The organism is Streptomyces sp. NPDC022910, from assembly GCF_055561075.1.
Genome location: NZ_JBVHHL010000038.1, coordinates 1 through 55004 on the forward strand (window position 1 = coordinate 1; position 55004 = coordinate 55004).

The following is a 55004-nucleotide window of genomic DNA, read 5'->3' on the forward strand; positions in this document are numbered from 1 at the left end:
GGAGCAGAAGTTCATCGACGTGGAGAAGCTGGCGCTCAGCCGCATCTGACACGATGCGCTGGCGCCACCGGCGTACGCAGTCCCACCGGCCCTCAGGCCTCCCGGCAGCCTGCACGGGAATCTGCGATACAGCAGCGAAGTACAGCAACCCCAGCAATTGGCAGCGCCGGTCCCATCCGTGCCCGACTGCACGGGGAACCACGGGGAACTGCGGTGTCGAGCGGGCACGGCGCAACGCAACGGCCCCTGACTGATTCACCTGGTCAAGGGCCGTTCACCTGCACGATGGGTGTGGGATTTGAACCCACGGTGGCTCGCGCCACGACGGTTTTCAAGACTGCAGTTGGATCGCGAGTAGCAGTTCTTACCAGCACTGAAGTTCGATAAGATCCGCGGTCTTCGTACCGAGGAGGGATCATGGACAAGGGCCGCAGGACCAACAACAGCGCGGAAACCTCCGACGATGTCATGGACGAGCAGACCGTGGTCCAGCTGGTGTACCGGCCCCAGCCTGCCGACACACGGGTCGGTCTGCGGGTCCGCGACCGGATCAAGCGCACCAAACTAGTGCTGCGGGGCGTGCTCCTCGCGCTGTCGGTGGGGTTCTGGCTGATCACTATCGACGTGGTCTCGACCCTTCTGCTTTTGTTCGTTGTCCTGTGGATGTGGGGGTACCCACGGCTACACGTCGCCTACGTGCAGCGGATCATCGGATGGCAGGGCGAGTACCGCGCCACCGTGTCTGCGACCGGGATCACCTGCCGCAGCGACCACAGCACGTTGATCCAGAAGTGGTCCATCTACCAGGGCTACCGGGAGACGGCCGACCACTTCGTCCTGCTCAGCCGGGACCCCAACATCATGTGGCTCGAAGTCCTGCCCAAGCGGGGCGTGCATGAGGCCGGGGACCTCGACAGGCTTCGGGCCATCCTGGACCAGCACATCACTCGCGTGTAACAGACGTGAAAGGCGCCCCCCGCCGTCGGTCGACGGCCGGGGCCTGCCACTGGGATGTGGCGTACAGCAACCGCCGCGACCGCAGCCGACTAACTCCACCCGCCGGCGAACGTCTGATCAGCCGGGCAGACTTCAGCGACCGGGGTTCAGCTCAGCCGTGCGCCGGCGTATGCGGCCATTGCGTCACGCTGGTACTCGGCCAGGCCGACGGCGATCTTGTCGTAGGCCGACTTGAACTGCGGGTCGTCGACGTAGGTCTGGCCCAGACCCTTGTACGCGGGCGCGGTGGGCGTCCAGAACCGGCACACACCCTGGTAGTGGGCGTCGACCTCGGCCAGCACGGCCGGGTCGTCAGCCGGCGTTCCGGCAGCCATGAGCTCGGCCATCCGGATCATCTGCGCGGTGGTCTCCCGCTGCATCCGCTCGTGGTCCTGCGGGGTGAGGGTGTCCACGAACTGCCGGGACTGCTCCCACTGTGCCGGCCACCGCTCGCGGGCCTGCGCGTCGTGCTGCGAGGCGTCGAAGCCCTCGAACAGGTTCTCCGGCTTGTTGATCTTCGGCATGTTGTTGCTGTCCTTCCTTTCCTCCAGTTCAGCGATCGTGCGTTCGACGGTCCCTGCCAAGGTAGCGAGCCGATCCCGTTCCATCAGGAGCCGCTTGTGGTGCGCGCGAAGCGCCTCCACCTCGTCGACCTGATGGTCCAAGACCTCGGCGATCTCGGTCAGCCCAAGGCCCAGTTCCCGCAGCACAAGGATCTGCTGCAACCGCAGCAGATCGTTCTCCTCGTAGTGGCGGTAGCCGTTGCCGCCAATCCACGCCGGAGGCAACAACCCGATCTCGTCGTAGTGCCGCAGGGTCCGGGACGTCACCCCGGACATACGGGCCACGTCCGCGATCGACCACGCCATGACCGTCTCCCATCAGCTGGGCCGGTTTCTCCGGCCTCATCAACGACGGTAGAAGTTGACGCAAGGGAAAGGTCAAGCGCAGCCCGGACCACCGCGCCCCGCGCTGAAGGCCCACCCTCGGGCTCCGACACCGGTGCCCCGTCCTGCGTCAGTAGACAGGCCGTCAAGGTCGCTGGACCGAACTTACAAGGCGGATGTCGGCGGTTCGAAACCGTCCGCGCCCACCAGTTCCAGGACACATCAAAGGCCCAGGTCAGCGGGTGAGAACCCGGAGACCTGGGCCTTCGGCTTTCTTGATCTGGTCGTCGACGTGGTCGGCGATCAGGTCGTCACGGCCGTCGGGTCTCAGAGTCACGAGTGCCGGACGGAGACGGTTCGGCCCTCCAGATCGATGTCACGGCGCTCCAGGGTCGCGGGCTCACCGAAGCGGAGCGCGCTTCTCCCGGCAGGTCGGAGACATTTCGTGATCTGCTTGCCGAGCCTCGCGACTGAGCAACGCCTGGCGAGAACTGTGCGCGACCGTTCAGGTGGTCGGCAGCACCTGCTGGCACCAGATGGTCTTACCCGTGGTGTTGTGCCGGGTTCCCCACTTCTGGCTGAGCTGGGCGACCAGGAGGAGGCCCCGGCCGCCTTCGTCGTAGATGCGGGCGCGGCGCAGGTGGGGGACGGTGCTGCTGGCGTCGGAGACCTCGCAGATCAGCGAGTTGTCGCGGATCAGTCTCAGCTCGATCGGGGGTTCGCCGTAGCGGATGGCGTTGGTGACCAACTCGCTGACGAGCAGCTCGGTGATGTACGTCGCATCCCACAGTCCCCATGCGTCCAGCTGCTCGACGGCGAGCTGCCGTACGCGCGCGACCAGCGCCGGGACGGCGGGTATGTCCCAGCTGGCGACCCGGTCCGAGGTGAGCGCGCAGGTGCGCGCGAGCAACAGGGCCACGTCGTCGGTGGGACGATCGGTGACCAGCGAGTGGATGATGGTGTCGCAGGCGGCTTCCAGCGACACCGATGCCGATGGCGACGCCAGCGCGTGACGCAATGCGGTCACGCCTTCGTCGAGGTCGCGCTCACGGGTCTCGACCAGGCCGTCGGAGTAGAGGGCCAGCACGCTGCCCGCGGGCAGGTCCAGCTCAGTGCATTCGAAGGGCAGGCCGCCCAGACCGAGCGGCGGGCCCACGAAGCCGCAGACAAGATCCACAGCACCGTCGGGGGTGAGGAGGACGGGCAACGGGTGACCTGCCGAGGCCAGTGTGCAGCGCCGTGAGACCGGGTCGTAGACCGCGTACAGGCAGGTCGCTCCCACGTGGCCGCCCGCCGTCTCGTCTCCTTCGGCCACGCCGGACTGCTCGTCGTCGGTGAAGTGGAGGACAAGGTCGTCGAGGTGGGTGATGAGCTCGTCGGGTGGCAGGTCGATGTCGGCCAGGGTGCGCACGGCGGTGCGCAACCATCCCATGGTGGCCGACGCGTTGATGCCGTGGCCGACGACATCCCCGACGACGAGCGCGACCCGGCTGCCGGAGAGCGGGATCACGTCGAACCAGTCGCCGCCCACCCCGGCCTGCGCGCCCGCCGGCACATACCTGAAGGCCACATCCGCTGCCGTCTGCCCGGGGAGCTGATGCGGCAGCAGACTGCGTTGCAGAGCCAGCGCTGTAGCCCGTTCGCGGGTGTAACGACGCGCGTTGTCCACGGCTGCGGCAGCCTTGGCGGCCAGTTCCTCGGCGATGGACAGATCGCTGTCGTCGAAGGGCTGGGTTTCTTGCGTGCGCCAGAAGTTGGCCGTCCCCAGCAGCATGCCCCGTGCCTGCAGCGGCGCTGTGATCAGCGAGCCGAGGCCGAAGTCCAGCACGCTCTCGCCGTGATCCGGGACCAGAGACCGCCATGCGGCCGAGGCGTGCAGGTCGGGCTCCAACCGGGCAAGCCCGCTGCGGAGGCCGTAGGGCGCCGGAGCAAGGGGCTCGGGCAGCGCGCCCCTGGGGTGGAGCGGATGGTTCTCCCGGATGCCTGCCGCAGCCACCCGCCGCACTTCCCTGGAGCCGTCCTCCGGCTCCTCACCGAGCAGGACGGACGCCGCCAGGTCGACCGTGACGAAGTCGGCGAACCGGGGTACGGCCACCCGCACCAGCTCCTGTGCGGTCCGCTCCATATCGAGGGTGGTGCCGATGGTCGTGCTGGCATCGCACAGCAACCCGAGGTGTCCATGAGCCACCTGCGCCCGCTTGCGCTGGACACGGGTGCGAACAGCCAGCTCCGAGACCGCGACACCGATGACCAGCAGCAGGAGAACCGTCCAGGTGTCCTCGGCACTTCCCAGGGACCAGTTCTGCCATGGCGGGACGAGGAAGTAGTCGAACCAGACGGCGGCCGACACCGCCGCGACCATGCCGGCGAGGCGGTAGCCCTGAGCGGCCACGGCCACCACCACCGCCACCAGGACGAGAGCCGCATCGACGCTGGGGAACCTGGTCCGGATCGGCACCAGCGCGAGGCAGACAAGCAGCGGCCCCACCAGGGCGCACACCATGGCTAGGGCGCACACCATGGCTATCGAGCGACCCCTGAGAACCTGCACAAATTCACCATACCCACTCATAATCATCCCCTGAGTCGGGAGCTGTGGGTCTGGCTTTACGACCGCAACCAACCGGGGAGGGACGTCCCGGGTGCGGTGCGGCGGGTGATCTTGCCCGAGCCGTGCGGTCGGCCCGGTCTCGCTGTGCGGTCACCTACAGGGCATTTCCCTCGGTGTGATCCATGTGATCCATGTGATCCATGTGATCCTGCAGCACCTCACGTCCCGCCCTCCGTCGGCACGCGGAACACCGGGCCTCGGTTGCCCAGCAGGCCGGGAACGCCCTGCCACAGGGCCGCGCCGTTCGCCTGCTCCCAGTCCGCCGTCGCCCGGGACCGCGCCCACTGGGTCACGGCCACCGGGAGCAGCATGAGGGGTGGCATGACCTCGTGGAACGTCAGGCCGATGAGCAACATCCAGCAGGCCGACGCACCCACGAATCCGGCCGTGCGCCGTAGCGTCAGCCGTCGCGTCGCCTCCTGCCCCGGGTACGGTTCGGCGACGTCGCCGATCGCTGCGGCGTGCTCGTACTTGCGGCGGAGCCGGGCGGGGAGACGGAAACCCAGCGGGAGCAGCAAGAGCGACACGAGGGTGACCACGGTGGCTCCCACCGTCAACGTCTCCAGCCGGCGAGCGGTGCCGATCAGGACCAGCAGCACCGCCTCGGACAGCACCATGCCCGCACCCGTCATCAGCGCGCACATCCGCTCGAAGCGCACCACCCGTATCAGCCCGGATCTCGCGGCCTCGGCCATCGTCCCAGCTCGCTCTCTGCCCGGGGACACCCGTGCGGGCAGTGAAGATCCAACGTCGTGCGGAACGCGGGGTCAACAGCCGCGATGCCAGGAGTTCGCAAAGGCTGTTTCAGCCGAGGACCCCGGCCGCCACCGGCCGGGGTCCTCGGCGTTCGCTCCGTCATGCCTCCTGTGACGGCTCCTCGTGCGCGTGCTTCAGACGCATCCGCATGGTCACCGTGTCCTCGACCGCGACCTCCGCCCAGAAGCGGTGGCAGGAGACGAACACCGCCAGCTCCCGCTCGCGTTGGCGGAGCTTTTCCACCTCCGCCTGTTCGTCCTCGGTCCAGCCCGGGGAAGCGGGGCGTTCCACCTTGCGCCAGCCGGTGTCGTCGCTGAATCCGTCCAGCGGCTCCACCGACCAGGGAAGCCGCTTCAGCAGGGCCAGGAGCTCGGCCCGGACCTGATGCAGCTCCTCCTGACCGGCGAGGAGGTCACTCGGAAAGTCATAGGTCGCAGCCACGCCGCAATGCTACGCCTGTTCGATTTTGCGACGCGAGCTGCTTCAGTGACTTCACTCGAACGATTGTTCTCGAACGGTTGTCCCGTCTGACGGGATCCTTGCCTGCGGCCTCACGCTGACTCAGATCGCCGAAACGCCGTCTCGAACCCGGTCTCTCCCTCATCCCGGGTGACATGGCGCGCTACCGGGCCGTCGGCATCCGCCTCTCCGCTGCCGATCCTGTGGGGCGGCGTCCTCGCAACGCCCGCGCCTCCGCTACCACGAGAAGAACGGCTTCCGGCGGGTCGCCTCCCTCGCCGGCGCGGACGGTCTCGGGTCGCTCGACATGATCCTCGACGCCGGACGGATCCCACTGAGTGTTCCGTTCTATTCAGGTAAGGCTGCTCAGGTCTAGCTGGACAGCCTTACCTGAAGGAATTACCGTCACCACCATGGAGCAGAACCCCGAAGGCGTCTCCGAGTCCGCTGCGCGTGCGGCGCGTGACCTGCGGGTCGTGTTCAGCCGGCTGCGGCGTCGTATCAGGGAGGTCGCCGGGGACGAGGAGCTCACGCCCTCCCAGGTGTCGGCGCTCACTCTGGTGAGCAAGGGCGGCGCCGCGACCGCCAGCACCCTGGCGTCCGCCGAGGGCGTGCGCCCGCAGTCGATGGCCGCCACGCTCGCCGTCCTCGAACAGCACGGCCTGATCCGGCGCAGTCCCGACCCGGCCGACGGCCGCCGTCAGTTGGTGACCCTCACCGAGGCCGGGCGCGAGCGCGTCGAGGGCGACCAGCAGGCCCGCAAGGAGTGGCTGGCCCGCGCCCTGCAGGACCGTTACACGGAGGAGGAGCGCCAGAAGGTCCTGGCGGCGCTCACCCTGATGGAACGGCTCACCCGGCCGTGATACCGAAACTCGCCGGCACGGCCGCGGGGACCCGGCTGCCCGTGCCGGCCGACCGCTTCGACCCCCGACTGATCGCCCCGATGATCCTGGGTTCCGTACTGAGGTCGTGGCCTGTGAGGGGCTGCTCCTGCTGGACTCCGACAGCCCGGTGTGGCTGCTGATCGCCGTCGGCGTCGTCATGGGAGTCCCGCAGGCCCTGATCGGCCTCGCCACCCAGAACGCCCTCTACCGGCAGTCCGCCCCCGAACGCATCGCCTCCGCCGCCGGATTGCTGCGCACCTTCATGTACCTCGGTGCGCTGGGCGCCTCCGCAGCGAACGCGGCCTTCTTCGCCCACGGCGCCGACACGGCGGGACTGCACGAGCTGGCCCTGTTCATGGCGGCGGGATCCGCCCTGCTCGTGCTGGTCACCCTGCCCGACCGTTCCCTGTCCGCTCTCACCCCAGCCTCTCCCACTTCCACCCCCACCTCCGAAAAGGCCTGAGCCATGGCTCTCACCACACTCGACTCGCGCACCGCCCTCGTCGTGATCGACCTGCAGAACGGCATCGTCGGGATGCCCGTCCAGCCCCACAGCGGCCCCGAGGTGGTGGCCCGCTCCGCCGAACTCGCCGACGCCTTCCGGGCGCGGGACCTCCCGGTCGTCCTGGTCCGGGTCTCCTTCGCCGCCGACTGGGCCGACGCCGTACCCGGCCGCACCGAGCAGCAGCGCGGCGCCGGCGCCTACCCCGAGGGCTGGGACGTCATCGTCGACGAACTGTCCGGCCACCCGGGCGACCTCCACGTCACCAAGCACAACTGGGGCGCCTTCCACGGCACCGACCTGGACGTCCAGCTGCGCCGCCGCGGAGTCACCCAGATCGTGCTGACGGGCATCGCCACCAGCATCGGCGTCGAGTCCACCGCGCGGGCCGCGTACGAGCACGGCTACCACGTCACGCTCGCCACCGACGCCATGGCCGACGCCGACCCCGAGGCGCACCGGGGCAGCGTCGAGCGGATCTTCCCGCGCCTCGGGGAGACGGGTACGACGGCCGAGGTCCTGGAGCTGCTCGCCAAGACCCACGCGGTCTGACCCTCGGGTCTCCACCGCCCGTGGGCCGGCCCAGCCCGGCGGCTACCAGTCGGCCATGCGGTCGTGCCCGATCTGCCCGGCTGGCGCGCGCACAGCCGGCCCGGGCTGCGGTTCATCCGCGTGCCCGGGCCGGCGCCGCTCACCGTCGGCTGGGCGGTACGCCGCTGGGAGACCCTGTCCCCGTCGGCCCGCGCCTTCGCCGACACGGTCACCCGGCACAATTCCGGGTCCTGAACGCTCAGGAGTCCAGAAACGACCAGCCCAACTCCCTTACGAGCCTGGTCGCCACCGGCACCGCCACCCCGTGCAGCTCGGCCGCCCGCAGCAACGCCCCGCCGATCGCGTCCAGTTCGAGCGGCCGGCCCGCCTCAGCGTCGCGCTGCATCGACGACCTCATCTCCGCAGGGAACGCGTCGTACCGGGCCAGGGCCGCCGCCGCGTCCGTGGCGGCTCCGCTCGCCCTGCCGACCGCCGCCGTCTCCTCCACCAGGGACACCAGCTCCTCCCGGTACCGGGTGCGGATCTCGCCCAGCGGTACCCCGTACCGCGTCGTCAGCAGCGCGAACGGCGCGAGGAACGCCATCTTCGCCCACAGGGCCGCCGCCTCCCCTTCCAGCACGCGTACCCGCACCCCCGCCCACTCCAGGGCCCCGGCGAGCCGGTCGAGCCGGTCGCGCGCCACGGTCTCCCCGGTCAGATCGACCTCCACGAACGGACTGCCGTGCTCGATCACCCCGGGCGCGAGGCGGGTCGACTCGACGCGGATGACGGCGGGCGCCACCCGTGCGACGCCGTAGCGCCCGCGCAGTGCCGCCGGGTGTTCCACGCCGTTCAACAGCGGTACGACCAGCCCGTTGTCGTCGAGTGCCTTCGCCGGCACACGCTCCAGCGCGGCGTCGAGTGCGGTGTGCTTGACCGCGACGAGCACGACGTCGGCCGGCTCGCGCAGTTCCGTGTCCGCCTCGACCCGCGCGGTGAACTCGCCGTACCGGCCGCTGTGCACGCGGATGCCGTGCTCGCGCAGGGTCCGCGCGGTCTCGTCGCCCGCCAGACAGATCACCCGGTGACCGGCCCTTGCCAGCAGTGCGGCGAGCAGACCGCCGACACCGCCCGGGCCCAGGACCGCCACTGTGAGGTCGTCGTTTGCCATGTTCCGTCCCCGCATTCTCGTGCCGAGGGCCCCGGTGCGGGGCCTCGGCGAGGATCACAAGCCGCCGTGAGTGCAGTCAATCCTCGGGGATACTTGCCGATACCCAAGGAAATTCCGGGAGTCGGTCAGTCCCTCCGCAGCCGTACCGAGGACCCCGGTGTGGGCAGGTGCAGGCGGTCGGTCAGGCCCGCCTGCGCGAACGCCTTCGTGAGCGTGCCGCCGTCCTGGGTGAAGTGGGCCCAGTGCTCGAAGTGCAGCGGGACGACATGGCGGGCGCCGAGGATCCCGGTCGCCTCGGCGGCGGCCTCGCTGGTCAGCGTCAGCGTGGCGTCCGGGACGAGCGGGGTGCGGGCGGCTCCGGCGAACAGGACGGCCACGTCGAACGGACCGAGGCGGTCGGCGATCGCGCGCACCACATTCAGCGAGGCGTTGTCGCCGCTGACGTACACCGTGGGCAGGCCCTCGCCGGACAGGACGAAGCCGGTGACCTCGCCGACGATCGGTTCGCTGCCCTCGGGGCCGTGCAGCGCGGGGACGGCGGTCACGCGCAGCACCCCGCCGCCCGGACGCGGAAGTTCCACGTACTGCCAGGTCGGCAGGGCCCGCACGGGGGCGCCGATGCGGTCGTACGCCGACGCCGTGGACAGGGCCAGCGGGACCTCGGCGAGGTAGCGGCGGCCCGCGGCGTCGAGGTTGTCCGGATGCTGGTCGTGGGAGAGGAGGACGGCGTCGACCGGCGCGATCTCCGTCGCCGGGACGGCCGGACCCGCCGTCTTCACCAGGCTCCGTGAGCCGATGGGGTACTCGCCCGGGGCGTCGAAGGTGGGGTCGGTGATCAGACGTACGCCGTCCAGTTCGACGACGGCCGTGGGGCCGCCCACGTAGAGGATGTCGACAGTGGTCATGCCGTGCACAATCCGGAGGGGCAGTGGGGGTATTCCCACCGGTTCGCACGAGGTCGCATGTGCGCGGGCCGTAGGCGCGACACTGGACGCATGTGCCGCAGTATCAAGACGCTCAGGCCGCCCGCCATCCCCGAGGACGCCACGGAGGAGGAGATCCGCGGCGCGGCCCTCCAGTTCGTGCGCAAGGTCTCCGGCTTCCGCGCCCCGGCCGCCCACAACCGCGAGGTCTTCGAACACGCGGTGGACGCGATCGCCGCGGCCACCGCGGAACTGCTCGCCGGCCTCGAGGTACGGGGCCGGACCGGGGAAGCTACTCCCGTGGGGCGGGCACACGCATGAGATAGGCCGCACCCGCGCCCGCCGCGAACAGGGCCGCCGCCGAGACGCCCGTCGCCAGCCAGCTCGCGCCCAGCCACTGGCCGCCGAAGTAGCCGAGGGCCACGCTGTACGCGGCCCAGGCGATGCCCGCCAGCGCCGACCAGGGCAGGAAGTCCCGGGCGCGGCGGTGGGCGGCGCCCGCGCCGAGGGAGACGACGGAGCGGCCCGCGGGCGCGAACCGGGCGAGGATCACCAGAGCGCCGCCGCCGCGGGCGAGCGCCGCGCCGAGACGTTCCTGCGCGTTGGTCAACCGGCGCGAGCGGGCTATCGCGCGGTCCAGGCGGGCCCCGCCGTGCCAGGCCAGGCGGTAGGCGACCAGGTCACCCAGGACCGAGGCCGTCGCCGCGCACAGGACGAGTCCGAGGATGTCCGGCGCGTGCGCCACGGCCGATCCGGCCGCCGCGGCGGTCGCCGCCGTGATGACCAGGACGCCACTCGGCAACAGCGGCAGGAACACGTCCAGCAGGACCGACGCGGCCACCACGGAGTAGATCCAGGGGCTGCCGGCCAGCGACCCCATACTCTCGAACACCCGAACTCCCCGTCCGACTCCCCAGAGGCAACTGCGTGCCGCGATGTCGCGGGGGGAGCGGCAGGAGCGGCCTTCAACAGCCATACAGTGTACGCGGCGGCTGTGACGAGGGATGCGCCGGGGGTTGGTGAGGCGATTTCTGGGCGGTCTCCTCACGCTGGACGAGACGGGACTGGGCGGTCCCGGCGGGCGCCGGGGCAGGCCGCGACGGGCTCCGAGGCCCGCTACTTGTCGGCGGCCGAGCGGGAGGCGAAGAGACGGTCGGGGGCGAACGTGTCGCCCTTGGCGCCCGCCGTGCCACCTGGGACGCCGAAGGGTGAGGCGGCGCTGTGGCGAACCTGATCAATGCTTGCGAGCTCAACGTTTGGCCATGCGGCCGACGACGCTCGCGGTTCCGTTTCGGCCGCCGCCGCACGCAGGACCGCGCGCGCCACCGCGTCGGCGTCGGACAAGGTGACCGAATCCACCCCGGGCCTGGCACCCGCGGCGGTCACCCAGTGCACGCCCTCGGTGGGCACACCGAACGCGAATCGCCGTGGATGGGCGATGCCCTGTCGGTCGACCAGACGGTAGGGGCGCGGTGTCACGTCCACGCCTCCGGTTTCGTAACCGTCCACCGTGTGCGGACGGCATCCGCCCGCCCGGAACAGGCCGCCGAGGAGTTCGTCGGCGGTGCGTCGCAGATCCGGCTCCGGCAGCCGCGCCTCGACGAGTGTGCGGACACGTACGGTCGAGCGCGGGACGTCCGGGGAGTGCGCGACCCAGGCCCCGGCCTCGGCCCGCACCTCCAGACGCGGGCCCACCACCTCCAGTACGCCCGCCTCGATCAGCGCGGTCATCTCCTCGATGCGCCGCCTGGGCGGACCGATGGACAGGAAGGCGTTGAGCGGGGTGTACCAGCGGTCCAGATGGTCCCGGCGGGAGTCGCCGGACAGACCGCCGTGGTCGACGATCAGGCGCAGTTCGTTGCGAAGGTCGCGCAGCACGTCCAGCGCGGCCTTGAGCGGGCCCTCGACATTGCCGAGCGCGGCCTGCGCGGCGTCCTCGCGGAGGTGGTCGAGAAGCCAACTTCGCCATGCGGAGGGCGAGTCGAAGGTCCGTCCCGTGTACGGGCGGGAGACGCGGTCCCAGCGCCAGCGATCGGTACGGGATATGCCGAACTCGTCGAGGAGGGCGCTCTCCTCGGGGTCGCGGTGGTCGGTGGCCAGAAAGCGGTCCCGGAAACCGGACCGTTCGGCACCCCGGCGGGCCAGCAACGCCTCGTAGTAGACCGTTTCCACCTCCTTCGCCACCAACGGCCATATCTCGGCCCTGAAGTCCGGCGCCTCCCCGGAGTCCGCGCGCTTGCGGAACCGGGCGGTCACCTCGTCCGTCAGCAGCAGGGGCGCATGGCGGCCGAAGGGGCCCTTCGCGTTGTCGCCGCGCGCCTGGTGGGGCACACCGCGGCGGGAACCGGCGTACAGCCGCGGCTCCCGTCCCGAGGGCAGGTAGCGCAGTTCCGCGGCGGCGCGGACGAAGCGGCCGCCGCGGCCCGTCGTGAGAAGGGCCATGTGGTCGAAGAAGTTGAGGCCCAGGCCGCGCAGCAGGACCGGTTCGCCGGGTTCGAGCGGGGAGAGGTCGACATCCGCCGGATTGGCGGGAGGGATGTGGCGCAGTCCATGACGGGCCGCGTGCGCGGTGAGCCGACGCCGGTCGGGGTCCGCGACCGAGGGGAGATGGCCCTGCGCGAGGACCACGGCGGACAGTCCCGTCAGGGTGCGGCCGGTGGAGAGGGTGAGCGTCTGGCGGCCGTCGGGCGCGTCGTCCAGGCGTATCGCGCGGCCGGTGTGCACCTCGACCCGGAGCGCCTCTGGCGCGCCGTCCACCACGTGGGCGAACACCCACTCCAGGTAGCGTCCGTACTGGGCGCGGGTGGGGTAGTCGTCGGGTCCCAACGCGGCGTCCGCACGGCCGGTTTCGTCGCGGTCGGAGTCCAACCCCCCTGGGCCGGACGCACCGTTGTCGCGGGCCCACTCGTACAGGCTCGGCCCCGGCCGGATCGGCCCCGCGCACTCCACGCTCTCGTCGGTGAACAGTGTCACCTGGCAGGCCACCGTGTTCATCAGCAGCTCCGGGGACTGCGCGGTACGCCAGACGCGGCCCGGCCCCGGTGGAGCCGGGTCGACGACGTGCACGGTCAGCCCCGCGCCGGGCGGGAGGAGTTCGGGGGCGGAGGCGCAGAGGCGTTCCAGGACGCTCGTGCCGCGCGGTCCCGCACCCACGAGGGCGACGGAGGTGGCTACGGATTCCATGGTCGCGGCAGACAAGACGGGGGACTCCCGGGCGTGTGGGGGCGCAGGGTGACGGACGGGCCCGCTGGAAGCGGACGGTCCGCCTCATCATGCCCGCGTGGGCCACGGAAGCCAACGCGCGTCCCACACGCCCCGGATGTCCCTCATGCGGTGGTCAAGGGTGACTCCTCCACGGTCGTGAGCCGTGCCTTTCCGGTCCCGTCCGGGCGCGTCCGGTCGACCCGCAACGACGCCGAACGGCCGTGCAGCGTCAGCGTCATGAGCTGGTTGCCGAACCACGGGCCGCCCGCCCGGCGCCAGTCGAGTGGGGGGCGCGCACCCCGTCCGTGCCGGGCGAAACGGCGGCCCAGGGCGCGCCCGAGGCCGCTCCAGCCGAAGCGGAAGCCGAGTCTTATGGACAGGGGGACCGAGTTGTGGACGGGGGAGCAGGTCAGCTGGAGGACGCGGGCGTCGGGCCCGCGGCCCGGCCACTCGGGCTCGGCGACGTACCCGTGATGCACATCACCGGACAGCACGCACACGCTCGCCGGCGCACCCGGCCCCGTACCCGCCTCGGCGACGAGCCCGGACAGCGCCTCGAACGACGCGGGGAACGCGGCCCAGTGTTCCAAGTCGGCCAGTCGGCGCAGACGTTCGCCGAACCGGGCCCACCGGGCGCCGCGCTCGCCGCGGCACAGGGCGGCGCTCCACACCTCGGCGTCGTGCACGAGGTGGGGGAGCAGCCAGGGCAGGGAGGTGCCGATCAGCAGATGGTCGCAGGCGCCCCGAGCGCCGAGCACCCGCTCGCGCAGCCACTGCGCCTCGGCGGCGTCCAGCATCGCCCGGCCGCTCTCGTCGAGGACTCGCGCCGCCCGGGTGTCCACCATCACCACCCGTACCCGGCCGAGGTCCCGGTGGTAGCTCCAGCGGACGGTGGACGGGTGGGCGTCGGCCTGGGTGGCGTACGCGCGCAGGACGTCCGTTCCGTCCGGGGTCTCGCGCACGGCCGCGTAGAGCGGGTCCGCGGCCATCTCCGCCGGCGACAGATTGCCGAGGTGCTGGTGGACCCAGTACGCCATCAGGCCGCTGAGCAGCCGCTCGCGCCACCACGCGGTCGCGCGCATGTCGGCGACCCAGGAGGCGCTGGTGTTCCAGTCGTCGATGATGTCGTGGTCGTCGAAGATCATGCAGCTGGGCACGGTCGACAGCAGCCAGCGGATCTCCGGGTCCAGCCACGACTCGTGGTAGAGCCAGGTGTACTCCTCGTAGTCCGCCACCTGGCCGCCCGGCGGATCGGTGAGTCCGCGTCGGGCGGCGATCCGGTCGCGGATCGCCGAGGACGTCTCGTCGGCGTACACCTGGTCGCCCAACAGCAGCAGCACATCGGGGCGTTCGGCGTCCGGGGCGGCGGCGAGGCGGGCCGCCAGGGTGTCGAGTGCGTCGGGGCCCACACGGTCCCGCCCACCGACGGGAGGGGCGGCCCAGCGGCAGGAGCCGAAGGTGATCCGGACCGCCTCGGGGTCGGGCGTACGGATGACGGAGGGCGGGAAGGGCGACTCGGGCTGCGGCCACACGGGCGTGCCGTCCAGCAGCACCTCGTACGCCTCCGCCGTGCCCGGGACGAGCCCGGTCACCGGCACGACGGCGTAGTGGTGCCCGGCGATCTGGAAGGTGCGTGCCGTGCCGCGGGCGCCCGAGGGGCAGCGCACCTCGGCGGTGCACGGACGGCTCGCCTCGACCCAGACTGTCGCGGACGAGCCGTCCACGTATCTCAGCAGCGGTCCCAGGCACAGTCTTGTCATGGTGATCCCCTCCTCCGTCGCCCCGTACGGTACGGAACGACGGAGGTGAGCGGGGAGGGTCCGGGGATCAGCAGTTGGCGAGGTAGCTCTGGAGCGCACTCTTCTCGGCCGAGTCGACGGAGAGGTTGTAGTAGTACTTCACCTGTACCCAAGCGCGGACGTACGTGCAGCGGTACGCCGTCCGCGACGGCATCCAGGTGGCCGGGTCCTGGTCGCCCTTGGCCTGGTTGACGTTGTCGGTGACGGCGAGCAGCTGCGGACGGGTGATGTCGTTGGCGAAGCCCTGGCGCTGGGCCGTCGTCCACTTGCTCGCGCCGGAGTCCCAGGCCTCGGCGAGCGGGACCAGGTGGTCGATGTCGACGTCGGAGGCGGCGGTCCAGGTCGCGCCGTCGTACGGGGAGTACCAGCTGCCGCTGGTGGCGGCGCAGGAGGAGTCGGTGACGACGTTCGTGCCGTCGCGCTTGAGGATGTACTCGCGGGTGTTGCAGGTGCCGCTGATGGTGATCCAGGTCGGGAACAGGTCGCGGCTGTAGCCGGTGCGGTTCTCGGTCGCCACGCTGAGTGAGGCGAGGTAGCTGCGTGCGGTCGCGCCGCTGACCGGGGTGGGGAGTGCGGCGGAGGCGGTCGGACCGTTGAAGAGTCCGACAGAGGCTATCAGTCCGGTAAGAGCCGCGAGTATGCTGACGCGTCGACGCGCGTAGACCTTGGGCATGCGAACTCCCTTGTGGGGTGGGGGTGTTGAGGTGCGGGCGTGGAAATGCTCGCGGGGGTGTGTTGCCGCCAGGTGTGCGTACGGTAAGAAGCTAATGACGCGTTCATGACACAACAAGAGGTGTGACATGACTTACGGCCCCTGGGGGCCCGCCCGGTGGTCGCGTAGCATGGATGGCGCAGAAGGGGAGTAGCTCTTCGCCGGACCGTCGACATACTGCTCAGCTCGCCTGAGCCGGCGCCCGGAGGCGGATCCTTCCTGAGGATCGGCCAGCGAGACCTTCGGCATGCAGTGCACGCCCGTGTCCTACGGCACGGGTGAAGCGTGTGCTGCCGTGCCGAGGTGTCGCAGCAGTCACAGCACTCTCGGTGGGGCGGCCCCGACCGATTGAGGGATCTTGATCAGCATCACCGTCCTGGCGCTCGTGTTCGGCGTCGTCTTCCTGGCCGAACTGCCGGACAAGACGGCCCTCGCCGGGCTCGTCCTCGGCACCCGTTACCGCGCCTCGTACGTCTTCGCCGGCGTCGCCGCCGCCTTCCTGCTGCACGTCGTGCTCGCCGTCGCGGCGGGCAGCCTGCTGACTCTGTTGCCGCAGCAGATCGTGCACGGGATCACCGGTGTCCTCTTCCTCGCCGGCGCCGTCGTGCTGCTGCTGAAGAAGGACGACGACGAGGAGGAGATCCGCCGGCCCGAGAACCAGAGCTTCTGGAGGGTCTCGGCGGCGGGCTTCATGCTCATCCTGGTCGCCGAGTTCGGTGATCTCACGCAGATCATGACGGCGAACCTCGCGGCCCGCTACGACGACCCGCTCTCGGTGGGGCTCGGCGCGGTCCTCGCCCTGTGGGCGGTCGCGGGGCTCGGCATCGTGGGTGGGAAGGCGCTGATGAAGCGGGTGCCGCTGAAGTTGATCACGAAGGTCGCGGCGCTGTTGATGCTGGTGCTGGGGGTGTGGAGCCTCTATGAGGCCGTGGCGGCGTGATCTTCGCGGGGGTGGCCGGTCGGTGAACGGCTGATGGCGGAGTGCCGAAGGCTTCGCCCGTGCGCTGGCGGGATGCGGCCTTGTTTTGTACCGTAGAGGAACAAAGTGGCTCCCGCCCGCTTTCCCTGACCGGCGGGCGGGGCCGCCTTGTCCCCGGGGCCGCTCGCCAGCCCCTTCCTCGCGCACTGGAGCCACGCCGATGACGGCCACGACCGTTCTCACCGCCCGCGCCCTGCTGCTGGACATGGACGGCACCCTCGTCAACTCCGATGCCGTCGTGGAGCGCTGCTGGCGGCGCTGGGCCGACCGGCACGGTCTTGACGGGGACGAGGTGATGAAGGTCGTGCACGGGCGCCAGGGATACGCGTCGATGGCCGTCCTGCTGCCGGACCGCCCCATGGAGCAGAACCTCGCCGACAACGCCCGCATGCTCGCCGAGGAGACCGCCGACATGGACGGCGTGGTCGAGGTCCCCGGCGCCGCCGCCTTCCTCGCCTCTCTCGCCGGACTCCCGCACGCCCTCGTGACCTCCGCGGACGTGGCGCTCTCCACTGCCCGCATGGCCGCCGCGGGCCTGAAGCTGCCCGACTTGCGGATCACCGCCGAGTGCGTGGGCGCGAGCAAGCCGGACCCCGAGGGCTTTCTGAAGGGCGCCGCCGAACTGGGTGTCGCCCCGGAGGACTGCGTCGTCTTCGAGGACTCCGGCGCGGGCATCGCCGCGGGGCGCGCCGCCGGAATGCGCGTGGTCGGCGTCGGCCCCCGGGCCGGTCTCCACGGCCCCGACGCGCTGGTCCCGGACCTGACACGGGTGCGCGCGGAGGCGACGGAGGGCGGGACGATCCGGCTGCGCATCGGCTGACCGGCCGGTGGCCGCGGACGCGTCAGGGCTCGGTCGTCTCCGACTCCAGCTTCGCCCTCGTCGCCGCCCCGTACACGCCGTACTCGTCCTGCCTGATGCCGCGCGCGAGCTGGTAGCTGCGCACGGAGTTCTCCACCTGGCCGTCGTAATGGCCGTTCGCCGGGCCGAAGTACAGGTTGATCCGGCGCAGCCGGAGCTGGAGTTCGGTGACCTCGGGACCCTTGTCGCCGGGTCGCAGGACCGGGGAGCGGCTCTGGCCCCCGCCGTTGCCGGAGCTCGGTGAGGCCGAGCCGGTGGCCGGCGCGGTGGTCGCCGACCGGCTCTGTGTGGCAGAGGCGGACGCGCTCGGCGACGCGCTCGACGACACCGAGGGCGAGGGGCTCGTGCTCGGCGACGGCGTCGCGCTCGCCGAGGGTGCCGACGCGGACTCGGTGGGCGCCGGTGCCGACGCTTCGCCCGGCGACGACTGCTCCGGCACGCTCGCTCGTACGTCCTCGGGCAGCGCCCCGTCCCGTGCCGGCGGCTTGTAGGAGAACAGCCCGCTGGCGAACCCCGCGGCCGCCACGACCGCCACGACGGCCGCGGCGGCGGCCAGCAGCAGGGTGCGCCGCCGTTGACGGGGCGGCTCGTCGTCCGCGGGGGCGGGCGCGACGTGCCCGCTGCTCCTGTAGGCCCCGCCGGGCACGGCGCCGAGCCGCATGGTCTCGTTGGGTCCGGGGCTCCCGTCCGGCACGGAGTTCCCGTCCGGCACGAGCTGTGCCGCGGCCGCGAGCCGTACGGTCTCGTCCGGGGCCGCCGCGGGCCGCTCGGCGGCGTGCGGTCCGGCGCCGAGGTGCTGGGTGTGTTCCGGTCCGGCGCCGAGGCACTCGGACTCCTCCGGCCCGGTGCCGACCCGCGACGCCCCCTCCGGCCCGGTGGCCTGAGGCGCCGCGTTCTCCCCCAGGGCCGCGAGCCGCATGGTCTCGTCCGGTGCCACAGGCCCCGCCGCAGGCTTCTCCGTAGCCCCCTGTGCTGTCCCGTGGGCCTCGGTCGTGGTGACCTCCAGCTCCACATACGGCCGGATCCTCAGTGGGTCGAAGTCCTCCGCCGCTGCCGCCTCCGCCGTACGGGCGTCCCGTAGCGCTTCGGACGCCCGTCGGGTGCAGCCGCACGACGGAGTGCCGTCCGGCCGCCGCGGTGCCGCGCACTCCGGGCAGGCCTGTCCGTTCGATCCGCTCACGCGTGGGTCCCCTCCCGACGAACTCCAGAGATTATGCAGATCTCCCACACACAATCTCCCGGGAGCCCCCGGAATCCCCGCTTCCCATAAGGACTCAACAGGCCATAACGGGTCACACCGACCAGGATGAGAGTGCACGATGGACGGGAACCCCGGGACCGCGCGGACGGCGCCGCCCGGGCCAGGGTCCACGGAGGTCGTACGACTGTCCCCGGGAGGCCTTCATGACCGACGGCACGCAGGGCAGGGCGGGAGAGGCAGAAGAGGCGGCAGAGACGGAGAGAGGCGGCGCCGGACTGCTTTCCGCGCGGCACGCGTCCGTCGACTCGAGCGTCCACGGGGGCGTTCTCGTCTCCATCGGCGCACTGCTGCTGGGCATGCTGCTCGCCGCGCTCGACCAGACGATCGTCTCGACGGCGCTGCCGACCATCGTCAGCGATCTCGGCGGTCTGGAGCATCTGTCCTGGGTGGTCACGGCCTATCTGCTCGCGTCGACCGCGGCGACCCCGCTGTGGGGCAAGCTCGGCGACCAGTACGGGCGCAAGAAGCTGTTCCAGGCCGCGATCGTGATCTTCCTCGTCGGATCGGCCCTGTGCGGCATGGCCCAGAACATGCCCGAACTGATCGCCTTCCGCGCGGTCCAGGGGCTCGGCGGCGGCGGACTCATCGTGCTGTCGATGGCGATCGTCGGCGACATCGTCCCGCCCCGGGAGCGCGGCCGTTACCAGGGGCTCTTCGGTGCCGTTTTCGGCGCGACCAGTGTGCTCGGGCCGCTCCTCGGCGGGCTGTTCACCCAGCATCTGAGCTGGCGCTGGGTGTTCTACGTCAACCTGCCCGTCGGCGTCGTCGCCCTCGCCGTGATCGCGACGGTCCTGCGTATCCCGAAGAAGTCCGAACGGCACGCCATCGACTACCTCGGCACCCTCCTCATCGCGTCCGTCGCCACCTGCCTCGTCCTGGTCGCCTCGCTCGGCGGGACGACCTGGGGCTGGAGCTCGCCGCAGGTCGTCGGCCTGGCGGTCCTCGGGGCCGTCCTGCTCGTGGCCTTCGTACTCGTCGAACGCCGGGCGGCCGAACCCGTCCTGCCGCTGAAGCTCTTCCGCGTCCGCACCTTCTCACTCTCCGCGGTCATCAGCTTCATCGTGGGCTTCGCGATGTTCGGCGCGATGACGTACCTGCCGACGTTCCTGCAGATCGTCCACGGCATCACACCGACCATGTCCGGCGTGCACATGCTGCCGATGGTGGTCGGCATGCTGTTGTCGTCCACCGGCTCCGGCCAGATCGTCAGCCGCACCGGCCGCTGGAAGGTCTTCCCGATCGCGGGCACCGCCGTCACCACGATCGGTCTGCTCCTGCTTCACCAGCTCGACGAGCGCAGCAGTACCGCGGAGATGAGCGGCTACTTCTTCGTCTTCGGTCTGGGCCTCGGCCTGGTCATGCAGGTCCTGGTGCTGATCGTGCAGAACGCCGTCGGCTACGAGGACCTCGGCGTCGCCACCTCCGGCGCCACCTTCTTCCGTTCCGTCGGCGCCTCGTTCGGGGTGTCCGTGTTCGGCGCGATCTTCGCGGGCCGTCTCGGCCACAACCTCACCGCGGCGCTCGCCGGGCGTCCGCTCCCGCCGGGCGTCAGCCCGGACGCGCTGAAGGCCGACCCGCGCGGTGTCGCCGCCCTCCCGGCCGCCGTACGGCCCGCCGTCCTGCACGCGTTCGCCGCCTCGATCACGGACGTCTTCCTGTACGCCGCCCCCGTAGCCCTCCTCGGCTTCGTCCTCGCGTGGTTCCTGCGCGAGGACAAGCTGCGCGGTTCGGTGACGGCGCCGGACGGCACGGAGACGCTGGCGAGCAACCCCGTGGAGCGTTCGTCGTACGACGAGGTGTGCCGGGCGCTGTCACTGCTCGGCTCCCGCGACGGGCGGAGGCAGGTCTACGACAAGATCACCAGGCGGGCCGGGTACGACCTGCTGCCCGGGGCGAGCTGGCTGCTGCTGCGGATCAAGAAGTACGGCTGGGCCGAGCCGGGGGTGCTCGCCGAACGCAGCACGGTCCCGCTGAACGTCATCCTCGCCGCCGCACGTCAGCTGGAGGAGCGGCGCCTGGCCCGGCGCGAGGGGCTGGACCTCGTCCTCACCGAGGAGGGCCGCGAGGTAGCCGAACGTCTGTCCACGGCCCGCGAGGACTCCTTGGCCGAGCTGCTCGGCGACTGGTGGGGCCCGGACCGCCCGACCGACCTGGCCAGGCTGGTCCAGGAGCTGAACGCGGAGTTGTGCGGCTCGGACGCGGAACGTCCGCAGACCCAGGAGCGGTCGGGCACGCGCCCGACCGGACGTACCTAGGCCTTGGGGTCAAACACCCGCCTGCCCCGCGACGCCTGGGCCCGGTGCGCCGAGCCCGGCACGCCGAGAGCACGCTGCCGCACTCTCGGCTTCGCTCGAGCGGGAGGTGCGCCCCACGCCGCCGCGGGGCCCGCCCTCCGGGCGGGCGGAGGGAGTTCGACGACAGGACCTACGACAGCTGCTTGGCGAACCAGTGCTCCGCGTATTCCTGGTCGTTGTGCGGATCGGTCTCCACGTACCCGAGGCGGGCGTACAGGGCGCGGGCCTCCACCAGGTCGTGGCGGGTGTCCAGGACGATCCGCCGCGCGCCGAGCGTACGGGCCGCCCCCTCGGCGGCGGACACGAGCAGCGGAGCGCCGCCCCGGCCGCGCAGCTCCTTGCGGACGAAGACCCGCTTGAGCTCGGCGGTGGCCGCGTCCAGCAGCCGCACACCCGCGGTCCCCACGGGCTCGCCCTGATGCCGGGCGACCAGCAGCAACCCGCCCGGCGGGGCCAGATAGTCGCCGCGGTCGGCGGCGATCTCCCGCTCCAGCTCGTCGGGGTCGGTCGGATGCCCCTCGTGAAGCTGGTACCACCGGTCGCTGACCTCGGTGTAGTACGCGCGCCACAGCGCGGCGGCGACCGGCGAGTCATGGGCTTCCGGGGTTATGGTCCAGGTCATGTCCGTCATTCTCCGGAGGGGCCGGGCAGCGCACGCACCCGAATATGGGTACCTCCGGAAAGTCCAGCACCTGCGCCTAGCGCCACTCGACGTGCTCGTCGCCGAGCTCGTCGAAGTGCCGCCGGCCGCCGGAGGCGAGGACGTCGGCTGAGGGCCGCCTTCCGGTTGTCCGCGGGTCGTTTGCGGGCGGCCGTCCGGGCAACCCGGGCGGGAGACGGCCCGCCGGGCCGAGAGACCGGAAGGCATCCATGTCCACAGGCGTGATCATCGTTCTGATCGTGATCGTGATCGTGGCGGCCGTCCTCGCGGGCGCGGCCGCCCTGTCCCCTCGTGCCCGCCGTGCGCGCGCCGGGGAGGGATTGAAGAACCGCTTCGGCCCCGAGTACGAGCGGACCGTGGCCCGGCACGACGGCGACACCGAGGCCGCCGAGCGTGAACTCACAGAGCGCCTGAAGCTGTACGGCTCGCTGCGCGAGCAGCCCCTGGAGCCGTCCGAGCGCGAACGCTACACGGCGCGCTGGACGGCGGCCCAGGAGCGCTTCGTCGACTCCCCGAGGGACGCGGTGGCCGAGGCCGACCGTCTGCTCGCCGAGCTGGCGGGCGCGCGGGGCTTTCCCGACGGCGGTCGCTACGAGGACCAGCTCGACGCGCTGTCCGTGCACCACCCCCGCCACGTCCACGGCTACCGCCGGCTCCACCGGGCGGCCCTCGCCCCGGCCACCGGCGCCGCCGAGAGCCGCACCGGGACGGAGGAACTGCGCGAGGCCATGCTGGAGGCGCGTGCCCTCTTCGAGGACCTCACGGCACCTGCCGGCCGCCCGGCGAAGACGCCCCCGCGGGCTCCGGCGGCCCGCAGCGCGGGCAAGTCCCGCCACGCGTGGTCGTTCCACCGGCAGCACGCGAAGGGAAGTTGAGGGCGATGACCGACAGGACACCGAACGGGGGTGCCGACCGACGGGAGGCGGCCGAGGTACGGCCGGACGAGGTCGGTCGCCAGGAGAAGGCGGAGCTGTGGCCCGACGAGGCGGGCCACGGGGAGCGGGCCGACCGGGGCGAGCGTCCGGAGGCCGCGGGGCCGCGGGCCCCGGACCGTGCCCCGCACGAGGCGCGGCTGCTGCCGCGGGACGAGTGCGACACGTTCGGGCTGCGGCTGCAGCACGCCGTCGGCGGGTTCGTCGACAGCCCTCAGGAGGCCGTCGAAGAGGCCGATCGGCTGGTCGAGGAAGTCGCCGCACGTCTTGTGGAGGCCGTGGCCTCGCGTCGGCGGACTCTCAAGGCCTCCTGGCAGGACACAGGCGACGGCCCACACGCTACCGCCGACACGGAACAGCTGAGGCTCGCCCTGCGTGACTACCGGGCGACGGCCGAGCGGCTGCTGAACATGTGAGGCGCAGGCGTGGCGCGGGGCCGCGTCCCGGACCATGTCCCGGGACGCGGCCCCGCCTGGTGCCACGCTCAGTCCGCCCCCGGGCGCCCGGTCCGGCGCTCGCGCCACTCCCGGACGATCTCCTCGACGTCGTACGGCTTGAGGCCCAGCGGCGGTCCCGGCGGCGGCTTGAACATCATGTCGCGGATCTTGACGTTGAGGTCCTCGACGAGGCGCCGTACCACCCGCTCGGACGGCGCCACCGCGGCCGCCGCCAACGTGTCCTCCGCCTCCTTGCGCAGGGCCAGCGTCGGCGGCAGGACCGCGATCCCCTCGCGGGCCATCTTGCGCTTGATCCACCACAGTTCGTCGTACGCCGTCTCGGTGACGGCCGGCGCCGGTTCGCCCGCGCCGGGCAGGTTCGAGAACTCTCCCCGCGCCTGGGCCTCGCGGATCTGTTTGTCGACGAAGGACTCGAAGCTGACGCCGGGTGGCTTGCGCTCGGTCATGGGTTCATTGTGCCGGACGTCACCCGACGGGGCGATCGGGCGAATTATCATTCCGCCTCGGTACGCCAACCGGGCTCGGCCGTAGAACACTTGAACCGCCGGAACGCTTGAACCGCCGCACTCAGGAGGAGCGCACGTGCTCGAACTCACCATGGCCTCGGTCTCCGGGGCGGACGCCGGGGCGACGGCCGGCATGCTGATGGCCGACGCGCCCAGCGATCCGGGCGCCGTGCTGCGGGTGGGCCGGGACCAGTCCGTGTGCCGGCTGGCGACGCCCGACGACTGGCTGTTCGTCTCGCGTGTCCACGTGGAATTCATGTGCGGCCCGGACGGCAGCTGGCAGGTCACATGGCTGCGTGGCTCGCACGCCGAGCCCTCCTCCGAGGTGCTCCTCACCCTGCCCGGACACCAGGCACAGCCCCTGCCCTACGGTGGCACGGCCAGGCTCCCGCACGGGGGCTCGGGAGAGCTGGTCATCCAGGACCGCACCGCCCCGCGCAGCGTCAACGTGGGCTTCTACCACGAGGTCTGAGGGGCGCCGCCGCCGTCAGCCCACCACTCGCGCCAGAGCGAACCCGTCGTACCCCTTGCTGCCCACGGTCTGCAGCGCGGTCCCGCTCAACTTCGGGTGGGAGGCGATCAGTTCCAGCGCGGCCCGGGTGCCCCGCACGCTCGGGTCCTCGCTGCCCGCGTCGGTGACCTGGCCGCCGCGCACCACGTTGTCGAGGACGATCAGGCTGCCGGGGCGGGTCAGCTTGAGAGCCCACTCGACGTAGTGCGCGTTGTTGACCTTGTCGGCGTCGATGAAGACCAGGTCGAACGGCTCCGGGCGCTCCTCGGCCAGCTTGGGCAGCGACTCCAGCGCGGGGCCGACGCGCACCTCGGTGATCTCGCCAAGGCCCGCCCGCGCGAGATTGCCGCGGGCGACCTCCGCGTGGGTGGCGCTGTACTCAAGGGTGATCAGCCGGCCGTCCGTGGGCAACGCGCGTCCCAGCCAGATCGTGCTGTAGCCGCCGAGCGTGCCGATCTCCAGGATCCGGCGGGCGCCCTGGATCCGGGCGAGGAGTTGGAGCAGCTTGCCCTGGTTCGGCGCGACCTGGATGGGCGGCAGACCGGCGGCCTCGCTGTCCCGCAGGGCCGCTGTGAGCACCTCGTCGGCGGGGGAGAGAAGGGTGCTGAAGTACGCGTCGACGTCGTCCCAGAGCTCTTGCGCTGTGGTCATGCACCATGCCTTTCATATGTCTAGTTAGGTGGGCTAACTAGTCTCCCTAAGGAATATAGACGGGGCATGCTGCCGTGTCAGCGAATATTTGCCGGTGGAGCGAGCTTCAGCCGATCGGGGGACGGCCTCGCGACGACCCGGCGGTGCCGGGCGCGCCCGCGTCAACGCTCCGCGCGCTCGACCGAGGGCGCGGAACCCGGCAGTGGGCGCCCCGCCGACTCTGCCATGAACCATACGGCGGCACCGCCGATCACGGCCGCCGTCATCATGTAGTAGGCGGGCATCATCATGTTCCCGGTCGCGCCGATCAGCGCCGTGACCACCAGCGGGGTCGTGCCGCCGAACAGTGACACGGAGACGTTGAAGCCGATCGAGAGCAGGGCGAGCACCTTCTGCCGGCCGATGCGGTCGCCGAGCGGCCCGAAGACCATGCCGCCGAGCGGGCGGACCAGGAAGGCCGCGGCGAAGGCGCCGAAGGTGGACAGCAGCTGCGCGGTCGGGTTGCCGGACGGGAAGAACACCTTGCCCAGCGTCACCGCGATGTAGCTGTAGACGCCGAAGTCGAACCACTCCATCGCGTTGCCGAGCGCGGCGGCCTTCACGGCGCGCCTGACCAGTGCGGGGTCGGTGACGGTGGCCTGGGGACGGGCCGGGGTTCCGGGGGCGACGGGTGCTGAGGGTGGAGCGACGGTCGGCAAGATTCCGCCTGCCTTTCGACGGGGACAAGGACGGGCCCGCCGTCCCGCGGAGGACCGCGGCGGGCCGGTGGCCTGCCCGGGGGCGGGCCGAAAAGCGACCATAGGGGCGCTCGGTGTCATTGCGGTCGGTGATCGACCAACTCCGCACAGCGCGTAAAGGCGGCGTACGCAGGTGCGACGGACGGGCCGCGAACGTCCGCAGGCTGGCCCGTTTGTGATCCTTCTCGCGCACGAGGGCTGGAACCGGATCGTCCGCGCACTATCGTCGTCCGGACAAAAGTCCGGCGGATCTCAGGTGAAGCGGGGGTTGCCTGCGTCTCACAGCGGGGGTGACGCAAAGCTCATAGGGTTCGGACGGGGTACGGACGGGACGAACGGGGCGGGAGGGCCGACGGGGCGTGGCGAACGTGGAGCACGGCGGGCAGATGAGCGGTGCCTTCGGGGCGGGGGCTGCGGAGCAGGCAAGGGCACGGCTGAAGGCGGCCCGTGTCGGCCTCTGGATGGTGGCCGCCATCCTGGCGGTGCGGCAGATGACCGTCGTCCTGAGCACACCTCGGGGCGACCGGCTGACGGACCTCGAGACCTGGGTGGGGCCCAACGGGGTCCTGCACGTGAACGGGTCGCTGTACGACTCGACCCGGTTCACCGGCACGCCCTTCGGCGGACTCGTCCTCAAGCCGCTCACCCGGGCGGCACAACAGGCGCTCGGCTGGAGCTGGACCTTCGGCACGCTGCTGCTCGTCGTCGCGCTCGGTCTGATCGCCGCACGCGCCCTGCCACAGCCGGTGACCCGGCGCAGCTCGCTGCTGGCCGCGCCGGTCGCGATAAGCCTGCTGATGCTGTCGTTGCCGGTGCGCAACACCCTCTACCTCGGCCAGACCAGCATCATCCCGGTCCTCCTGGTGCTGCTCGGCTGCTTCGCCGTGCGCGGGGAGCGGACCGGCGGTCTGCTGATCGGCCTGGGCGCCGCGCTCCAGCCGACCGTGCTGCTGTTCGCGCCCCTGCTGTGGTTCACCGGCCGCCGCCGTGCCGCCGCCTCCGCCGCCGGGACGTTCGCCGTGTGCACCGCGCTCGCCTGGGCTGCGATGCCGCACGACTCGTACACCTACTGGGTGCACCACCTGGCGGGCGTCGGCCTCGGCGGCAAGGCCGACGACCACGCCAACCAGTCCCTGCACGGCGCCCTGCTCCGACTGGGTCTGTCGGGACCGCTGGAGATCGGCCTGTTCTTCGTGCTGGCCACCGCCGTCGCGGCCGTCGGGCTGCGCCGCGCGATCCGGTACGCGCGCGACGGACAGCTGCTGCTCGCCGTCGCCGTCACCGGGTGTGTCGCCGTCGTCGTCTCACCCACCAGCTGGCAGCACCAGCTGCTGTGGGTGCTGCTCGCGGTGGTCGGCCGGGTCGGCAGGAGGGCGTCGGACCGGTACGTGTGGCCGGTCGCCGTCGTGCTCGTGATGACGCTGCCCGCGCAGATGATGCTGCCGAACATGGCGGCCCTCGAACCGCTCCGCGACAACCTGGTCCTGGTGGCCGCCCTCGCCGCCGCCACCTTCGTACCGTTTCTGTCGAGGACGTCCCCCTACTACCGGGCGCCCGTACCCACCCGGTACGCGCGGCCCGTACCCACCCGATGGAAGCGCGTACCGCTTCTGCCGTTCCTGCGCCGGGTCCTCACCCGCCCCAACCTGCTGCTCGAAATGCTGCTGATCCGGGTCACCTACGCCGCCTACGCCCAGGTCAGGCTTGCGGCGACCGGCGACAGCAACACGGCGGGCCGGGCCACCGCCGAGCAGCACGGCGACCAGATCCTCACGGTCGAACGGTTCCTGCACATCGACATCGAGCACTGGGCCAACCACGCCGTCGTCCAGGTCGGCTGGCTGCGGGGCTTCTTCGACACCTACTACGAGTCCTTCCACTTCGTGGTCCCGCTGGCCGTCCTGGGCGTGCTCTACTGGCGCCGCCCGGTCGACTACCGGTGGGCGCGCTCGGCGCTCGGCTTCACCACCTTCGTCGCGCTGGTCGGCTTCTGGCTCTACCCGCTGGCGCCGCCGCGCCTGATGCCGCACCTCGGCATCATCGACACCGTGCACGGCGTCCAGGACTTCGCCAAGCCGGACTACGGCACGCTGACCGCGCTGACGAACCAGTACGCGGCGATGCCCTCGCTGCACTTCGGCTGGTCCCTGTGGTGCGGGCTCACGATCGCGATCCTCGCGCCCAAGTGGTGGATGAAGGTGCTCGGCCTGCTGCACCCGTTGTTCACGGTCTCCGCGATCGTGGCGACCGGCAACCACTGGGTCCTGGACGCGGTCGGCGGCGCGGCCGTCGTCGGCGCGGGCCTCGGGCTCACCTGGCTGCTCCAGGGCCCGCGTGCCCGGACCGTGCAGGCCGAGGCGGAGGTCAGCAGCGTGCCGGTTCCGGTGACGGCCCGTACTCCGAGCTGATCCGGTACGCACCCGGCGCGGTGACCGTCAGCCGTACGAACGCTCCTTCCCGGGTGAGGCAGCCGCCCTCGGCGTGCAGCCAGGGCGAGTAGGCGATCCGGACGGTCACCGAGCCGGGCCGCGGCATCCGTACGTCCAGCTCGGCGTTCGTCGTGCGCAGGACGGTGGCGGGCGCCGAGACCAGCGGCACGGCGCCGCGCACCCGGTACACCCGCCAGTGCGCGTCCTGCCACACCGGCTGCAGCCAGGCCGGCCGGTGGTCGCGCACCAGGCGCGCCTCGTCCTCGGCGTACCCGTCCGGTTTGCCCAGTGGCAGGACGACGAAGCCCACCGCCCAGTGGTCCAGCCAGTTGCGGTAGGTGGCCGCCGAGAACGTGCCGTCGTAGAAGAGACGGCCGCGCTCCATGTCGAGCTGACGGTTCCAGCCGCGGGCCAGGTTCATGTGCGGGGCGAGCACGGTCGCCTCGCGGTGGTTGCGGGCCGGGACTGCCTCGACCCGGGTGCGGTCGGCGCCCAGCCCCTCAAGGGCCCGTACGACGCCGCCGGTGTCGGCGGCCCAGGCCGGCACGGCGGTGGACACCCTCAGGTCGTCGGCGGTCTTGCGGCCCACCCAGACGACGGAGAAGACGAGCGCGGCGATCAGCAGATTGCGCCGCAGCACTCGCAGCCCCGGCGCGGTGAGCAGCACAGCGAGCAGCGCGGCCGGCGCGAACAGCTCCGCGAGCCGCTCGACGTTCGTCCCGATCGGCGAGGGGATCAGATACGCGAGGACGGTCCCGACCGCATACACGACCCCGCTCCACCGCGCGACCCGCCAGCCGCGCGGGGCCAGCGCCGCCACGGCGAGCCCGAGCAGCGCCGGCTGCCAGATACGGTCGGACGGCATCAACTGCTCGCCCGCGAACGGGAACAGCAGCGTGGTGGTGGCCACCACCACGAACGGCGGCACCAGCAGGACGAGGGCCCGCCCCCAGTCCCGTACGAGCAGGAAGCCGGCCCCCACCACGGCCACGAACAGCCCGGCCACCGGGCTCGCCGCCGTCGCGAGGGCCGCGTACGCCGCCGCCGGCGCCAGCCGCCGCTCCCTCCCCCCTTCTCGGCTCTGCTCGAGCGGGGGGACCCCCACCAGCAGCACACAGCCCGCGAGACCGAAGGCGACACCCAGCGCGAACGTCGTGCGGCCCGACGCCACGTTGCACCACAGTGCCAGCGAGGCGAGCAGGGCGGGGCCCGCCGGCCGTCGGACCCCGGCGCGCACGATCAGCACCGCGGCCAGCCACGAGGCGGTGACACCCGAGACCACGGTGACCGTGCGTACGCCGAGCACGGCCATCAGGTACGGGGAGATCAGGCTGTAGTTGGCGGTGTGCATCCCGCCGTACCAGAAGAGGTTGTACGCCGACTCGCCGTATCGGGAGGCGAATCGGGCCCACGCCTCCTGGGCCGCGAGATCACCGCCGCCGGTGGCCAGGAACAGCCACCACACCGCGTACAGCGGCAGGGTGGGGAGCGTGGCGAGGAGCGGGATCCGATGGCGGTCCCGGAATGCCTGGAGGGGACGGTTTTGGAGAGCGGCCGGGTCCTCCGGCCGGACGAGGGTGAGCTCGGCAGGGACCACGGGTGCGCGTTTCCGTTCGACATCTGCGTCAGGTGGGACGACTGTGCCCCCTTGAAGACGTGAAAGGAAAGAGGAGCGTTCACCCGTTGGTGGGATGTGTGCGGCGGGGGAGGCAGGGGCGGGGCGTAGGGGGGGATGCCCCTGCCTCCCTCGGGACGGGCCGGCGGCGCCGGGAAGCCGACGGCCCGGGTCCGTCAACTCGCGATGACCCGGAGTTCCTTCACGCCGTTGATCCAGGCCGAGCGCAGGCGGCGCGGGTCGCCGGCCGGCCTGAGGTTCGGCATGGCGTCGGCGATCGCGTTGAAGATGAGGTCGATCTCCAGCACCGCCAGGGACTTGCCGAGGCAGTAGTGCGGACCCCCGCCGCCGAAGCCGGGTGCGGGTTGGGGTCGCGGGTGACGTCGAAGGCGTCCGGGTGGTCGAAGACCTCGGGGTCGTGGTTGGCGGAGGAGTAGAACAAGCCGACGCGGTCGCCCTTCCTGATCTGCCTGCCGCCCAGTTCGGTGTCCTGGGTGGCCGTGCGCTGGAAGGAGACCACCGGGGTCGCCCAGCGGACGATCTCCTCCGCGGCGGTCGCCGGGCGTTCCCGCTTGTAGAGGTCCCACTGGTCGGGGTGGGTGAGGAAGGCGTGCATGCCGTGCGTGATGGCGTTGCGGGTCGTCTCGTTGCCGGCGACGGACAGCATCAGGACGAAGAACCCGAACTCGTCGGAGGCGAGGTTGCCCTCGTCCTCGGCGGCCACCAGCGTGGAGACGATGTCCTTGGCCGGGCACTGCTTGCGGTCGGCGGCCATGTTCATGGCTTAGGCGATGAGTTCGGTGGCCGACTCGGCGCCGACCTCCTCGGTGATGGCGTACTCCGGGTCGTCGTACGCGATCATCTTGTTGGACCAGTCGAAGATCTTGGCCCGGTCGTCCTGCGGGATGCCGATCAGCTCGGCGATGGCCTGGAGGGGCAGTTCGCAGGCGACCTCGGTGACGAAGTCGAAGGGCCCCGGGTGGGCGAGGGCGTTCTCGACTATGGCGTGCGCGCGGCTGCGCAGCCTCTCCTCCAGGGCGCGGATGGCGCGCGGGGTGAAGCCGCGCTGCACGATCTGCCGGACCCGGGTGTGCTCGGGCGGGTCCATGTTCAGCATGATCAGCCGCTGGCCGTCGATCGCGTCGCGCTCGATGTGCTCGTTGAACCGGATGATCGCGGTGTTGAGGGAGGAGGAGAAGAGTTCCGGGTGTGTGGAGACGTACTTGACGTCCGCGTGCCGGGTCACGGCCCAGTACCCCTCGTCCTGGAACCCGGCCACGTTGCCCGGCTGAGCTATCCAGCACACCGGTTCCACCCGGCGCAGTTCGGCGAACTCCGGGAGCGGCACGCGGTGGTGCAGCAGATCGGGGTCGGTGAAGTCGAACCCGTCGGGCAGCGCGGGACAGGGCATGGCGACCCCCACCATTCTGATGGCCCATCAGCAATTGCCCGTGAAGGTAGTAACGGGTTCTACAAGTCGCAAGGGGTGTGGCGTCCCCAATTGAGTGCGGGATTCGTGCAGATCGCGACTTCGGAGGCTGCAAGACCCTTGCGGCCTTGGACGAGATGTCAGCAGACAGACTGCACGCAGAACTAGAACGCGTACTAGTTCTGCGTGGCGGGTGGTCGGGACGCCCGCGCCGCGCGGGTGACCGAGGAGAGGACGAGCCCCCCATGGCCGCGGAACCCGTGATCGTCGAAGCCGTACGCACTCCCATCGGCAAGCGCGGCGGCGCGCTCGCCCATCTGCACCCCGCCTACCTCCTGGGCGAGACCTACCGAGAAATCCTCGGCCGCGCCGGCATCCACGCCGACTGCGTCGAACAGATCGTCGGCGGCACGGTGACGCACGCCGGCGAACAGTCCATGAATCCGGCGCGTACCGCCTGGCTGACCGTCGGACTGCCGTACGAGACCGCGGCGACGACCGTGGACTGCCAGTGCGGCTCCTCACAGCAGGCCGCGCACATGGTGGCCAACATGGTCGCGGCGGGCGTCATCGACGTCGGTATCAGCTGCGGCGTCGAGGCCATGTCGCGGGTGCCGCTCGGCTCGGGGTCCAAGCACGGTCCGGGCAAGCCCTTCCCGGACGAGTGGAACGTGGACCTGCCCAACCAGTTCGAGGCGGCGGAGCGCATCGCCCGCCACCGGGGCCTGACCCGCGAGAACGTCGACTCGCTCGGGCTCATCTCACAGCAGCGGGCCGCGATCGCCTGGTCGGAGGAGCGGTTCAAGCGCGAGACGTTCGCCGTACAAGTGCCGACCACCGAGGAGGAGCAGCGATCCGGTCAGGGTATGTGGCGGCTGGTCGACCGGGACGAGGGGCTGCGCGACACGTCGATGGAGGCGCTGGCGGCGCTCAAGCCGATCATGCCGACGGCGGTGCACACGGCCGGCAACTCGTCGCAGATCTCGGACGGCGCGGCGGCGATCATGTGGGCGTCGAAGCGGATGGCACGAGCGCTGAAACTGCGGCCGCGGGCGCGGATCGTGGCCCAGGCGCTGGTGGGCTCGAACCCGCACTTCCACCTGGACGGTCCGATCGACGCGACGCGGGCGGTGCTGGGGAAGGCCGGGATGTCGCTGAAGGACATCGACCTCGTGGAGATCAACGAGGCGTTCGCGTCGGTGGTGCTGAGCTGGGCGCAGGTCTTCGAGCAGGACCTGGAGAAGGCCAACGTGAACGGGGGCGCCATCGCGCTGGGGCACCCCGTGGGCGCGACCGGCGCGCGACTCATCACGACGGCGCTGCACGAACTGGAACGCACCGACAAGGAGTTCGCGCTCATCACCATGTGCGCCGGTGGCGGGCTGGCCACCGGGACGATCATTCAGCGGTTGTAGTCCACTCGACGAACGCGCTGAAGGTGGAGGGCGCGAAGGCGAGTACCGGGCCTGTGGGGTTCTTGGAGTCGCGTACGGCTACGGCGGCGCGGGGGAGTTCGGCGATCTCGACGCAGGAGCCGCCCTGGTCGCCGCTGTAGCTCGACTTACGCCAGCGGACCCCTGCCGGAACCGCGTTGCTCTCCATAGCGTTCCTCCATCACGCGCCGCATCAGCTCCGCCGAGTCCCTGAGGGAGAGCGCGGCGGCCTGGAGATGATCGTAACGGAGCGAGCAGTCCTTGACGGTGTCCGGATTGGCGGTCGGATGCCCGCTGCCGTAGCCCTCGGTGTAGACGATGTCCGGATCGCTTGTGAAGCGGAAGATGTCGAACGAGCCTTGCGAGCCGGCGTGCGCTCCGGCCGAGAACGGCAACACCTGAATGTTGATTCGGGGATTGCCCTCGAAGGACGACAGGCGGGCCAACTGCTCCCGCATGACCTTCGGACCACCTGTCTCCTGGTGTAGTACGGCCTCACTGATCACCGCCCAGAACACCGGCGGCTCGCCCTTGTCGAAGACGTGCTGGCGCGCCAGGCGTACAGCGGTGCGGTCGTCGAGGTCGGTCTGGTCCAGCGCTCCGAGCACCGCGCGTGCGTACCCCTTGGTCTGGAGCAGACCGTGCACGAGGTGCGTGTGAAAGGTGCTGATTTCAGTAGCCCGCGCCTCCAACTCCGCCACCTGTTGGAACCACGACGGAAGTTGGCTACGCATCACCAACCCGACCAGCCGCGACAGTAACCCACCCGTCCCCAGCGCCGCATCCACCCGCTCACTGAACTCCGGCGTGGGCAGCTTGCGTGCCGTCTCGACCTGTCCCACCAGCGAACCGGTGTAGTTGATGATGTCGCCGAGCTGCTTCTGTGTCAGCCCGGCGGACTCACGATGCCGACGCAGCTCGAACCCGTAGTAGTCGAGCGGTGAGGCGCCCGGGTCGAGGACGTTGATGTGGGTCACGCACGGCCCCTCTCGCGCACACCGGCCCACTGAAGGACCAGTTGTATCCGATCTGTAGCCGAGCGTAGTCGCGCGAGGTCAGCCTCGTGGTGTGAACGACTTCATTCCTTCCGTCCTCCTGGGCCCTCGTCCCGCCCAGTACCGCATGTGTCTCGTCGCCGGTGAGCACTCGGCGCGGCACATCCGGCGCGTCGTCCGCTCGTTCCTGCGCGAGTGGGAGATGGCGGATCTGTCCGATGCCGTGGAGCTGGGGACGACCGAGCTGATCGCCAACGTCGTACGCCATGTCCCGGACCGGCGCTGCACGCTGCTGATGCTGCGGCAGACGGCGGGAGTCCGGGTGGAGGTGACCGACGGGTCCTCCCAACTCCCCTCGGTATCCCTTGGTTTGCCGCAGGATGCGGAGAGCGGTCGAGGGCTCACCCTGCTGGACGCGATGGTCGACAAGTGGGGTGTGGAACCAGGATCCTCGGGTGGCAAGACCGTCTGGTTCGAGTGCCTTGCCTCCTGAACGTCGTCGCGCGGTTCACTCCCGCTCCGACACCGTCACCGCCAGCGCCCCTGTCGTCAGTGCCGCGATGAGCAGCGGGATGGCCAGGCCGTGGTGGATCACCAGCCACCCGCCGAGGGCGGCACCCGCGAGCAGGGCGATCACGGAGGCCGCGCGGCGAGGGGACCGTCTGCCCGAGCCGCCTCCGGCCCGTGAGTCGGAGGCGAGCCCGGTGAGAGTCGTGGTGAGGACGGTCGTCGTCGTCAGATCGGTCACGCCCAGCTTCCGGACCGTGGCGTTGCGCATGCCCATCGCGAAGGCCGTCAGCACGATGAGTGTGTAGACCGTGCCGGTGGTGCCGGGTGCGGCGAAGGCGACCGCCGAGGCCGCACCCACCAGGACGGCCTCCACCGCGAGTGTCGTCCGGGCCCAGGCGCGCCGCGCATCACGGCCGTACCGTCGCCCGGCGCGTCCGCCCGCCACCGCCCCCAACAGGAACGCCCCCAACGAGGCGAGCGAGTACGGCGTGGAGAAGCCCGGCGCGCCGGTGGCCGCGAAGCCGAGCACCACCACGTTGCCCGTCATGTTGGCCGTGAAGACGTGCCCGAGTCCCAGATAGCTCACGGCGTCGATGACCCCGCTGACCACGGTCATCACCAGGAGCGCCGGTACCAGGCGCAGTCCGCGCGCCTGGGGGCCGTGCTCCTCGGCATCGGTCGTCTCCGTCGTCATGGGGCCTCCGGTCAGCGGGACGGGCACGGTGCGGTCAAGTGCACCACGGAGGCCTGGGCACGCCCCGGACCTCGGCGTCGGTCTCCTCGGCGTCACGGGGAGGCGGACGGATACGCCGAAGGCGGCGGTCCCGGTTTCCGGGACCGCCGCCTTAGCAGCAGCGAGAGCTCGGCTCGATCAGTACCAGTGGTGGGTCGACCAGAAGTTCCACGCGGCGGCGGGGCTGCCGTAGCGGGAGTTCATGTAGTCGAGACCCCACTTGATCTGGGTGGCCGGGTTGGTCTTCCAGTCGGAACCGGCGGCCGCCATCTTCGAGCCCGGCAGCGCCTGGACCAGGCCGTAGGCACCGGAGGAGGCGTTGGTGGCGTGGACGTTCCAGCCGCTCTCGTGGGAGACGATCTTGTTGAACGCTTCGTACTGCGTGGCGTCCGGAATCATCTGACGCGCGATCGCCTGGGCGGAGGAGGCCTCAGTCGGGGTGGCGGCCTGAGCGGGCGCCGAGGTGAGCACCATGCCGGTCGCGGCGGCGGCCACGGCGGCGGTGGCGAGAGCCTTCTTCGGGGAAGCGATGCGGCGGATGAAAGAAACGGACACGTGAAACCTCTCGTTGGGGACTGGGGGGTCGTGGCATGCCGGAACCACGCGGGGCGTGGTGGGGGCGTGCATCGGCGCCGCGGCCCGTGTGGGCTCGTCGGCGCCCGGCGACGTCATCCAGAGAAGCAGTCCGAGGACGTGTCCGCAATGCCCCCTTTTACTAGTTGTGGCCGCATCCGAGAAGACGGTCTCCTCTGTGATCTGGCTCTCAATCCGCAGGTCGGACGGGTAAATTGCCGCGTGCATGCCATTGCTGGCGGCTACGGCCGTGGGTCGTAGGTGACCGTGGTCACGTGGGGCTCGTCACGGTTTGCGTGACGGATGGTCGATGGCGGTGACACGGAGCGGAGTGGAGTGCTGTGACCCGCGCCGCATGCGGGGGAGTTGGGATGTGACCCAGGTCGCCGCCCGCGGATGGCCGGGAACCCGGGCGAAGCCGCGTGAATGTGACCGGCGCCGCACACGCGGGAGTTGGGATGTGACGGGAGTCGCACGGTCGGAGGGCGCGAGTGTGACCGGCGTCGCGCGGATGGAGGGCGTAGTGTGACCGGCGCCACACGCTACCGGGGTTCGAAGGTGACCGGGCTCTCGAAAGCCGCGCGGCGGGTCGCCCGGCGCAGCGCCTTGAGCACGGCCGGGCCCAGGAAGAAGGTCAGGACGACCGTGACGACGGCGCGGCCCAGGTCCCAGCCCAGGGAGGTGGCGAGGCAGAACGCGAGGAAGCGGGCGAGGTTGGCGGCGAGCCCGGCGTGCGGGTCGAAGGCGATGTTCGAGGCGAGCGCGTCCATGAAGGGCCAGCCGGCCAGGTTCATGATCGTTCCGTAAGCGAATGCGGCCAGGAACCCGTATCCGGCGAGCATCACCACCTCGCTCCGACCCCGCAGCCGGTCCTGGCCCGGCAGCAGTCCCGCGCCCAGCGTGAACCAGCCCATGGCCAGCATCTGGAACGGCATCCACGGCCCGACCCCGCCGGTCAGCAGCGCGGAGGCGAACATCGTCACGGCGCCGAGCACGAACCCGAACCCCGGCCCGAGCACCCGCCCGCTCAGCACCATCAGGAAGAACATGGGCTCGATGCCGGCGGTCCCCGCGCCGACCGGCCGCAGCGCGGCGCCGGTCGCGGCGAGCACGCCGAGCATGGCCACGGCCTTCGGGCCGAGCCCCGACTCGGAGATCGTCGCGGCCACGACGGCGACGAGCAGCACGAGCAGCCCGGCGAACAGCCAGGGGGCGTCCTGGGCGTGCGCGCCGAGCGGCGAGGAGGCGTCGGCGAACAGGGGCCAGACGAAACCCACGGCACCGACCGCGCTCACCAGGGCGAGGGCGGCGAGGGCACGGGGGCCGAGGCGGACGGCACGGACCCGGGAGGGCGTGGCCGGACGCGGCAAAGAGGGCGTGACCGATCGTGACCGACCGCTCGTCATGACGACAGGGCCTTTCTGACCTGGGCGACCGTGAGCCACCGCTGCGGGGCGAGGACCTTCGCGACCTGGGGTGCGAACGAGGGGGAGGCGACGACGACCTCGGCGGTGGGTCCGTCGGCGACGACCTCGCCGTCCGCGAGGATCACCACACGGTGGGCGAGTTCGGCGGCCAGTTCCACGTCGTGGGTGGCCAGCACGATGGCGTGCCCCTCGGCGGCGAGCCCGCGCAGCAGGGCGACCAGACGGGCCTTCGCCGCGTAGTCGAGACCCCGCGTCGGCTCGTCCAGGAGCAGCAGCGGGGGCCGGGCGGTGAGCACGACGGCGAGGGCGAGCGCCAGCCGCTGCCCCTCCGACAGGTCCCTCGGGTGCGTGTCGTCGGCGACGCCCGGCAGCAGTTCCGACACCAGGGCCCGGCAGCTGCCCGGGGCGGCACCCGCGTCCCGGTCCGCAGCCGCGCACTCGGCCGTCACCGTGTCCGCGTACAGCAGGTCCCGTGGCTCCTGCGGTACGAGGCCCACGCGTCGTACGAGGTCGCGCGGGGCGGCGCGACGGGGAACCACGCCGACGGTCCGCACGGAACCACGGGCCGGCTCGACGAGCCCGACGAGCGCGGCCAGCAGCGTGGACTTCCCGGCGCCGTTGCGTCCCATCAGAGCCACGGTCTCGCCTGCCGTGACGGTGAGGTCGACCCGGCGCAGGGCCTCGATCCGGCCGCGGTGGACGGCGAGGGACGTGACAGCCGCCGCGGGGTGGGGTGTCGGGGTGTCCGCGGCGGTACGCCGGCGCAGGAAGCGGCGCGGGGCGGGGGCTTCGGGGAGCGGGCTCGCGTCCACACCGGGACCTGGGCCGTCCACGGGCGTGCAGCCCGCGAGCCGCTTGCGCAGGGCGCCCGCGCGGCGACGGGCGTCGCGCACCGTCAGGGGCAGGGGCGACCAGCCGGCCAGCCGGCCCAGCTCCACCACCGGCGGGAACACCGGGGAGAGGGCCATCACCTCCGCCGGGGTGCCCGCGACCGGGCCGGCACCGGGGCCCGGGAGCAGGACGACCTGGTCGGCGTACTGGACGACCCGTTCCAGCCGGTGTTCGGCCAGCAGCACCGTGGTGCCGAGGTCGTGGACGAGCCGTTGCAGGACGGCCAGGACCTCCTCGGCCGCCGCCGGGTCCAGCGCGGACGTCGGCTCGTCGAGGACGAGGACCTTCGGGTGCGGGGTGAGCACCGAGCCGATCGCGACGCGCTGCTGCTGCCCGCCGGAGAGGGCGGCGATCGGCCGGTCCCGCAGCTCGGCGAGTCCGAGCAGGTCCAGGGTCTCCTCGACCCGCCGCCGCATGACGTCCGGGGCGAGCCCCAACGACTCCATGCCGTAGGCGAGTTCCTCTTCGACCGTGTCCGTCACGAAGTGGGACAGGGGATCCTGCCCCACCGTGCCCACCACGTCCGCGAGGTCGCGCGGCTTGTGCGTGCGGGTGTCGCGCCCGGCCACCGTGACGCGGCCGCGCAGGGTGCCGCCGGTGAAGTGCGGGACCAGTCCGCTCACCGCGCCCAGCACCGTCGACTTGCCGACCCCGGACGGGCCGACGAGCAGCACCAGTTCGCCCTCCGGAACCTCGAAGTCCACTCCTTGAACGGCGGGTTCCGCGGCCCCGGCGTACGTCACGGAGACGTTCTCGAAGCGGATCACACGGGCTCCTCGGGGGCGGGGGTGACGAACGCGGGCAGCAGGCCGAGCAGCACCGCCGCCGCGGGGAGCAGGGGGAACGCCGGGGCGGTCAGGGGTACGACGCCGGGGCGCAGGGCGGCCGGGTCGTAGGCGGCGCAGACGGCCAGCGCAGCCGCCGCCGCGGTCCCGGAACCGGCGACCAGCCACGCCTGGACGCCCCACGCGTCCGGGCGGTAGCGCGTGCGCGCCGAGCGGCGGCCGCCGAGCCGGAGTCCCGCGAGGGCGGCGGCCACTCCGGCCAGCAACAGAGGCAGACCGTAGGTGCCGGCCTCCGTGGTCAGCAGTCCGTACGTTCCCGCGCAGACGCCGAGCAGACCGCCCAGCGTGAGGGCGGCGGTGGTACGGCGGACGGCGGACGGGACGTCGGCGGTGCGGCCGTAGCCACGCGCGTCCATCGCGGCGGCGAGGGCGACCGAGCGTTCCAACGCGCCTTCCAGGACGGGGAGCCCGACCTGCAGCAGACCCCGCAGGCCCCGGTCGGGCCGGCCGCGCAGCCGGCGCGCGGCGCGCAGACGCCGGACGTCGGCGATGAGGTGCGGGGCGAAGGTGAGCGCGACCACGACCGCGACGCCCGCCTCGTAGAGCGCGCCGGGGAGGGCCTTGAGGAGCCGGGCCGGGTTCGCGAGGGCGTTCGCGGCGCCCACGCAGATGAGCAGCGTGGCGAGCTTCAGACCGTCGTACAGGGCGAAGACGAGACCCTCGGCGGTGACCCGGCCGCCGAGGCGGATGCCCTGGGCCCAGTGCGGGAGGGGGACTTCGGGGAGGGTGAGGAGGGTGTGGGTGCCGGGGACCGGCGAGCCGAGGACCACGGCGAACACAAGACGGATGGCGACGACGGCCAGGGCCAGCTTGGCGAAGGCGGAGTAGGAGCGGGACCAGGGCGCGGACGTGCGGCGGGCGGCGACGACGTAGGCGGACACGGCGACGAGGAGGGCGAGCACAAGGGGGTTGGTGGTACGGGTGGCGGCGGTGGCGAGCCCGAGCGACCACAGCCACCAGGCGCCGGGGTGCACGGCGGACCGGCCGGAGCGGGAACGAGGTGGCATCGTCAGCCCCTGCGCCGGCGGGCCTGCCATATCGCCGCCGCGCCCAGGGCGGCCACGGCGGCACCGCCCGCGAGCACACCCACCGACGGGCCGCGGTGGGGCGTGCGCGGTGCCGTCGTCCGTGCCTTGTGCACCTGTTCGCCGCACCCCTTCTCCGGGTACCCCGCGATCGCGCACAGCAGGGCGTTCGTGTCGTAGCGCAGGGGCTTGGCCACCGCCGCCAGCGCGTCCGCGGCCGTCGCCGCCTCGGGGACACGGGCGCAGACCGTTCGCGGGGCCGGCGGGGTCTCGCCGGACGGGGCGTCCGCCGCCGTACCGAAGTCGACGACCAGCGCGACGCGCTTCTCGCCGCCCCGCGCGGGCGTCTTCGCGCAGATCGTCGCGAAGTCCGCCGTCCCGCGCGGCTTCGTCGCGTCCTGGGAGTCCTCGCTCACCGCGAACCGGAAGCCCTGGACGGCCCCGTCGGCCGGGCGTGCGGCCGAGGGGCCCTGTGTGGCGTACGTCCAGCGATCGCCGTCGCGCTCCCAGAAGGACCAGTAGCGGTAGCCGACGGCCTGTGCCGGTGCGCCGGAGAAGAGGACCAGGAGGGCCAGGACCAGGACGGCCGCACCGCGGCGGATCACGGCTGCTGCTTCCTGTTGCGGCCGGACAGCAGGAAACCGACGCCGATGCCGGCGACGAGACAGACGCCGACGAACCACCAGACGCCGAGCCCGGAGCCGGAGTCGGCCTTCTTGCCGTGCTCGTTCGTCCGCTCGGCCGCCTGCGGTGCCGGACCCGTCGCGTTGAGTTCGGTGACCAGGTCGGCGCCGCCGAAGCGGTGCGGATCGGCGCCCATCGCGTGCGCGGCGAGGATGAGCTGGGCGTACGCGGCCGGGCCGCTCTGCTTCGCCCACTGCGTGGAGTTCTTCTCGAGCCAGGCGTAGGGCCTCTTCGCGGGCTTCGTCCAGCCCTGCGTGGCGAGCGCGACGACCGCGTCCGCGGTGTTGCCGTAGTCGGGCTGGTCCCCGGCACCGGGCAGCTTCGACGTCAGGTGCTGGCCCTTGGCGAGGGCCTTGGCGAGATAGGCGGCGCCGTTGTGCCCGGCCTGTTCGGGGCCGGTGGCCTTCTCGCAGACCGGCGGGGCGTCGACGGGCGGCAGGGGGTCCCCGGCCAGACCCTTGCCCAGCGCACCGACCACGGCCGCCGCCGTCGCGTCCGCGTTGGCCGCCAACGCGCCCTTCTTGTCCGGCTGGTAGGCGAAGGCGCCCGCCCCGTCGCCGTCGCAGGGGAGCGCGAGCTTCAGCAGAGCGTCGTACGGGGACTTGCCGCCCTGGCGGACGTCCTGCGGCTTCTCGCCCCCGGCGACGAGTGCGCCGATGACGACGGACGTCGAGTTCGCGTCGCTGGCGCCGCCCGGTGCGTAGCCCCAGCCGCCGTCCGCGTTCTGCACGGACTTCAGCCAGGTGACGGCCTTGCCGGTCGTGGCGTCGTGCCCGCCGAGCGCGGCCAGCGCCTGGACGGCCGCCGCCGTGTTGTTCGTGTCGAGGGGCGTCTTCGCGTCGCACGTGGCCGTCGGGTTCGCGCGGTACGGGGCGAACGCGCCGTTCGGGCACTGCTGCCCGGTGAGCCAGTCCACGGCCTTCGCGGCGGGCCGCACGCCCACCGTGTGCTGCGCGAGCAGCGCGAGCGACTGGCGCCAGACGCCGTCGTACGTGGGGTCGGTGGTGCCGTACAGGCCGGAGGGGAGCGACGGCGACGGGCCGGCCGCGAGGGCGGCCGGGGCGGGTGCGCCGCCGATCACGGCTATGGCGGTCAGTACCGCTGCGCTGCGGCGAACGATCATGATCGGCGGATGCCTCTCCCTGCGGGGAGCCGGGCAGCACGGGACACCCCGGGCGGCTCGGCTCCGTAGACCTCGACGGTGCCGTACACCGGCGGGCCGCCGGTGCGCGTGAGCCGGTCACGGTCCCGTGCGAGGCAGTCCGGCTCACCGCCCTTTCAGGCGGCTCACGGTTGCGGGTCAGCGCCGGATTCGCACCGGCTTCCCCTCGTACGGGTGTGAGGACGACCCGCCCACTCTACCGGCCGGTAGCGGCAGAGCTGAGGGCCCCCTGTGAGCACGGGTCCCACGCGGGCGCGGGCCGGGTACTGTCCGGGCATGCAGAGGGGGAGGCTGCTCGGATCCGGGCGCACGGCCGATGTGTACGAGCTCGACGAGACATGGGTGCTGCGGCGCTACCGCGGAACCCCTACAGGGACGCGGCCGCCGAGGCCGTGGTGATGGACCACGTCCGGGGGCACGGCTATCCGGTGCCCGGCATGCGGGCGGCGACGCGCGGCGACCTCGTGATGGAACGGCTGTCCGGGCCGACCCTGCTGGACGCGCTCCCGGCGGGTCGCTTCGGGCCCGAGGAGGCCGGGGCGACGCTCGCGCGGCTGCTGCGCGACCTGCACGCCCTGCCGGCCCGCCGCTCCGCCGACCCCGCCGTCCGCGTGTTTTACGCGGCACGCACGTACGCCACCGGATCGCTCTCCGCCACCGCCTCCGCCCGCCCCTGCTTCACCAGCCGGCGCAGATGGGCCTCGGCCTCCGAGACCGCGATGTGGCGCGAGCCGTACGGGATCTGGTCCCAGGGGCGGTTCCACTCCATGCGCTCGGCCAGCTGCCAAGGGGTCAGCGGGTCGCCGAGGAGGGCGAGGAGGCCGGTCAGCCGGTCCTCGTGGTGGGCCAGCAACTCCCGGACGCGGGCGGACGCGTCGGTGAACGCGTACTGGTGGGCCGGAAGCACCTCGGCGGGCCCGAGGCGGCCGACGCGTTCCAGGGAGTCCAGGTAGTCGCCGAGGGGGTCGGTCACGGTGGCGTCGTCCGGGTCCTCGTACAGGCCGATGTGCGGGGTGATCTCGGGCAGCAGGTGGTCGCCGGAGAAGAGGCGGCCATGGCCCGGGAGTTCGGACGGGTGTTCCTCTTCGAGGTGCAGGCACACATGGCCGGGCGTGTGACCCGGGGTCCAGATCGCGCGCAGTCGACGGCCCGGGAGGTCGAGGAGTTCACCGGGGACGATCTCGCGGTCGGGGAGTGCGGGGGAGAGGCCCGGGAGGCTCCGGCGGCCGCGCGCGGCCCGCAGGGGGGCCAGGTGCTCCTCGGGGGCGCCGGCCGCGGCGAGCTTGGCCGTCATATAGGTGAACCAGCGGTCAGGACGCGTCTCACGGGTCCGTCGTACGACCGCGCCGTCCGCCGCGTGCATCGCGATCCATGCGCCGGACGCCTCGCGGACCCTGCCGCACAGACCGTGGTGGTCGGGGTGGTGGTGGGTGACGACCACCCCGTGGACCTCGGCGGCCGACGTGCCGCACGCCGCCAGTCCCTCGTTCAGGGTGTCCCAGGATCCGGGGTCGTCCCAGCCCGTGTCGACGAGCACCGGACCGCGGTCGGTGTCGATGACGTACACCAGCGTGTGACCGAGCGGATTGTCAGGGATCGGGACCCTGATCGACCGTACGCCCCCGCCGTGATCGGCCGTCTGAGCCATGGGTTCCCCAATCGCCGTCCTCCGGCCAACTATAACTAGAACACGTTTCGACGGTAGCCAGGGTCACCTTCCAGGGGCCGTGTCCCGACCGTGGACTCCGTCGACCGGAACTGGTATCAGTTGCGATATCTGATGGATCGTCAGAGAATGCCCCCGGGGAGGCAGTCGGCCATGACCGAGCTCGTGGAACACGGACAGCTGTTCATCGGCGGGGAGTTGACCGATCCCCTGGGCGAGGACGTCATCGAGGTGGTCTCGCCGCACACGGAGGAGGTCATCGGGCGGGTGCCGCACGCCTCGCAGGAGGACGTCGACCGGGCCGTGGCCCTCGCCCGCCGCGCCTTCGACGAGGGCCCCTGGCCGCGGATGACGCTCGACGAGCGGATCGCGGTCGTGACGAGGATCAAGGACGCGATCGCGGTACGGCACGAGGAGATCGCCCGCGTGATCTCCTCCGAGAACGGCTCCCCGTACTCCTGGAGCGTCCTCGCGCAGGTGCTCGGCGCGATGATGGTGTGGGACGCGGCGATCACGGTCGCGCGGGACTTCGGCTACGAGGAGCGGCGCGACGGCGTCCTCGGGAAGATCCTGGTGCGGTGCGAGCCCGTCGGGGTCGTGGCGGCCGTCGTGCCGTGGAACGTGCCGCAGTTCGTGGCCGCCGCCAAGCTCGCGCCCGCGCTGCTCACCGGCTGCGCGGTCGTGCTCAAGCCGTCGCCCGAGTCGCCGCTGGACGCGTACATCCTCGGTGAGATCGCGCGCGAGGCCGGTCTGCCGGAGGGCGTGCTGTCGATCCTGCCCGCGGACCGCGAGGTGAGCGAGTACCTCGTCGGGCACCCGGACATCGACAAGGTGTCCTTCACCGGCTCGGTCGCGGCCGGCAAGCGCGTGATGGAGGTCGCGTCGCGGAACCTGACGCGGGTGACCCTGGAACTGGGCGGCAAGTCGGCGGCCGTCGTGCTGCCGGACGCGGACGTCTCCCAGGCCGTGGCGGGGATCGTCCCGGCCGCCTGGATGAACAACGGCCAGGCCTGTGTGGCCCAGACCCGCATCCTCGTGCCGCGCTCGCGCTACGACGAGTTCGCCGACGCCTTCGCCGCCGCGGCGAGCGCGCTCGTGGTCGGCGACCCGCTGGACCCGGCGACCCAGGTCGGCCCGCTGGTGGCCAGGCGCCAGCAGCAGCGCAACCTCGACTACATCCGCATCGGCCAGGAGGAGGGCGCCAAGATCCTCACCGGCGGCGGACGTCCGCCGGGCTTGGACCACGGCTGGTATGTGGAGCCGACCCTCTTCGGTGACGTCGACAACTCCATGCGGATCGCCCGCGAAGAGATCTTCGGACCCGTCATCTGTCTGCTCCCGTACGGCGACGAGAGCGAGGCCGTGAAGATCGCGAACGACTCCGACTACGGGCTGAGCGGCAGTGTGTGGACGGCGGACGTCGAGCGTGGCATCGAGGTCGCCCGTCGGGTGCGGACCGGAACGTACTCGGTGAACACCTTCAGCCTCGACATGCTCGGCCCCTTCGGCGGCTACAAGAACTCGGGCCTGGGGCGCGAGTTCGGGCCCGAGGGGTACGGCGAGTTCCTGGAGCACAAGATGATCCATCTGCCGGCCGGGTACGGGGAGGCGTAGCGCATGGGCGACCGCTGGCACATCGAGGTCGACCGCTCGGTCTGCATCGGCTCCGCGCAGTGCGTCCACCGCGCGGCCGACGTGTTCCGCCTCGACTTCGCCCGGCAGTCCCAACCTGTCGAACCGGACGCCGACGCGGCCGAGCAGATCCTGGCCGCGGCGGAGAACTGCCCGGTGGAGGCGGTTGTGATCACGCTCGTGGGGAGCGGGGAGCCGGTGTACCCGCCGGAAGACTAGGTCGCGCGGGGTGTATGCCTGGATTGCCTAAAAAATCATGATTCAGAGGGTCCCATCCGGTTATGGCGATGTTATGCTGGAAGTTGCCTACGGGGCGAGTAAGGAAACTCGACCGGAAGTTGCCGACTTTGGCGTGAAACTTCGGTTTCCGCTGGGGCCGACATCGGTCGGCCGAGTGACCGGAAGGTCGAAAGACCGGAAGGTCGTCCGAACTCGTCTCGTAGGTCTTTTTTGTGCTCCGGCGGGCCTAGTCCCGACCACTCGGGCCCGTGAGGTCCATCAGTCGGCAGACCGTCTCTATGTCGATCTTGACCTGCGCGATGGAGGCGCGGCCGGAGAGCCAGGTGATCAGGGCCGAGTGCCAGGTGTGCTCGATCACGCGCACCGCGGAGAGCTGGTCCGGGGTCGGGTCGTCCAGTCCCATCGCGTCCAGGATGATCGCCGTCGTCTGGCGCGAGACCTGGTCCACCTCGGGGGACACGCTGCGGTCCGCGAAGGTCAGGGCGCGGACCATGGCGTCGGCGAGGTGCGGCTCGCGCTGCAACGCGCGGAAGGCGCGCATCAGGGTCTCCGCCACCCGCTCGGCCGCAGTCTCTCCGGCCGGCGGCTTCTTCCTGAGGGTGCCGTGCATGTGCTCCAGCTGGTCCTGCATGGTCGCGACCAGCAGGTGCACCTTGGAGGGGAAGTAGCGGTACAGCGTGCCGAGGGCCACCTGCGAGGACTCCGCGACCTCACGCATCTGCACCGCGTCGAAACCGCCCCGGCTGGCCAGCTGCGCGCTCGCGTGCAGGATCCGGCGGCGGCGCGCCTCCTGTCGCTCGGTGAGCGGAGGTGAGGCCGGCTGCGCCGCCGGTCGCGCGGTACTGGCTGGCACCTTGGCTTCCGCAGGCATGGGTCCCGTTCCGTGACAGTCGGTGAGGGCGGGCGATCAGACAGCATGGCAGGGCGTCGGCCGTGGCGCGAATCACCCGATCCTCCGCTCACGGTGGCGCTACCTGCCGGTAGATTCAGAGGCTCTACGATCAAGTCTGAAACTTGTTCTAGATTACCGTCCCGGCGTAATCTCGCGGGAAACGGCAGGGAGAAGGGGCCGAGAGTGACCGCTGAGGCCAGGGAGGCGGGTCCCCAGGAGGGCTCGGCCGCGGACGGGGACCGCCCGTTGCGCATCGCGCTCCTGACGTACAAGGGAAACCCGTTCTGCGGCGGCCAGGGCGTGTACGTACGGCACCTCTCGCGCGAGCTGGTCCGGCTCGGCCACCGGGTCGAGGTGATCGGTGCGCAGCCGTACCCCGTGCTCGACGAGGGCGAGGGCCTGGCGGGGCTCTCCCTCACCGAGCTGCCCAGCCTCGATCTGTACCGCCAGCCCGATCCCTTTCGCACCCCGAAGCGCGACGAGTACCGGGACTGGATCGACGCCCTCGAGGTCGCGACGATGTGGACCGGCGGCTTCCCCGAGCCGCTGACGTTCTCGCTGCGCGCCGGCCGTCATCTACGCGCCCGGCGCGGCGACTTCGATGTCGTGCACGACAACCAGACGCTCGGGTATGGGCTGTTGGGCGATGTGGGCGCGCCGCTGGTGACCACCATCCACCATCCCATCACCGTCGACCGCCGGTTGGAGCTGGACGCGGCCCAGGGCTGGAAACGGCGGGCGTCCGTACGGCGCTGGTACGCGTTCACGCGCATGCAGAAGCGGGTCGCGCGTCGGCTGCCCTCGGTCCTCACCGTCTCCGGTACGTCCCGCCAGGAGATCGTCGACCATCTGCGCGTCTCTCAGGACCGCATCCATGTCGTGCACATCGGTGCCGACACGGACCTCTTCTCACCGGATCCCTCGGTGCCGCAGGTGCCGGGCCGGATCGTGACGACGTCCAGCGCGGACGTGCCGCTCAAGGGCCTGGTCTTCCTGGTCGAGGCGCTCGCGAAGGTGCGGACCGAGCACCCCGGGGCGCACCTCGTCGTCGTGGGCAAGCGCGCGGAGGACGGGCCGGTCGCGCAGGCGATCGAGCGGTACGGGCTCGAGGGCGCCGTCGAGTTCGTCAAGGGCATCTCGGACGCGGAGCTGGTCGACCTGGTGCGGTCGGCCGAGGTGGCGTGCGTGCCGTCGCTGTACGAGGGCTTCTCGCTGCCGGCCGCCGAAGCGATGGCGACGGGCACGCCGCTGGTGGCCACGACGGGCGGTGCCATACCGGAGGTCGCGGGACGGGACGGCGAGACGTGCCTGGCGGTGCCGCCGGGAGACGCGGGGGCGCTGGCCGCCGGGCTGAGCCGGTTGCTGGGGGATCCGGAGCTTCGGCTACGGCTCGGTGCGGCCGGCCGTGAGCGGGTGCTGCGTCACTTCACGTGGGCGAAGGCCGCCGAGGGCACGGTGGCGCGGTACCGCGAGGCCATCGCCCTCCCCGACGCTGGGCTTCGCTCGCACGGGGGGACCCCCGTCTCCGGCCCGGATTCGCGCCGCTCCACGGCCGGAGATGTCCGCCGCTCCACGGCGACGGACCTTGCCGGCTCCGCGGTCCAGCATCCCGGCCGCTCCGCGGCCTCGGCAAGTGCTGCATCCGGGGCCGGAGAGCCAGCCGCCGAAGAACTAGTCGTACCCAACCGCGAAAGCAGGGCCACGTGCTGACCGTCGACTTCTCCCGGTTCCCGCTCGCCCCGGGCGACCGTGTCCTGGACCTCGGCTGCGGTGCCGGACGGCACGCGTTCGAGTGCTACCGGCGCGGCGCCCAGGTCGTGGCTCTCGACCGGAACGGTGAGGAGATCCGCGAGGTCGCCAAGTGGTTCGCGGCGATGAAGGAGGCGGGCGAGGCGCCGGACGGCGCCGCCGCGACCGCCATGGAGGGGGACGCCCTCGCGCTCCCCTTCCCCGACGAGTCCTTCGACGTCGTGATCATCTCCGAGGTGATGGAGCACATCCCGGACGACAAGGGCGTCCTCGCCGAGATGGTCCGGGTGCTCAAGCCGGGCGGCCGCATCGCGATCACCGTCCCGCGCTACGGCCCCGAGAAGGTCTGCTGGGCCCTGTCCGACGCCTACCACGAGGTCGAGGGTGGCCACATCCGCATCTACAAGGCGGACGAACTCCTCGCGAAGATCCGGGAGGCCGGGCTCCGGCCGTACGGCACGCACCACGCGCACGCGCTGCACTCGCCGTACTGGTGGCTGAAGTGCGCGTTCGGCGTCGACAACGACAAGGCACTGCCCGTGCGCGCGTACCACAGGCTCCTGGTCTGGGACATCATGAAGAAGCCGCTCGCCACCCGGGTCGCGGAACAGACGCTGAACCCGCTGATCGGCAAGAGCTTCGTGGCGTACGCGACCAAGCCCCACCTGCCCCGTCTGTCCGAGGCGGACGCCACGTGACGACCCCCCGGACAGAACACCTCGTCCTGCCCGGGGTCCTCACCGCCGAGGAGGCCGCCGCGACCGTCCGCGGGATCCTCGCCGTGCAGCGGGAGGACGGAGCCATGCCATGGTTCCGCGGGCACCACCTCGATCCGTGGGACCACGTCGAGGCGGCCATGGCGCTGGACGCGGCCGGGGAGCACACGGCGGCCGAGCGGGCGTACGACTGGCTGGCCCGGCACCAGAACGAGGACGGGTCGTGGTACGCGGCGTACGCCGACGGGGACCCGGAGGACGTCACCGACCGCGGTGGTGAGACGAACTTCGTCGCGTACGCGGCCGTCGGGGTGTGGCACCACTACCTCGCGACCGGCGACGACATGTTCCTGGACCGGATGTGGCCCACGGTGTACGCGGCCGTGGAGTTCGTGCTCCGGCTCCAGCAGCCCGGCGGACAGATCGGCTGGAAGCGCGAGGACGACGGCACGGTCGTGGCGGACGCGCTGCTGACCGGCTGTTCCTCGATCCACCACGCGCTGCGCTGCGCCCTCGCCATCGCCGAACAGCGCGAAGAGGCTCAGCCGGACTGGGAGTTGGCGGTGGGCACGCTGCGGCACGCGATACGCCGGCACCCGGAGCGGTTCCTGGACAAGGACCGCTATTCGATGGACTGGTACTACCCGGTCCTGGGTGGCGCCCTGACGGGCCCCGAGGCGAAGGAACGCATCGAGGCGGACTGGGACCGCTTCGTGGTGCCCGGCCTCGGCGTGCGCTGCGTCGTCCCCAACCCCTGGGTGACCGGCGGCGAGTCGGCCGAACTCGCCCTGGCCCTATGGGCGATGGGCGAGTCCGACCGCGCGCTGGAGATCCTCCAGTCGATCCAGCACCTGCGGGATCCGGAGACCGGCCTGTACTGGACGGGCTACGTCTTCGAGGACCGGGTGGTCTGGCCGAGGGAACTCACCACGTGGACGGCCGGTTCGCTCCTCCTCGCGGTGGCCGCGCTCGGTGGCGACGAGCCGACGTGCGCTGTCTTCGGCGGCGAACGCCTGCCGCGGGGGCTGGACACGGACTGCTGCGCCTAGGCCCTTGGTGGTCAGTGCCGGTGCATCCGGCCGGCGATGGCGTGGCCCACGAACAGGTAGACCACGGCGGCCAGCCCGTAACCGGCGACCACGCGCGCCCAGGCCTCGTCGAAGGTGAACAGGTCGTGCGACCAGCCCGCCAGCCAGTTCGCCGCGTCGTGCACGAACTGCACCAGGTCGTTGGCGCGGTTCGCGTCCAGCAGGTACATCAGGATCCACAGGCCCAGGATGAAGGCCATGACGTCGGCGACGATCGCAATGACGCGGCCGGCCTGGTTGGCACCACTGTGATATCGAGGGGACATGCCCTTCGGGTTGCCCGTCGCCCGCGGCTGAAACCCGTACGGGGGCGGCGCATCCCTTGCGGGACAAGGGAATCACCCGAACGGACCTGCCGGGCGGCACGGTCCGGCGGGGCGGGTGAGGCTGCCGGTAGAGCCGTGGTCTCCCGGCCATCGGGAGACCTTCCGTTCCTTTCCAAGGCCCGGAGGACCCCGTGCCCGTACCGATACGACCCCTCGCCGTGGCGCTCGCCCTCTGCTGCACCCTGTTCGTCGGCGCCGCCGCCTGCGGGGAGGGCGGGAGCGAACAGGAGGTGACGGCCGTCTACATCGCGGTCGCCACGCCCTCCCCGAGCACCTCGGCCGAGCAGCAGAAGTTCGCCAGGACCCGGTTCGTGGCGAACGCGGGACTCGCGGCAGGGGCGACGTACCAGTGGATCGTGAAGCCGTGGAAGGCCGGCACGTTCAAGGAGGGCGCCAAGGGACGGACGGCCGCCCTCGCCAAGGCGGGACTGGCGGGCACCTTCGCGTACAACCGGCTCAAGGCGGCCGTGCGCAACGCCCGGGGCGACCCCGCGCTGGCCCGGGCCCTCGCCCCGCTCGCCCCGGGCATCGGCGGGCTCAAGGACCTGCCCTCGCGGCTCAGCAAGGGAGACGAGTCTGCGGTGCGTCACTTCGCCGACGTCGTCGACAAGGTGAAGAAGGCGGGGAAGAGTGCGGGGACCCCGGTCGGAATCCAGGTGCCGACGGCCAGACAGCTCGTGACCGGATGACGCGCACTCCGGTGCGAGGGCCGGAGCGGAGCCGCGCAGCGTCGCGGCGGGCTGCCCAGCTACGCGTTCAGTTCGGCCAGCGCCCGGAGCGTGTGCGGGTCCGGCGCCAGGACCAGCAGGTCCGTCACGGGGCCCTTGCGCCACAACTCCAGCCGTTCCGCGATGCGTTCGCGCGGGCCGACGAGCGAGATCTCGTCGGCGAAGGCGTCGGGCACGGCCAGCACCGCCTCCTCCCGTCGGCCTTCCTGGAACAGCTGCTGGATCCGGCGGGCCTCCTCCTCGTACCCCATGCGCGCCATGAGGTCGGCATGGAAGTTTCTCCCGCCCCTCGCCCGACCACCGCCCCCGATGGAACGCTCCGCGCGCCCCATCATCGGCCCCATTCCGCCGATGTAGAAGGCGAGCATCGCCTTCACCGGCAACAGTCCCTCGGCGACGTCGTCGCAGACCTTCACCCGGGCCATCGGGGCGACGAGGAAGCGGTTTTCCCCCGATCCCTCGCGGGCCTCGCCCAGCCCGGCCAACGACGCCCCGTACACCTCGGCACGGGTCGGCGACCAGTACAGCGGCAGCCAGCCGTCCGCGATCCGGGTCGTCTGCGCCACGTTCTTCGGCCCTTCCGCGCCGAGCAGGATCGGCAGATCGGCGCGCAGGGGGTGGGTGATCGGCTTCAGCGCCTTGCCGAGCCCGGTGCCGTCCGGCCCCGGGTAGGGCAGCGGATGGAACCGCCCGTCCAGCGTGACCGGGGCCTCGCGCCGCAGGACCTGGCGCACGACATCGACGTACTCCCGGGTCGCAATCACCGGCGACGCGGGGAAAGGCCGCCCGTACCAGCCCTCCACGACCTGAGGCCCCGACAGCCCGAGGCCGAGCATCATACGTCCGCCGGAGAGGTGGTCGAGGGTGAGCGCGTGCATCGCGGTCGTGGTCGGCGAACGGGCCGCCATCTGGGCAACCGCCGTTCCCAGCTTGATCCTTGACGTCCGGGCGGCGATCCAGGCCAGCGGGGTGAAGGCGTCCGATCCCCAGGACTCGGCGGTCCACACGGAGTCGTAACCGAGCCGCTCGGCCTCCCGCGCCAGCGTCACCTGGTCCGCCGCGGGGCCACGGCCCCAGTAGCCGAGCGCGAGTCCGAGCCGCATGCCGCCTCCAGCCGTCCGTACTCTGACGAACCGTCAGTTCACTCTGCAGAGCTGCGACTGTACGACAACGGCCCCCCGCCCGGAAGGGCGAGGGGCCGTGCCGCGAAGGGGTTCAGCCGCGCTGGATGCCGCTCGTGTCCTGCAACACGCCACGACGGCCGTCCTGCGTCTGCGCCACCAGGCCGGGTCCACGCTGCTCGACGGCCAAGTACCAGGTGCCCGGCGCGAGTTCGGCGATCGGTGTGGCAGAGCCGTCCTCCGCGTACAGCGGACGCGGCACCGGCACGGCGAACCAGAACGGCGAGAAGTCCCCGGCCGGAGCGGGCTGCTGCTGCCCGCCGAACGGCTGCCCCTGCTGCGGCTGTCCGCCGTACTGCGGCTGCTGCGCACCCGGGTAGCCGTAACCGCCCTGGGGCTGCCCGCCGTAGGGCTGGGGTGCGGCGGGCTTGGGGGCGGGGATGAGGGCGGCCTGCAGGGCCGGGACCAGGGGAGTGGCGACAGCGGCGGCGGCCAGGACGAGGGCGGCGATGAAGCCGAGGACGAGGCCGGAGCCGGCGTTGTCGACGTCGATGAGCGTCCACAGCAGCACCCACGCCGCCGAGATGGTCAGCGTGGCACCGACCACGCCCAGATCCAGACCCACGACCTTGCGAGGCTCCGGGAGCAGACGGGAGAACACGACCAGCGCACCACCGATCACGCCGGCCATGTAGGTGCCGAGCCCGAGCCCGAGGTTGTCCCAGGAGTTCGGGATGCTGATGGAGCCGCAGAACGCGCCGCTGCAGCCGGCGAGGTCGAGGAACGACGCGATGAACAGCAATACCGCTGCTCCGATCACCACGCCGTCGCCTCTAGTGAGGGAGCGGATATTCACTTCGGGTCCTTCGTCTGTCGTCTCGTCGTCGGTGGAGGCGTCGCTGTCACCAGGTCGCCCTCGGGCCGCGGTGTGAAGCGCGGGGGTGGCCCCTCGTCTTACGGACGACACTATCGTCCGCCCGGTTCGGGTGTCCGCCGGGTGGGGACCGGTGATCGCTACCCGCGCAGGAAACTCACGATTCCCTCAGAGATTCCTTGCGCCGCCTTCTGCCGCCACGCGCCGCTGGTCAACAATGCCGCGTCCTTGCTATCGCGCATGTTGCCGCACTCGATGAACACCTTGGGAACCGTTGACAGATTGAGACCGCCGAGATCGCTGCGTACCACGAGGCCGGTGCCATGGCCCAGATAGTTGGCGGGTGTGCTTCCGGTGGCGCGGACAAAGCTGCCGGCGACGCGCTCGCCGAGGTCGCGGGAGGGGGCGACGATCGGACGGGTGTCGGCCGCACCCGCGTGCACCGAGGCCGGAAGGATGACATGGAAACCGCGGTCGCCGGCCGCCGCGCCGTCCGCGTGGAGGGAGATCGCCGCGTCGGCGTGCGCCTCGTTGCCGATCTTCGCCCGCTCGTCCACGCACGGGCCCCACGGGCGGTCGCCGTCCTGTGTGAACTTCACGGTGGCGCCCTGCTGCTGGAGGAGTGTGCGCAGGCGGCGCGCCACGTCCAGCGTGAACCGGGCCTCCGTGTAACCGGAGTTGGTGGCCGCTCCGGTGGTATCGCACTCCTTGGAGTTCGTTCCGATGTTCACCTTGCGGCTGATCTCGGAGGCGTGCCGGAAGTTGCCGGGGTTGTGTCCCGGGTCGACGACGACGACCTTGCCCGCGAGGGGCCCGGACCCGGCCCGCCTTGTGGTCGGCGTCCGGGCTGTCGAGGTGACCGGCTGTCTGCCGTCGTCCGGCGGGGAGACCGCGGCGGACCCGGTCGCCGAGGACCCCGGGGCGGGCGCCGAGCGGGCCGGGCCGCCCCCGGTGTCGGCGACCGCCTCGTAGACCAGCCAGCCGACGAGCGCGGCCGGCACCAGCGCGGCGAACGCCACAGTCAGCGGACCGCGCCGGAAGCGGCGCGGCTGGGAAGGATCGAAGTCCGGACCTGCGTACGACATGTCTGCGACCCTAACGGCGCGGATCGGTCCCTGCCCCGGTTCGCCGCAGGACGCGCAGTGAGTCGGTCACGGAGACCTCCGTGAACGCGCCGGACGCCAGCGCCTTGAGGTAGACGCGGTAGGGCGCCTGACCGGTGAACTCGTCCTCCGGCTCCGGAAAGACGTCGTGAATGACGAGCAGTCCGCCTTCGGCCACATGGGGAGCCCAGCCCTCGTAGTCGGCGTTCGCGTGCTCGTCGGTGTGGCCGCCGTCGATGAACAGGAGGCCGAGCGGGGTGTTCCAGACCTTGGCCACCTGGGGTGAACGGCCGACGAGTGCCACCACGTGGTCCTCCAGGCCCGCCCGGTACAGGGTGCGCCGGAAGGCGGGCAGGGTGTCCATCAGGCCGACCTCGGGGTCGACCGTCTCCGGGTCGTGGTACTCCCAGCCCGGCTGCTGCTCCTCGCTGCCGCGGTGGTGGTCGACCGTGAGGGCGGTGACCCCGGCGGCGCGCGCCGCGTCGGCGAGCAGGATGGTGGAGCGCCCGCAGTACGTGCCGACCTCCAGCAGGGGCAGGCCCAGCCGCCCGGCCTCGACGGCGGCCTCGTACAGCGCGAGTCCCTCGCCGAGAGGCATGAACCCCTTGGCGGCCTCGAAGGCGGCCAGGATCTCGGGCTTGGGCGCCGCGGGCATGGGAGTCCTTTCGTTCGTACGTGCGCTCAGGCGTCGTACTTCCGCCAGGGGCGGCGTACGGACCTGTGGACGCCCCATGCTGCCGCACCCCCCGGCGCGGCGGCGACGGGGGGTGCGGGTGTTCGGAAGCAGGTCAGGCGGAGACCGTCTCGCCCGGCAGGGAGAGGTCCAGCTCCACCGGGCGGTCGTCGCCCGAGTGGGTGGCCGACGAGGCGAGCGGGGCATGGCCCGTGGCCTTGGCGGCCAGGACGTACGGTCCCTCGGCCGGTACGGCCAGCGCGTAGCTGCCGTCCGCCGCGGAGAGCGTGGCGCCCGCCTGGCGGCCCCGGCGGTCGATCAGCGTGACCTTGGCGCGGGCGACCGGAGCGCCGTCGGCGCTCAGGACCCGGCCGCGGAAGCCGCGCAGCACCTCCTGCGCCCGCTCCAGGTTGGCGTCCTCCTCGCTGCTGGCGCGCAGCTGCGGCTTGGCAGAGGCGCGCTGCCGTGGGAGGAAGAGGGCGAGCAGCAGCCCGAGCGCCACCGCGGCCGTCGCGATCAGGAAGGAGACGCGGAAGCCGTGCATGGTGGGGACCGCGAGGCCGTTCACGTGGTTCGCGGTGTTGGCGAGCACCATGCCGATGACGGCGCTGGAGACCGAGGTGCCGATCGAACGCATCAGGGTGTTGAGGCCGTTGGCCGCGCCCGTCTCCGAGGCCGGGACCGCGCCGACGATCAGCGCGGGCAGCGAGGAGTACGCGAGGCCGATGCCCGCGCCGAGCACCACCGAGGTGATCACGGTCTGCCAGGCGGCGTCCATCAGGCCGAGGCCGCCGCCGTAGCCGATCGCGATGATCAGCAGGCCGCTGATGAGGGTGACCTTGGGGCCGTACTTGGCGGACAGCCGGGCGTAGACCGGCGCGGTGAACATCATCGTCAGGCCCAGCGGTGCCACGCACAGACCCGCGACGACCATCGACTGGCCCAGGCCGTAGCCGGTGGCGGCGGGCAGCTGGAGCAGCTGCGGCAGCACGAGCGAGACGACGTAGAACGAGACGCCGACCATGATCGAGGCGAGGTTGGTGAGCAGTACCTCGCGGCGGGCCGTGGTGCGCAGATCCACGAGCGGGGCGCTCAGGCGCAGCTCCAGCACACCCCACAGGAGGAGGACGACGACCGAGGCCGCGAACATGCAGAGCGTGG

55 protein-coding genes and 1 pseudogene (1 of these 56 running past the window's edge) are annotated in these 55004 nt (G+C 71.6%); 22 read left to right on the forward strand and 34 right to left on the reverse strand.

Translation table 11 applies throughout. The annotated features are described in order from the left end of the window. Nucleotides 1–417: 417 nt before the first annotated feature. Nucleotides 418–957, forward strand: a complete 540-nt coding sequence (locus ACZ3TS_RS28975) for a YcxB family protein (RefSeq protein WP_467623667.1) — start codon at nucleotides 418–420, stop codon at nucleotides 955–957. A 146-nt stretch (nucleotides 958–1103) separates the two neighbouring features. On the opposite strand, the gene ACZ3TS_RS28980 is transcribed toward ACZ3TS_RS28975, so the two are convergent. The 4 genes from ACZ3TS_RS28980 to ACZ3TS_RS28995 all read right to left on the reverse strand — a co-directional run bounded on the left by ACZ3TS_RS28980 (nucleotide 1104) and on the right by ACZ3TS_RS28995 (nucleotide 5691). Beyond that, a complete protein-coding gene (locus tag ACZ3TS_RS28980) occupies nucleotides 1104–1865 on the reverse strand; it encodes a MerR family transcriptional regulator (protein ID WP_467623668.1) in 762 nt (253 codons plus the stop codon). Between the two features lie 523 nt (nucleotides 1866–2388). Beyond that, nucleotides 2389–4434: a SpoIIE family protein phosphatase gene (locus tag ACZ3TS_RS28985; protein ID WP_467623670.1), complete on the reverse strand. Its 2046-nt coding sequence runs from the start codon at nucleotides 4432–4434 to the stop codon at nucleotides 2389–2391. 218 nt (nucleotides 4435–4652) lie between these two features. Beyond that, complete coding sequence (locus tag ACZ3TS_RS28990) at nucleotides 4653–5189, reverse strand: hypothetical protein (protein WP_467623672.1); 537 nt, start codon at nucleotides 5187–5189, stop codon at nucleotides 4653–4655. Between the two features lie 160 nt (nucleotides 5190–5349). Next, nucleotides 5350–5691, reverse strand: a complete 342-nt coding sequence (locus ACZ3TS_RS28995; protein ID WP_467623674.1) for a hypothetical protein — start codon at nucleotides 5689–5691, stop codon at nucleotides 5350–5352. A 431-nt stretch (nucleotides 5692–6122) separates the two neighbouring features. Between ACZ3TS_RS28995 and ACZ3TS_RS29000 the strand changes: the two genes are divergently transcribed. The 4 genes from ACZ3TS_RS29000 (at nucleotide 6123) to ACZ3TS_RS29015 (ending at nucleotide 7881) form a co-directional block, all read left to right on the forward strand. Further along, on the forward strand, nucleotides 6123–6572 hold the full coding sequence (locus ACZ3TS_RS29000) for a MarR family winged helix-turn-helix transcriptional regulator (RefSeq protein WP_467623675.1): 450 nt from the start codon (nucleotides 6123–6125) through the stop codon (nucleotides 6570–6572). A gap of 106 nt (nucleotides 6573–6678) precedes the next feature. Continuing rightward, nucleotides 6679–7056 (forward strand): hypothetical protein, encoded by a 378-nt coding sequence (locus ACZ3TS_RS29005; RefSeq protein ID WP_467623677.1) that lies wholly within the window; start codon nucleotides 6679–6681, stop codon nucleotides 7054–7056. Between the two features lie 3 nt (nucleotides 7057–7059). Next, a complete protein-coding gene (locus ACZ3TS_RS29010) occupies nucleotides 7060–7647 on the forward strand; it encodes a hydrolase (protein ID WP_467623678.1) in 588 nt (195 codons plus the stop codon). A gap of 63 nt (nucleotides 7648–7710) precedes the next feature. Then, entirely contained in the window at nucleotides 7711–7881 is a 171-nt protein-coding gene (locus ACZ3TS_RS29015; RefSeq protein WP_467623681.1) for a hypothetical protein, read from the forward strand. 4 nt (nucleotides 7882–7885) lie between these two features. Here the strand turns inward: ACZ3TS_RS29015 and ACZ3TS_RS29020 are convergent, their stop codons facing one another. Together ACZ3TS_RS29020 and ACZ3TS_RS29025 are read right to left on the reverse strand one after the other, a co-directional pair. Then, on the reverse strand, nucleotides 7886–8797 hold the full coding sequence (locus ACZ3TS_RS29020) for a ketopantoate reductase family protein (protein WP_467623682.1): 912 nt from the start codon (nucleotides 8795–8797) through the stop codon (nucleotides 7886–7888). A 125-nt stretch (nucleotides 8798–8922) separates the two neighbouring features. Then, nucleotides 8923–9702 (reverse strand): MBL fold metallo-hydrolase, encoded by a 780-nt coding sequence (locus ACZ3TS_RS29025; protein WP_467623685.1) that lies wholly within the window; start codon nucleotides 9700–9702, stop codon nucleotides 8923–8925. A 90-nt stretch (nucleotides 9703–9792) separates the two neighbouring features. Here ACZ3TS_RS29025 and ACZ3TS_RS29030 point away from each other — a divergent pair, with 90 nt between their 5' ends. Then, a complete protein-coding gene (locus ACZ3TS_RS29030) occupies nucleotides 9793–10041 on the forward strand; it encodes a DUF2277 domain-containing protein (protein ID WP_467623687.1) in 249 nt (82 codons plus the stop codon). On the opposite strand, the gene ACZ3TS_RS29035 is transcribed toward ACZ3TS_RS29030, so the two are convergent. The 4 genes from ACZ3TS_RS29035 to ACZ3TS_RS29050 form a co-directional block, all read right to left on the reverse strand. Continuing rightward, the gene (locus ACZ3TS_RS29035; protein ID WP_467623688.1) at nucleotides 10013–10612 is read right to left on the reverse strand and encodes a DedA family protein; all 600 of its coding nucleotides are present in this window, start codon (nucleotides 10610–10612) and stop codon (nucleotides 10013–10015) included. The genes ACZ3TS_RS29030 and ACZ3TS_RS29035 overlap by 29 nt on opposite strands. A gap of 224 nt (nucleotides 10613–10836) precedes the next feature. After that, the gene (locus tag ACZ3TS_RS29040) at nucleotides 10837–12903 is read right to left on the reverse strand and encodes an FAD/NAD(P)-binding protein (RefSeq protein WP_467623691.1); all 2067 of its coding nucleotides are present in this window, start codon (nucleotides 12901–12903) and stop codon (nucleotides 10837–10839) included. 143 nt (nucleotides 12904–13046) lie between these two features. Beyond that, nucleotides 13047–14684 carry a DUF7800 domain-containing protein gene (locus ACZ3TS_RS29045; protein ID WP_467623693.1) on the reverse strand — a complete coding sequence of 546 codons (1638 nt, stop codon included), beginning with the start codon at nucleotides 14682–14684 and terminating at the stop codon, nucleotides 13047–13049. Nucleotides 14685–14751: 67 nt separating this feature from the next. Beyond that, on the reverse strand, nucleotides 14752–15396 hold the full coding sequence (locus ACZ3TS_RS29050; RefSeq protein WP_467623696.1) for an HNH endonuclease family protein: 645 nt from the start codon (nucleotides 15394–15396) through the stop codon (nucleotides 14752–14754). 397 nt (nucleotides 15397–15793) lie between these two features. Here ACZ3TS_RS29050 and ACZ3TS_RS29055 point away from each other — a divergent pair, with 397 nt between their 5' ends. Together ACZ3TS_RS29055 and ACZ3TS_RS29060 are read left to right on the forward strand one after the other, a co-directional pair. Next, nucleotides 15794–16375, forward strand: a complete 582-nt coding sequence (locus ACZ3TS_RS29055) for a TMEM165/GDT1 family protein (protein ID WP_467623697.1) — start codon at nucleotides 15794–15796, stop codon at nucleotides 16373–16375. Between the two features lie 199 nt (nucleotides 16376–16574). Beyond that, the gene (locus ACZ3TS_RS29060; protein ID WP_467623700.1) at nucleotides 16575–17234 is read left to right on the forward strand and encodes an HAD-IA family hydrolase; all 660 of its coding nucleotides are present in this window, start codon (nucleotides 16575–16577) and stop codon (nucleotides 17232–17234) included. Between the two features lie 22 nt (nucleotides 17235–17256). On the opposite strand, the gene ACZ3TS_RS29065 is transcribed toward ACZ3TS_RS29060, so the two are convergent. After that, a complete protein-coding gene (locus tag ACZ3TS_RS29065) occupies nucleotides 17257–18453 on the reverse strand; it encodes a peptidoglycan-binding domain-containing protein (RefSeq protein ID WP_467623702.1) in 1197 nt (398 codons plus the stop codon). A 224-nt stretch (nucleotides 18454–18677) separates the two neighbouring features. On the opposite strand from ACZ3TS_RS29065, the gene ACZ3TS_RS29070 reads away from it, so the two are divergent. Continuing rightward, a complete protein-coding gene (locus tag ACZ3TS_RS29070; protein ID WP_467623704.1) occupies nucleotides 18678–20789 on the forward strand; it encodes an MDR family MFS transporter in 2112 nt (703 codons plus the stop codon). 169 nt (nucleotides 20790–20958) lie between these two features. Here the strand turns inward: ACZ3TS_RS29070 and ACZ3TS_RS29075 are convergent, their stop codons facing one another. Further along, complete coding sequence (locus tag ACZ3TS_RS29075) at nucleotides 20959–21450, reverse strand: GNAT family N-acetyltransferase (RefSeq protein ID WP_467623707.1); 492 nt, start codon at nucleotides 21448–21450, stop codon at nucleotides 20959–20961. Between ACZ3TS_RS29075 and ACZ3TS_RS29080 the strand changes: the two genes are divergently transcribed. The 3 genes from ACZ3TS_RS29080 to ACZ3TS_RS29090 all read left to right on the forward strand — a co-directional run bounded on the left by ACZ3TS_RS29080 (nucleotide 21449) and on the right by ACZ3TS_RS29090 (nucleotide 22837). Continuing rightward, on the forward strand, nucleotides 21449–21601 hold the full coding sequence (locus ACZ3TS_RS29080) for a hypothetical protein (RefSeq protein WP_467623709.1): 153 nt from the start codon (nucleotides 21449–21451) through the stop codon (nucleotides 21599–21601). The two genes, ACZ3TS_RS29075 and ACZ3TS_RS29080, sit on opposite strands and share 2 nt — an antisense overlap. 97 nt (nucleotides 21602–21698) lie before the next feature. Then, a complete protein-coding gene (locus tag ACZ3TS_RS29085) occupies nucleotides 21699–22364 on the forward strand; it encodes a hypothetical protein (RefSeq protein WP_467623712.1) in 666 nt (221 codons plus the stop codon). 5 nt (nucleotides 22365–22369) lie between these two features. Further along, the gene (locus ACZ3TS_RS29090) at nucleotides 22370–22837 is read left to right on the forward strand and encodes a hypothetical protein (RefSeq protein WP_467623714.1); all 468 of its coding nucleotides are present in this window, start codon (nucleotides 22370–22372) and stop codon (nucleotides 22835–22837) included. Nucleotides 22838–22905: 68 nt separating this feature from the next. Here ACZ3TS_RS29090 and ACZ3TS_RS29095 read toward each other — a convergent pair whose 3' ends face one another. Then, nucleotides 22906–23325 carry a DnaJ family domain-containing protein gene (locus ACZ3TS_RS29095; RefSeq protein WP_467623716.1) on the reverse strand — a complete coding sequence of 140 codons (420 nt, stop codon included), beginning with the start codon at nucleotides 23323–23325 and terminating at the stop codon, nucleotides 22906–22908. Nucleotides 23326–23461: 136 nt separating this feature from the next. Between ACZ3TS_RS29095 and ACZ3TS_RS29100 the strand changes: the two genes are divergently transcribed. Beyond that, nucleotides 23462–23857 (forward strand): hypothetical protein, encoded by a 396-nt coding sequence (locus tag ACZ3TS_RS29100; RefSeq protein ID WP_467623718.1) that lies wholly within the window; start codon nucleotides 23462–23464, stop codon nucleotides 23855–23857. Nucleotides 23858–23872: 15 nt separating this feature from the next. Here ACZ3TS_RS29100 and ACZ3TS_RS29105 read toward each other — a convergent pair whose 3' ends face one another. Then, nucleotides 23873–24547, reverse strand: a complete 675-nt coding sequence (locus ACZ3TS_RS29105; protein WP_467623720.1) for an O-methyltransferase — start codon at nucleotides 24545–24547, stop codon at nucleotides 23873–23875. Nucleotides 24548–24708: 161 nt separating this feature from the next. After that, entirely contained in the window at nucleotides 24709–25245 is a 537-nt protein-coding gene (locus ACZ3TS_RS29110) for an MFS transporter (RefSeq protein ID WP_467623723.1), read from the reverse strand. Between the two features lie 398 nt (nucleotides 25246–25643). Here ACZ3TS_RS29110 and ACZ3TS_RS29115 point away from each other — a divergent pair, with 398 nt between their 5' ends. Continuing rightward, the gene (locus ACZ3TS_RS29115) at nucleotides 25644–27692 is read left to right on the forward strand and encodes a bifunctional glycosyltransferase 87/phosphatase PAP2 family protein (protein ID WP_467623725.1); all 2049 of its coding nucleotides are present in this window, start codon (nucleotides 25644–25646) and stop codon (nucleotides 27690–27692) included. Here the strand turns inward: ACZ3TS_RS29115 and ACZ3TS_RS29120 are convergent. Next, nucleotides 27649–29310, reverse strand: a complete 1662-nt coding sequence (locus ACZ3TS_RS29120; protein WP_467623727.1) for a hypothetical protein — start codon at nucleotides 29308–29310, stop codon at nucleotides 27649–27651. The genes ACZ3TS_RS29115 and ACZ3TS_RS29120 overlap by 44 nt on opposite strands. A 194-nt stretch (nucleotides 29311–29504) precedes the next feature. Next, a pseudogene (locus ACZ3TS_RS29125) lies at nucleotides 29505–30739 on the reverse strand (cytochrome P450). A gap of 263 nt (nucleotides 30740–31002) precedes the next feature. On the opposite strand from ACZ3TS_RS29125, the gene ACZ3TS_RS29130 reads away from it, so the two are divergent. Next, nucleotides 31003–32172, forward strand: a complete 1170-nt coding sequence (locus tag ACZ3TS_RS29130) for a steroid 3-ketoacyl-CoA thiolase (RefSeq protein WP_467623729.1) — start codon at nucleotides 31003–31005, stop codon at nucleotides 32170–32172. On the opposite strand, the gene ACZ3TS_RS29135 is transcribed toward ACZ3TS_RS29130, so the two are convergent. Together ACZ3TS_RS29135 and ACZ3TS_RS29140 are read right to left on the reverse strand one after the other, a co-directional pair. Continuing rightward, nucleotides 32156–32359, reverse strand: a complete 204-nt coding sequence (locus tag ACZ3TS_RS29135) for a DUF397 domain-containing protein (protein WP_467623732.1) — start codon at nucleotides 32357–32359, stop codon at nucleotides 32156–32158. The genes ACZ3TS_RS29130 and ACZ3TS_RS29135 overlap by 17 nt on opposite strands. Next, nucleotides 32319–33167 carry a helix-turn-helix domain-containing protein gene (locus ACZ3TS_RS29140; RefSeq protein ID WP_467623735.1) on the reverse strand — a complete coding sequence of 283 codons (849 nt, stop codon included), beginning with the start codon at nucleotides 33165–33167 and terminating at the stop codon, nucleotides 32319–32321. The genes ACZ3TS_RS29135 and ACZ3TS_RS29140 overlap by 41 nt, the downstream gene beginning before the upstream one ends. A gap of 91 nt (nucleotides 33168–33258) precedes the next feature. Between ACZ3TS_RS29140 and ACZ3TS_RS29145 the strand changes: the two genes are divergently transcribed. Beyond that, on the forward strand, nucleotides 33259–33678 hold the full coding sequence (locus tag ACZ3TS_RS29145; RefSeq protein ID WP_467623737.1) for an ATP-binding protein: 420 nt from the start codon (nucleotides 33259–33261) through the stop codon (nucleotides 33676–33678). A 15-nt stretch (nucleotides 33679–33693) separates the two neighbouring features. Here the strand turns inward: ACZ3TS_RS29145 and ACZ3TS_RS29150 are convergent, their stop codons facing one another. From ACZ3TS_RS29150 to ACZ3TS_RS29185, 8 genes are all read right to left on the reverse strand, one after another. Continuing rightward, a complete protein-coding gene (locus tag ACZ3TS_RS29150) occupies nucleotides 33694–34389 on the reverse strand; it encodes a YoaK family protein (protein WP_467623740.1) in 696 nt (231 codons plus the stop codon). A 177-nt stretch (nucleotides 34390–34566) separates the two neighbouring features. Then, complete coding sequence (locus tag ACZ3TS_RS29155) at nucleotides 34567–34983, reverse strand: aggregation-promoting factor C-terminal-like domain-containing protein (protein ID WP_467623743.1); 417 nt, start codon at nucleotides 34981–34983, stop codon at nucleotides 34567–34569. Between the two features lie 560 nt (nucleotides 34984–35543). Beyond that, a complete protein-coding gene (locus ACZ3TS_RS29160) occupies nucleotides 35544–36407 on the reverse strand; it encodes an ECF transporter S component (RefSeq protein ID WP_467623746.1) in 864 nt (287 codons plus the stop codon). After that, complete coding sequence (locus ACZ3TS_RS29165) at nucleotides 36404–38086, reverse strand: ABC transporter ATP-binding protein (RefSeq protein WP_467623748.1); 1683 nt, start codon at nucleotides 38084–38086, stop codon at nucleotides 36404–36406. Before ACZ3TS_RS29165 ends, ACZ3TS_RS29160 begins: the two co-directional genes overlap by 4 nt. After that, on the reverse strand, nucleotides 38083–39171 hold the full coding sequence (locus ACZ3TS_RS29170) for a CbiQ family ECF transporter T component (protein ID WP_467623751.1): 1089 nt from the start codon (nucleotides 39169–39171) through the stop codon (nucleotides 38083–38085). The genes ACZ3TS_RS29165 and ACZ3TS_RS29170 overlap by 4 nt, the downstream gene beginning before the upstream one ends. A 2-nt stretch (nucleotides 39172–39173) precedes the next feature. Continuing rightward, nucleotides 39174–39794 (reverse strand): SCO2322 family protein, encoded by a 621-nt coding sequence (locus tag ACZ3TS_RS29175; RefSeq protein WP_467623753.1) that lies wholly within the window; start codon nucleotides 39792–39794, stop codon nucleotides 39174–39176. Beyond that, nucleotides 39791–40996 carry a prenyltransferase/squalene oxidase repeat-containing protein gene (locus ACZ3TS_RS29180; RefSeq protein ID WP_467623756.1) on the reverse strand — a complete coding sequence of 402 codons (1206 nt, stop codon included), beginning with the start codon at nucleotides 40994–40996 and terminating at the stop codon, nucleotides 39791–39793. The genes ACZ3TS_RS29175 and ACZ3TS_RS29180 overlap by 4 nt, the downstream gene beginning before the upstream one ends. Before the next feature lie 655 nt (nucleotides 40997–41651). After that, nucleotides 41652–42683 carry an MBL fold metallo-hydrolase gene (locus ACZ3TS_RS29185; protein ID WP_467623758.1) on the reverse strand — a complete coding sequence of 344 codons (1032 nt, stop codon included), beginning with the start codon at nucleotides 42681–42683 and terminating at the stop codon, nucleotides 41652–41654. Between the two features lie 171 nt (nucleotides 42684–42854). Between ACZ3TS_RS29185 and ACZ3TS_RS29190 the strand changes: the two genes are divergently transcribed. Both ACZ3TS_RS29190 and ACZ3TS_RS29195 read left to right on the forward strand, forming a co-directional pair. After that, nucleotides 42855–44315, forward strand: a complete 1461-nt coding sequence (locus ACZ3TS_RS29190; RefSeq protein WP_467623761.1) for an aldehyde dehydrogenase — start codon at nucleotides 42855–42857, stop codon at nucleotides 44313–44315. A gap of 3 nt (nucleotides 44316–44318) precedes the next feature. Next, on the forward strand, nucleotides 44319–44552 hold the full coding sequence (locus ACZ3TS_RS29195; RefSeq protein WP_467623763.1) for a ferredoxin: 234 nt from the start codon (nucleotides 44319–44321) through the stop codon (nucleotides 44550–44552). Between the two features lie 247 nt (nucleotides 44553–44799). Here ACZ3TS_RS29195 and ACZ3TS_RS29200 read toward each other — a convergent pair whose 3' ends face one another. Beyond that, entirely contained in the window at nucleotides 44800–45444 is a 645-nt protein-coding gene (locus ACZ3TS_RS29200; RefSeq protein ID WP_467623765.1) for a TetR family transcriptional regulator, read from the reverse strand. Nucleotides 45445–45648: 204 nt separating this feature from the next. Between ACZ3TS_RS29200 and ACZ3TS_RS29205 the strand changes: the two genes are divergently transcribed. Genes ACZ3TS_RS29205 through ACZ3TS_RS29215 form a run of 3 tightly spaced genes read left to right on the forward strand, consistent with a single transcriptional unit; the run spans nucleotide 45649 to nucleotide 48979 of the window. After that, on the forward strand, nucleotides 45649–47175 hold the full coding sequence (locus ACZ3TS_RS29205) for a glycosyltransferase family 4 protein (protein WP_467623767.1): 1527 nt from the start codon (nucleotides 45649–45651) through the stop codon (nucleotides 47173–47175). Further along, entirely contained in the window at nucleotides 47169–47912 is a 744-nt protein-coding gene (locus ACZ3TS_RS29210) for a class I SAM-dependent methyltransferase (protein WP_467623768.1), read from the forward strand. The genes ACZ3TS_RS29205 and ACZ3TS_RS29210 overlap by 7 nt, the downstream gene beginning before the upstream one ends. Continuing rightward, entirely contained in the window at nucleotides 47909–48979 is a 1071-nt protein-coding gene (locus ACZ3TS_RS29215) for a prenyltransferase/squalene oxidase repeat-containing protein (RefSeq protein ID WP_467623783.1), read from the forward strand. The genes ACZ3TS_RS29210 and ACZ3TS_RS29215 overlap by 4 nt, the downstream gene beginning before the upstream one ends. A gap of 11 nt (nucleotides 48980–48990) precedes the next feature. Here the strand turns inward: ACZ3TS_RS29215 and ACZ3TS_RS29220 are convergent, their stop codons facing one another. Beyond that, entirely contained in the window at nucleotides 48991–49284 is a 294-nt protein-coding gene (locus tag ACZ3TS_RS29220) for a hypothetical protein (RefSeq protein ID WP_467623786.1), read from the reverse strand. Between the two features lie 191 nt (nucleotides 49285–49475). Between ACZ3TS_RS29220 and ACZ3TS_RS29225 the strand changes: the two genes are divergently transcribed. Then, nucleotides 49476–50033 (forward strand): hypothetical protein, encoded by a 558-nt coding sequence (locus ACZ3TS_RS29225; protein WP_467623787.1) that lies wholly within the window; start codon nucleotides 49476–49478, stop codon nucleotides 50031–50033. 59 nt (nucleotides 50034–50092) lie between these two features. On the opposite strand, the gene ACZ3TS_RS29230 is transcribed toward ACZ3TS_RS29225, so the two are convergent. The 5 genes from ACZ3TS_RS29230 to ACZ3TS_RS29250 all read right to left on the reverse strand — a co-directional run. Next, entirely contained in the window at nucleotides 50093–51175 is a 1083-nt protein-coding gene (locus tag ACZ3TS_RS29230; RefSeq protein WP_467623788.1) for an LLM class F420-dependent oxidoreductase, read from the reverse strand. A 112-nt stretch (nucleotides 51176–51287) separates the two neighbouring features. Continuing rightward, nucleotides 51288–52049, reverse strand: coding sequence for a DUF5336 domain-containing protein (locus ACZ3TS_RS29235; protein ID WP_467623789.1), 762 nt, complete (start codon nucleotides 52047–52049; stop codon nucleotides 51288–51290). 158 nt (nucleotides 52050–52207) lie between these two features. After that, nucleotides 52208–53152 (reverse strand): N-acetylmuramoyl-L-alanine amidase, encoded by a 945-nt coding sequence (locus tag ACZ3TS_RS29240; RefSeq protein WP_467623792.1) that lies wholly within the window; start codon nucleotides 53150–53152, stop codon nucleotides 52208–52210. 10 nt (nucleotides 53153–53162) lie between these two features. Next, a complete protein-coding gene (locus ACZ3TS_RS29245; RefSeq protein ID WP_467623793.1) occupies nucleotides 53163–53825 on the reverse strand; it encodes a class I SAM-dependent methyltransferase in 663 nt (220 codons plus the stop codon). A gap of 133 nt (nucleotides 53826–53958) precedes the next feature. Next, nucleotides 53959–55004, reverse strand: partial view of an MFS transporter gene (locus ACZ3TS_RS29250; RefSeq protein ID WP_467623795.1) — the 3' portion only. The gene runs 694 nt beyond the window's last position; only the last 1046 of its 1740 coding nucleotides appear in the window; its start codon lies off the right edge, out of view; it ends in the stop codon at nucleotides 53959–53961.

Bases quoted from the DNA above. Each gene is read 5' to 3' on its own strand.
- ACZ3TS_RS29070 (WP_467623704.1), top strand. From the start codon at position 18,678: ATGACCGACGGCACGCAGGGCAGGGCGGGAGAGGCAGAAGAGGCGGCA.
- ACZ3TS_RS29020 (WP_467623682.1), bottom strand. From the start codon at position 8,797: ATGGCAAACGACGACCTCACAGTGGCGGTCCTGGGCCCGGGCGGTGTC.
- ACZ3TS_RS29025 (WP_467623685.1), bottom strand. From the start codon at position 9,702: ATGACCACTGTCGACATCCTCTACGTGGGCGGCCCCACGGCCGTCGTC.
- ACZ3TS_RS29130 (WP_467623729.1), top strand. From the start codon at position 31,003: ATGGCCGCGGAACCCGTGATCGTCGAAGCCGTACGCACTCCCATCGGC.
- ACZ3TS_RS29240 (WP_467623792.1), bottom strand. From the start codon at position 53,152: ATGTCGTACGCAGGTCCGGACTTCGATCCTTCCCAGCCGCGCCGCTTC.
- ACZ3TS_RS29060 (WP_467623700.1), top strand. From the start codon at position 16,575: ATGACGGCCACGACCGTTCTCACCGCCCGCGCCCTGCTGCTGGACATG.
- ACZ3TS_RS29000 (WP_467623675.1), top strand. From the start codon at position 6,123: ATGGAGCAGAACCCCGAAGGCGTCTCCGAGTCCGCTGCGCGTGCGGCG.
- ACZ3TS_RS29180 (WP_467623756.1), bottom strand. From the start codon at position 40,996: ATGATCGTTCGCCGCAGCGCAGCGGTACTGACCGCCATAGCCGTGATC.
- ACZ3TS_RS29160 (WP_467623746.1), bottom strand. From the start codon at position 36,407: ATGACGAGCGGTCGGTCACGATCGGTCACGCCCTCTTTGCCGCGTCCG.
- ACZ3TS_RS29135 (WP_467623732.1), bottom strand. From the start codon at position 32,359: ATGGAGAGCAACGCGGTTCCGGCAGGGGTCCGCTGGCGTAAGTCGAGC.
- ACZ3TS_RS29010 (WP_467623678.1), top strand. From the start codon at position 7,060: ATGGCTCTCACCACACTCGACTCGCGCACCGCCCTCGTCGTGATCGAC.
- ACZ3TS_RS28990 (WP_467623672.1), bottom strand. From the start codon at position 5,189: ATGGCCGAGGCCGCGAGATCCGGGCTGATACGGGTGGTGCGCTTCGAG.
- ACZ3TS_RS29105 (WP_467623720.1), bottom strand. From the start codon at position 24,547: ATGACCACAGCGCAAGAGCTCTGGGACGACGTCGACGCGTACTTCAGC.
- ACZ3TS_RS29095 (WP_467623716.1), bottom strand. From the start codon at position 23,325: ATGACCGAGCGCAAGCCACCCGGCGTCAGCTTCGAGTCCTTCGTCGAC.
- ACZ3TS_RS29220 (WP_467623786.1), bottom strand. From the start codon at position 49,284: ATGTCCCCTCGATATCACAGTGGTGCCAACCAGGCCGGCCGCGTCATT.
- ACZ3TS_RS29150 (WP_467623740.1), bottom strand. From the start codon at position 34,389: ATGACGACGGAGACGACCGATGCCGAGGAGCACGGCCCCCAGGCGCGC.
- ACZ3TS_RS29190 (WP_467623761.1), top strand. From the start codon at position 42,855: ATGACCGAGCTCGTGGAACACGGACAGCTGTTCATCGGCGGGGAGTTG.
- ACZ3TS_RS29200 (WP_467623765.1), bottom strand. From the start codon at position 45,444: ATGCCTGCGGAAGCCAAGGTGCCAGCCAGTACCGCGCGACCGGCGGCG.
- ACZ3TS_RS29040 (WP_467623691.1), bottom strand. From the start codon at position 12,903: ATGGAATCCGTAGCCACCTCCGTCGCCCTCGTGGGTGCGGGACCGCGC.
- ACZ3TS_RS28975 (WP_467623667.1), top strand. From the start codon at position 418: ATGGACAAGGGCCGCAGGACCAACAACAGCGCGGAAACCTCCGACGAT.
- ACZ3TS_RS29080 (WP_467623709.1), top strand. From the start codon at position 21,449: ATGTCCGTCATTCTCCGGAGGGGCCGGGCAGCGCACGCACCCGAATAT.
- ACZ3TS_RS29085 (WP_467623712.1), top strand. From the start codon at position 21,699: ATGTCCACAGGCGTGATCATCGTTCTGATCGTGATCGTGATCGTGGCG.
- ACZ3TS_RS29045 (WP_467623693.1), bottom strand. From the start codon at position 14,684: ATGACAAGACTGTGCCTGGGACCGCTGCTGAGATACGTGGACGGCTCG.
- ACZ3TS_RS29170 (WP_467623751.1), bottom strand. From the start codon at position 39,171: ATGCCACCTCGTTCCCGCTCCGGCCGGTCCGCCGTGCACCCCGGCGCC.
- ACZ3TS_RS29195 (WP_467623763.1), top strand. From the start codon at position 44,319: ATGGGCGACCGCTGGCACATCGAGGTCGACCGCTCGGTCTGCATCGGC.
- ACZ3TS_RS29075 (WP_467623707.1), bottom strand. From the start codon at position 21,450: ATGACCTGGACCATAACCCCGGAAGCCCATGACTCGCCGGTCGCCGCC.
- ACZ3TS_RS29245 (WP_467623793.1), bottom strand. From the start codon at position 53,825: ATGCCCGCGGCGCCCAAGCCCGAGATCCTGGCCGCCTTCGAGGCCGCC.
- ACZ3TS_RS28980 (WP_467623668.1), bottom strand. From the start codon at position 1,865: ATGGCGTGGTCGATCGCGGACGTGGCCCGTATGTCCGGGGTGACGTCC.
- ACZ3TS_RS29050 (WP_467623696.1), bottom strand. From the start codon at position 15,396: ATGCCCAAGGTCTACGCGCGTCGACGCGTCAGCATACTCGCGGCTCTT.
- ACZ3TS_RS29030 (WP_467623687.1), top strand. From the start codon at position 9,793: ATGTGCCGCAGTATCAAGACGCTCAGGCCGCCCGCCATCCCCGAGGAC.
- ACZ3TS_RS29230 (WP_467623788.1), bottom strand. From the start codon at position 51,175: ATGCGGCTCGGACTCGCGCTCGGCTACTGGGGCCGTGGCCCCGCGGCG.
- ACZ3TS_RS29090 (WP_467623714.1), top strand. From the start codon at position 22,370: ATGACCGACAGGACACCGAACGGGGGTGCCGACCGACGGGAGGCGGCC.
- ACZ3TS_RS29185 (WP_467623758.1), bottom strand. From the start codon at position 42,683: ATGGCTCAGACGGCCGATCACGGCGGGGGCGTACGGTCGATCAGGGTC.